The organism is Desulfobulbus elongatus DSM 2908 (assembly GCF_000621145.1).
GTDB lineage: Bacteria > Desulfobacterota > Desulfobulbia > Desulfobulbales > Desulfobulbaceae > Desulfobulbus > Desulfobulbus elongatus.
On record NZ_JHZB01000002.1, the window covers coordinates 1 to 56,868 of the forward strand.

Annotated in this window: 50 protein-coding genes, 1 tRNA gene, 1 pseudogene and 1 riboswitch (1 of these 53 only partly in view); of the genes and pseudogenes, 28 read left to right on the forward strand and 24 right to left on the reverse strand. The window is 65.1% G+C overall.

Annotated elements, in window-relative coordinates:
- Positions 1-113: 113 nt before the first annotated feature.
- Both Q362_RS0101030 and Q362_RS0101035 read right to left on the reverse strand, forming a co-directional pair.
- Positions 114-1,130, reverse strand: a complete 1,017-nt coding sequence (locus tag Q362_RS0101030; protein ID WP_028317153.1) for an IS5 family transposase — start codon at positions 1,128-1,130, stop codon at positions 114-116.
- 128 nt (positions 1,131-1,258) lie between these two features.
- Positions 1,259-1,465, reverse strand: a pseudogene (locus Q362_RS0101035) (transposase); the annotation flags it as partial.
- A 280-nt stretch (positions 1,466-1,745) separates the two neighbouring features.
- Here Q362_RS0101035 and Q362_RS0101040 point away from each other — a divergent pair.
- Positions 1,746-2,180 carry a YgiW/YdeI family stress tolerance OB fold protein gene (locus Q362_RS0101040; protein WP_084312123.1) on the forward strand — a complete coding sequence of 145 codons (435 nt, stop codon included), beginning with the start codon at positions 1,746-1,748 and terminating at the stop codon, positions 2,178-2,180.
- Positions 2,181-2,390: 210 nt separating this feature from the next.
- Here the strand turns inward: Q362_RS0101040 and Q362_RS18550 are convergent, their stop codons facing one another.
- The 6 genes from Q362_RS18550 to Q362_RS0101070 form a co-directional block, all read right to left on the reverse strand.
- The gene (locus Q362_RS18550) at positions 2,391-3,908 is read right to left on the reverse strand and encodes an alpha,alpha-trehalose-phosphate synthase (UDP-forming) (RefSeq protein ID WP_035215215.1); all 1,518 of its coding nucleotides are present in this window, start codon (positions 3,906-3,908) and stop codon (positions 2,391-2,393) included.
- 13 nt (positions 3,909-3,921) lie between these two features.
- A complete protein-coding gene (gene otsB / locus Q362_RS0101050; protein WP_051553431.1) occupies positions 3,922-4,725 on the reverse strand; it encodes a trehalose-phosphatase in 804 nt (267 codons plus the stop codon).
- A complete protein-coding gene (locus Q362_RS0101055; RefSeq protein WP_028317157.1) occupies positions 4,722-5,957 on the reverse strand; it encodes a glycosyltransferase in 1,236 nt (411 codons plus the stop codon). Before Q362_RS0101055 ends, otsB begins: the two co-directional genes overlap by 4 nt.
- Complete coding sequence (locus tag Q362_RS0101060; RefSeq protein WP_028317158.1) at positions 5,954-6,619, reverse strand: DUF5752 family protein; 666 nt, start codon at positions 6,617-6,619, stop codon at positions 5,954-5,956. Before Q362_RS0101060 ends, Q362_RS0101055 begins: the two co-directional genes overlap by 4 nt.
- A gap of 66 nt (positions 6,620-6,685) precedes the next feature.
- The gene (locus tag Q362_RS0101065; RefSeq protein WP_028317159.1) at positions 6,686-7,144 is read right to left on the reverse strand and encodes an SH3 domain-containing protein; all 459 of its coding nucleotides are present in this window, start codon (positions 7,142-7,144) and stop codon (positions 6,686-6,688) included.
- 476 nt (positions 7,145-7,620) lie between these two features.
- On the reverse strand, positions 7,621-9,054 hold the full coding sequence (locus Q362_RS0101070) for a sigma-54-dependent transcriptional regulator (protein WP_028317160.1): 1,434 nt from the start codon (positions 9,052-9,054) through the stop codon (positions 7,621-7,623).
- Positions 9,055-9,392: 338 nt separating this feature from the next.
- On the opposite strand from Q362_RS0101070, the gene Q362_RS0101075 reads away from it, so the two are divergent.
- The gene (locus Q362_RS0101075; protein WP_028317161.1) at positions 9,393-10,022 is read left to right on the forward strand and encodes an SGNH/GDSL hydrolase family protein; all 630 of its coding nucleotides are present in this window, start codon (positions 9,393-9,395) and stop codon (positions 10,020-10,022) included.
- 347 nt (positions 10,023-10,369) lie between these two features.
- Positions 10,370-10,684, forward strand: a complete 315-nt coding sequence (locus Q362_RS0101080) for a hypothetical protein (RefSeq protein ID WP_051553433.1) — start codon at positions 10,370-10,372, stop codon at positions 10,682-10,684.
- Between the two features lie 117 nt (positions 10,685-10,801).
- Here Q362_RS0101080 and Q362_RS0101085 read toward each other — a convergent pair whose 3' ends face one another.
- Genes Q362_RS0101085 through Q362_RS0101095 form a run of 3 tightly spaced genes read right to left on the reverse strand, consistent with a single transcriptional unit; the run spans position 10,802 to position 14,133 of the window.
- Positions 10,802-11,659, reverse strand: coding sequence for a thiamine pyrophosphate-dependent enzyme (locus Q362_RS0101085; protein WP_028317163.1), 858 nt, complete (start codon positions 11,657-11,659; stop codon positions 10,802-10,804).
- Positions 11,656-13,353 (reverse strand): 2-oxoacid:acceptor oxidoreductase subunit alpha, encoded by a 1,698-nt coding sequence (locus tag Q362_RS0101090; RefSeq protein WP_028317164.1) that lies wholly within the window; start codon positions 13,351-13,353, stop codon positions 11,656-11,658. Before Q362_RS0101090 ends, Q362_RS0101085 begins: the two co-directional genes overlap by 4 nt.
- A gap of 54 nt (positions 13,354-13,407) precedes the next feature.
- A complete protein-coding gene (locus Q362_RS0101095) occupies positions 13,408-14,133 on the reverse strand; it encodes an arginine N-succinyltransferase (protein ID WP_084312125.1) in 726 nt (241 codons plus the stop codon).
- A gap of 217 nt (positions 14,134-14,350) precedes the next feature.
- Here Q362_RS0101095 and Q362_RS0101100 point away from each other — a divergent pair, with 217 nt between their 5' ends.
- The 22 genes from Q362_RS0101100 (at position 14,351) to cobJ (ending at position 39,411) form a co-directional block, all read left to right on the forward strand.
- Positions 14,351-15,613, forward strand: coding sequence for a M48 family metallopeptidase (locus Q362_RS0101100; RefSeq protein WP_028317166.1), 1,263 nt, complete (start codon positions 14,351-14,353; stop codon positions 15,611-15,613).
- Between the two features lies 1 nt (position 15,614).
- Complete coding sequence (locus Q362_RS0101105; RefSeq protein ID WP_028317167.1) at positions 15,615-16,727, forward strand: DUF2786 domain-containing protein; 1,113 nt, start codon at positions 15,615-15,617, stop codon at positions 16,725-16,727.
- 144 nt (positions 16,728-16,871) lie between these two features.
- The gene (gene speA / locus Q362_RS0101110) at positions 16,872-18,773 is read left to right on the forward strand and encodes a biosynthetic arginine decarboxylase (protein ID WP_035215263.1); all 1,902 of its coding nucleotides are present in this window, start codon (positions 16,872-16,874) and stop codon (positions 18,771-18,773) included.
- Positions 18,774-18,816: 43 nt separating this feature from the next.
- On the forward strand, positions 18,817-19,563 hold the full coding sequence (locus Q362_RS23325; protein ID WP_157469781.1) for a hypothetical protein: 747 nt from the start codon (positions 18,817-18,819) through the stop codon (positions 19,561-19,563).
- Positions 19,564-20,602: 1,039 nt separating this feature from the next.
- A complete protein-coding gene (locus Q362_RS0101115; RefSeq protein ID WP_028317169.1) occupies positions 20,603-21,793 on the forward strand; it encodes a saccharopine dehydrogenase family protein in 1,191 nt (396 codons plus the stop codon).
- A complete protein-coding gene (gene nspC, locus Q362_RS0101120) occupies positions 21,790-22,986 on the forward strand; it encodes a carboxynorspermidine decarboxylase (RefSeq protein WP_051553436.1) in 1,197 nt (398 codons plus the stop codon). The genes Q362_RS0101115 and nspC overlap by 4 nt, the downstream gene beginning before the upstream one ends.
- A 149-nt stretch (positions 22,987-23,135) precedes the next feature.
- The gene (locus Q362_RS0101125) at positions 23,136-24,329 is read left to right on the forward strand and encodes a M24 family metallopeptidase (protein ID WP_028317171.1); all 1,194 of its coding nucleotides are present in this window, start codon (positions 23,136-23,138) and stop codon (positions 24,327-24,329) included.
- 182 nt (positions 24,330-24,511) lie between these two features.
- Positions 24,512-25,093 carry a DUF4388 domain-containing protein gene (locus tag Q362_RS0101130; RefSeq protein WP_028317172.1) on the forward strand — a complete coding sequence of 194 codons (582 nt, stop codon included), beginning with the start codon at positions 24,512-24,514 and terminating at the stop codon, positions 25,091-25,093.
- Between the two features lie 300 nt (positions 25,094-25,393).
- Positions 25,394-26,818 (forward strand): pyridoxal phosphate-dependent decarboxylase family protein, encoded by a 1,425-nt coding sequence (locus Q362_RS0101135; protein WP_028317173.1) that lies wholly within the window; start codon positions 25,394-25,396, stop codon positions 26,816-26,818.
- 20 nt (positions 26,819-26,838) lie between these two features.
- Complete coding sequence (locus tag Q362_RS0101140; RefSeq protein ID WP_028317174.1) at positions 26,839-27,651, forward strand: helix-turn-helix domain-containing protein; 813 nt, start codon at positions 26,839-26,841, stop codon at positions 27,649-27,651.
- Between the two features lie 94 nt (positions 27,652-27,745).
- Positions 27,746-27,932: riboswitch (cobalamin riboswitch) on the forward strand.
- A 159-nt stretch (positions 27,933-28,091) separates the two neighbouring features.
- Positions 28,092-28,994 carry a sirohydrochlorin cobaltochelatase gene (locus Q362_RS0101145; protein WP_035215219.1) on the forward strand — a complete coding sequence of 301 codons (903 nt, stop codon included), beginning with the start codon at positions 28,092-28,094 and terminating at the stop codon, positions 28,992-28,994.
- Complete coding sequence (locus tag Q362_RS0101150; RefSeq protein WP_028317176.1) at positions 28,994-30,034, forward strand: FecCD family ABC transporter permease; 1,041 nt, start codon at positions 28,994-28,996, stop codon at positions 30,032-30,034. The genes Q362_RS0101145 and Q362_RS0101150 overlap by 1 nt, the downstream gene beginning before the upstream one ends.
- On the forward strand, positions 30,015-30,833 hold the full coding sequence (locus Q362_RS18555) for an ABC transporter ATP-binding protein (protein WP_051553438.1): 819 nt from the start codon (positions 30,015-30,017) through the stop codon (positions 30,831-30,833). Before Q362_RS0101150 ends, Q362_RS18555 begins: the two co-directional genes overlap by 20 nt.
- An 18-nt stretch (positions 30,834-30,851) precedes the next feature.
- Entirely contained in the window at positions 30,852-31,772 is a 921-nt protein-coding gene (locus Q362_RS0101160; protein WP_028317177.1) for an ABC transporter substrate-binding protein, read from the forward strand.
- Positions 31,769-33,121 carry a cobyrinic acid a,c-diamide synthase CobB gene (locus Q362_RS0101165; protein WP_028317178.1) on the forward strand — a complete coding sequence of 451 codons (1,353 nt, stop codon included), beginning with the start codon at positions 31,769-31,771 and terminating at the stop codon, positions 33,119-33,121. Before Q362_RS0101160 ends, Q362_RS0101165 begins: the two co-directional genes overlap by 4 nt.
- A 48-nt stretch (positions 33,122-33,169) precedes the next feature.
- On the forward strand, positions 33,170-33,790 hold the full coding sequence (locus Q362_RS0101170; RefSeq protein ID WP_028317179.1) for a precorrin-8X methylmutase: 621 nt from the start codon (positions 33,170-33,172) through the stop codon (positions 33,788-33,790).
- Positions 33,791-33,797: 7 nt separating this feature from the next.
- Complete coding sequence (locus Q362_RS0101175; protein WP_028317180.1) at positions 33,798-34,883, forward strand: cobalt-precorrin-5B (C(1))-methyltransferase; 1,086 nt, start codon at positions 33,798-33,800, stop codon at positions 34,881-34,883.
- Positions 34,870-36,078, forward strand: coding sequence for a precorrin-6y C5,15-methyltransferase (decarboxylating) subunit CbiE (gene cbiE / locus Q362_RS18560; RefSeq protein WP_051553440.1), 1,209 nt, complete (start codon positions 34,870-34,872; stop codon positions 36,076-36,078). Before Q362_RS0101175 ends, cbiE begins: the two co-directional genes overlap by 14 nt.
- On the forward strand, positions 36,075-36,863 hold the full coding sequence (cobI, locus tag Q362_RS18565; RefSeq protein ID WP_051553442.1) for a precorrin-2 C(20)-methyltransferase: 789 nt from the start codon (positions 36,075-36,077) through the stop codon (positions 36,861-36,863). Before cbiE ends, cobI begins: the two co-directional genes overlap by 4 nt.
- A complete protein-coding gene (gene cobM, locus Q362_RS0101190) occupies positions 36,838-37,617 on the forward strand; it encodes a precorrin-4 C(11)-methyltransferase (RefSeq protein WP_028317181.1) in 780 nt (259 codons plus the stop codon). Before cobI ends, cobM begins: the two co-directional genes overlap by 26 nt.
- Positions 37,589-38,644, forward strand: a complete 1,056-nt coding sequence (locus Q362_RS18570; RefSeq protein WP_051553444.1) for a cobalt-precorrin 5A hydrolase — start codon at positions 37,589-37,591, stop codon at positions 38,642-38,644. The genes cobM and Q362_RS18570 overlap by 29 nt, the downstream gene beginning before the upstream one ends.
- Complete coding sequence (gene cobJ / locus Q362_RS0101200) at positions 38,641-39,411, forward strand: precorrin-3B C(17)-methyltransferase (protein ID WP_028317182.1); 771 nt, start codon at positions 38,641-38,643, stop codon at positions 39,409-39,411. Before Q362_RS18570 ends, cobJ begins: the two co-directional genes overlap by 4 nt.
- Positions 39,412-39,585: 174 nt before the next feature.
- On the opposite strand, the gene Q362_RS21825 is transcribed toward cobJ, so the two are convergent.
- From Q362_RS21825 to Q362_RS0101240, 8 genes are all read right to left on the reverse strand, one after another.
- On the reverse strand, positions 39,586-40,263 hold the full coding sequence (locus tag Q362_RS21825) for a triose-phosphate isomerase (protein WP_028317183.1): 678 nt from the start codon (positions 40,261-40,263) through the stop codon (positions 39,586-39,588).
- 39 nt (positions 40,264-40,302) lie between these two features.
- A complete protein-coding gene (locus Q362_RS0101210) occupies positions 40,303-40,530 on the reverse strand; it encodes a hypothetical protein (RefSeq protein ID WP_028317184.1) in 228 nt (75 codons plus the stop codon).
- On the reverse strand, positions 40,527-40,865 hold the full coding sequence (locus Q362_RS0101215; protein ID WP_051553446.1) for a DUF167 domain-containing protein: 339 nt from the start codon (positions 40,863-40,865) through the stop codon (positions 40,527-40,529). The genes Q362_RS0101210 and Q362_RS0101215 overlap by 4 nt, the downstream gene beginning before the upstream one ends.
- Before the next feature lie 21 nt (positions 40,866-40,886).
- Positions 40,887-41,183 (reverse strand): YggT family protein, encoded by a 297-nt coding sequence (locus Q362_RS0101220; RefSeq protein WP_028317186.1) that lies wholly within the window; start codon positions 41,181-41,183, stop codon positions 40,887-40,889.
- 74 nt (positions 41,184-41,257) lie between these two features.
- Positions 41,258-43,195, reverse strand: a complete 1,938-nt coding sequence (gene metG / locus Q362_RS0101225; RefSeq protein WP_028317187.1) for a methionine--tRNA ligase — start codon at positions 43,193-43,195, stop codon at positions 41,258-41,260.
- Positions 43,196-43,268: 73 nt separating this feature from the next.
- Positions 43,269-44,240, reverse strand: coding sequence for a PSP1 domain-containing protein (locus Q362_RS0101230; RefSeq protein WP_028317188.1), 972 nt, complete (start codon positions 44,238-44,240; stop codon positions 43,269-43,271).
- 7 nt (positions 44,241-44,247) lie between these two features.
- On the reverse strand, positions 44,248-45,243 hold the full coding sequence (gene holB, locus Q362_RS0101235; protein ID WP_028317189.1) for a DNA polymerase III subunit delta': 996 nt from the start codon (positions 45,241-45,243) through the stop codon (positions 44,248-44,250).
- Positions 45,244-45,246: 3 nt separating this feature from the next.
- Positions 45,247-46,341, reverse strand: coding sequence for a 3'-5' exoribonuclease YhaM family protein (locus Q362_RS0101240; RefSeq protein ID WP_245590125.1), 1,095 nt, complete (start codon positions 46,339-46,341; stop codon positions 45,247-45,249).
- 150 nt (positions 46,342-46,491) lie between these two features.
- Between Q362_RS0101240 and Q362_RS0101245 the strand changes: the two genes are divergently transcribed.
- Positions 46,492-47,787, forward strand: coding sequence for an amidohydrolase (locus Q362_RS0101245; RefSeq protein ID WP_035215221.1), 1,296 nt, complete (start codon positions 46,492-46,494; stop codon positions 47,785-47,787).
- A gap of 21 nt (positions 47,788-47,808) precedes the next feature.
- On the opposite strand, the gene Q362_RS0101250 is transcribed toward Q362_RS0101245, so the two are convergent.
- Positions 47,809-48,879: a DUF933 domain-containing protein gene (locus Q362_RS0101250; RefSeq protein ID WP_028317192.1), complete on the reverse strand. Its 1,071-nt coding sequence runs from the start codon at positions 48,877-48,879 to the stop codon at positions 47,809-47,811.
- A gap of 227 nt (positions 48,880-49,106) precedes the next feature.
- On the reverse strand, positions 49,107-50,600 hold the full coding sequence (locus Q362_RS18580) for a fused MFS/spermidine synthase (protein WP_051553448.1): 1,494 nt from the start codon (positions 50,598-50,600) through the stop codon (positions 49,107-49,109).
- Between the two features lie 591 nt (positions 50,601-51,191).
- Between Q362_RS18580 and Q362_RS0101260 the strand changes: the two genes are divergently transcribed.
- Positions 51,192-51,983, forward strand: coding sequence for an alpha/beta fold hydrolase (locus Q362_RS0101260; protein ID WP_028317193.1), 792 nt, complete (start codon positions 51,192-51,194; stop codon positions 51,981-51,983).
- 87 nt (positions 51,984-52,070) lie between these two features.
- On the opposite strand, the gene Q362_RS0101265 is transcribed toward Q362_RS0101260, so the two are convergent.
- The 3 genes from Q362_RS0101265 to Q362_RS0101275 form a co-directional block, all read right to left on the reverse strand.
- Positions 52,071-52,147: transfer RNA gene (locus Q362_RS0101265), tRNA-Arg, on the reverse strand.
- An 86-nt stretch (positions 52,148-52,233) separates the two neighbouring features.
- The gene (locus Q362_RS0101270) at positions 52,234-54,336 is read right to left on the reverse strand and encodes an Rne/Rng family ribonuclease (protein ID WP_028317194.1); all 2,103 of its coding nucleotides are present in this window, start codon (positions 54,334-54,336) and stop codon (positions 52,234-52,236) included.
- A 93-nt stretch (positions 54,337-54,429) separates the two neighbouring features.
- Entirely contained in the window at positions 54,430-55,407 is a 978-nt protein-coding gene (locus tag Q362_RS0101275) for a radical SAM protein (protein ID WP_028317195.1), read from the reverse strand.
- Positions 55,408-55,726: 319 nt separating this feature from the next.
- Between Q362_RS0101275 and Q362_RS0101280 the strand changes: the two genes are divergently transcribed.
- Positions 55,727-56,868: the 5' portion of an LPS-assembly protein LptD gene (locus Q362_RS0101280; RefSeq protein ID WP_028317196.1), read on the forward strand. Its footprint extends 1,156 nt past the window's final position; 1,142 of the gene's 2,298 nt are visible here — the first part of the coding sequence; its start codon is at positions 55,727-55,729; its stop codon lies beyond the right edge, outside the window.

Below are 56,868 nucleotides of genomic sequence, written 5' to 3' on the forward strand. Positions count from 1 at the left end.
TCACAAAGACCATGTTATTCTGGCTTTTAATCCGATCGTTTTCGCATCCTGGCAGCGCTTCACTTTGCGCTCGATGGCGCTCTTTTGCCATTTTGCCGCTTCCTGGGCGCACTTCACTTGCTTGTCGCCAGAAGCATCCCCATCCGGTCAAGGTTGTACGCCAGATTGCGCAAACCGATCTTTGCTCTGGCTCGGGCTATGCCGATCGTGCGCACCAGCAAATTACCCGCTCTCTGAGCCTGCACACCGAAGATGTGCTCGATCCGCGAACGGATCCTGGACCTGGTTCGGTTGCCTTCCTGTTCTCTGGGCGTCAAGGGACGATTGCGGCTCCCCTTGCGTTGGATGTGTTCGCGAAAACCGTCCTGCGCAAGCTTCTCCAGCCGTTCCGCCGATCGATAGGCCGAATCCGCCCAGATGTCCTTGCTCGTGTTGTCGACAAGGAGTTGCTCGAACACATTGCTGTCATGCAGGGCCGCATCCGTCACCGCATAGCTGCGAATCAGCTTGTGCTTCACATCCACCGATACGTGGTTCTTGTATCCGTAAAAGGACTTGCCGTTCTTCTTGGTCCAGCGCGCGTCCACATCCTTTCTTCGTCGCTTGTTCTCCGGCCAGTCCTCCGGAATGTCGCCCTCTTTGATCCGGGCATTTTCTTCCCGGCTGTTCCGCTGCTTGGGGACGTTTACGATGCTGGCATCCACGATCTGCCCTTTCATCGCCATGAAACCGTTGTCACGAAGGTGCGCATCGAAGGTCGCAAACAACTCCTCCACGATACCCGCCCTGACGAGGTCTTCCCGAAAACGCCAGATGGTGGTGGCGTCGGGAACCTTCTGGCTGATGTGCAGACCAAGAAAGCGCCCAAAAGAGTGCCGGTCGAGAATCTGAAATTCGGTCGCGTCATCCGACAGATTGTACAGCGACTGCAGGATAAGAATCTTGAACAGCAAGATGACATCGTACCCCTTCGGACCAACAGTAGACTGCCGACCCTTGTCCCGAGCCTTTTCAAGCGCCGGACGAAACAGCTCCCAGTTGACCGTCTCGTTGATCTTGGCAAGCGGGTCGCCGTTCTTGTCGATTTTGTGCAATCGGTCCTGCAGATCAAAAAAGCCGGGTTGGATCATGGCTGGTCTCCATCGGGTGAGGTTGTCGGGTACCCTTTAAAACGATGGATTTTGTAACATCTTTACACAAAATCAACAATTTGATTTTTAAATCTGTCACGGACTACTGCACTTAATTTTCAAGAAACCCTCAGGTAGGTCAGGCCCACCAGCAAACGTATCGGGATCCCCGGCCGGCCTTCCTCAGAGTACAGCTTGCCAAACTCGCGTTCGAACACTCCCCAGTCAATCAGCCCGCTCAGTCGATACAATTCATGCCGGCGGTTGAGAATGCTCTCCAAGCGGTTACGGAACATGTCCAGCTGGGGACTGGAAATCTGCTTCTTTGGCTGCATCGAAAATCACCAGAAATTGAAGGAGAAAAGTACTATATCCTGCAATTTATAGTGATATATTTTTCAGTTTTTATCTATATATTTCAACTCGCTGAGAGTTTTTCACGGTCGACTAGCGAGGATGAGGGTAAATGTGGAAAACGGGGACAGCGGCTTTGTCAGCGAGGGCCGAATTGTTCACCAGGGGGTCGAGATCAGGCGGCTGCCAGGCGCGGTTGTTGCATGGTCCGACGGAGCGAGAAAGAGCGGAATGAACGAACACCATTGAAGGAGGATCTCCATGACAAAGACACAGACCTTCCCGGCCAAAACAAACATTCCGGCACCACGGTCGATTGTTTCGGCGCTCTTCACCTTGGGGCTCTTGGTGCAGACGGGTGCCGCCTCCGGTGCCTGGGCCGATCAAGGCGGGTTCAGCGGCGCCAAACAGGCCGCAGGCGGGTTCACCGGCCCCGGCCCGGCGCTCACCACCGTCGAGCAGGCGCAGGGGCTGCGCGACGACGTCCCGGTCAGCCTGCGCGGCAATGTCGTGCAGCACCTCGGCGGCGACACCTATCTGTTTCGGGACGGCAGCGGAACCATCCGGGTGGATATCGACGATGATGTATGGAACGGCCAGAATGTCGGCCCGGCCGATACGGTGAAGATCGACGGTACGATGGACAAGGATTGGAACAGCGTGGAAATCGACGTAAAACGGCTGATCAAACAATGACAGGATGTGAGAGTGATTCGCCCTTTTTTTCAAACAGGGCGAATGTATTCATCCCGTCGAATTCATGTGAAATCCCGGAATGAGCGGACGCTGGGCAGAAAAACTGCGGTGTCGGTACGGGCTGGGCACGCCGAGAAGTCGTCGGAGGCGCGGCGCGGTCACCACGGCCAACTTATGAGGCGGGGCCGGGGGAAGGGCATGACCGCCGTCTCACGGTTCTTCGTCGGCAATGCTGCACGAGGCGGAAGGCTCCGCTGTGGGCAGGAAGAGTTCGACCCGGGGAAACTGGTTGAGATCCTTGTGGAGGCCGGCGCGGAAAAAGGCGTTGACCCAGTGGAAAATGTCGTGCCGCTGGATGGAGCGCCGCATCCTGGCCATCCGGCTGCGCCGGCTGTTTTCGTCCATGGAGTAGGCCCGGCGGATAGCGTCGGCCACCCCCACGATATCGAAGGGATTCACCAGGAGCGCGCCGTTCTGCAACTGGGCGGCCGCGCCGGCGAATTCGCTTAAGATGAGCACGCCGTTGTTTTCGATGGAGCAGGCGCAGAACTCCTTGGCCACCAGGTTCATGCCGTCCTTGAGCGGGGTGATCAGGGCGATTTCGCAGGTGCGGTAGTAGGCCAGCAGTTCAACCCGGCTGAGCGGCCGGTAGATGTAATGGATGGGCGTCCACTCGACCTGGCTGAAGCGGCCGTTGATCTCGCCCACCAGGCGCTCGATCTCCCGTTTGAGGGCCTCGTATTCCGGTACCTCCTCGCGGCTGGGCACGACCACCTGGATCAGGGTGACCTTGCCCCGCAGTTCGGGGTAGCGTTCGAGGGCATTGGCAAAGGCCTTCAGTCGGAGCGGGATGCCCTTGGTGTAGTCGAGCCGGTCGATGCCGAGAATCAGTTGCCGTTCGGGCAGATTGGCGTGGATGATCCAGGCCTGGTCCTGGACCTCCTGGCTGGCGGCAATTTCCGCGAATTGCCTGAAGTCGATGGAAATGGGAAAGGCGCCGACCAGCACTTCCTGCTCCGGGGTCAGGCAGCGGACGATGTGGCCCTGGCCCACCACCCGTGTTTTCGGCATCAGCATGCGGACGCAGTCCATGAAATTGCGGCGGTCGCGCATGGTCTGGAAACCCACCAGGTCGTAGCGGAGCAGGGCGTGGAGGATCTGGAACCGCCAGGGCAGCTTGATGAAGCCGTCGAGGGGCGGAAACGGAATGTGGAGGAAAAAGCCGGTCTGCCGCTCGACGCCAACGGTTTTGAGATAGTGCGCCACCATGATCAGATGGTAGTCGTGCACCCAGACATAATCCCCGGTGCCGGTATTGGCCGCGACGGTCTGGGCAAACTTGGCGTTGACCCGTTCGTAGACCTGCCAGTAGCTCGGGTCGAAATTGCAGCGGGTGGGAAGATCGTGAAACAGCGGCCACAGGATCTCGTTGGAGAAGCCGTGGTAGTATTTCTGGATCTCCTCGGCGGTGAGATGCACGGGTTTCAGCGCATAACCGGTTTCGCGCGACCCGTGGTCCAGCAGGTCGTCCAGGAATCCTTCATCCATGGGGTGTTGCCCAATGGCGCCTATCCAGCCGATCCACTGGCCGCCGCGGTCGCGGAGGACCGGCCCGAGGGCGGTGACCAGCCCGCCGGAACCCGGCTTGATGGTCCACTGTCCGCTTTCCTCCTGACCGACCGCAATGGCCAGGCGGTTGGACACCACGGTCAGGCGGCTTGTTTCCATAGGCATATCCTGGTTAAGGGGTTCCGGTGACCTGCAGCCACGTGTGCAGAAAGCCGGCCACGGCCGTGCAGTCCGCCAGATGCGCCTGGGCGGCCGTCGGTGCGCCGGCATGCCCCACCCTGATGCCGATTCCCCGGCCGCGCAGGGCGACAAAGGCATCTTCGTCGGTCTCGTCGTCGCCGATGTAGACGGCCAGCACATCGCGTGGCTGGAGATCGAGCAGGTCGAGGAGCGCGTCCCCCTTGTTCCTGCCGATGCAACGGACCTCGACCCCACCGTTGAACATGCGCCATTCCAGGTCGTGCAGCAGAGCCCAGGAACCCCATCTGGCCACGGTTTCCCGCTCCATGGCGGCAGCGGCGGCCGGCTCCATCCCCCTGGTGTGCAGGGCGAAGGAGGCGACCTTCACCTCCACCTTCTGGCCGGACTGGCATCGCTGCAGGGCATCGCGGATCGTGTCGAGTCCGCGCTGCTGTACCGGCGTGGGCCGAAGGGTCCGCTTGTCGCCGTCGACCGGCCACCATTCGAAGCCGTGGCTGCCGACAATCGTCAATCGCGGGTTGCCGAGCAGGGCGGCCACCTCCTCGGCCGGCCGGCCGGAAAGGATGGCGACCTCCGTCGTGCCGCCGGCGGCCATATCCCGGAGCAGGTCCGCAATGCCGGGGAGAGGGTGTGCGTGCATAGGCTCGATTGCAAACGGCGCCAGGGTACCATCGTAGTCCAGGCAGAGCAATCGAGCGGTGGCATTGCGGACCTGCCGCCAGAAATCCGAAAAGCCAGCAAACGGTCGGCCAGCACCGTTGATGGCGGTTGTCATAGTTCGATCCGATCCGTTCCCGCATGCATGGTCGCGAACATCAGGGTGAGGTATTCCCGTAGGTGGCGGGTCACCAGGAAATTGTCGAGCACCAGCGCCCTGGCCTTGCGGCCCATGGCCTCCAGATGCCTCCGGTTCTTGAGCAGGTAGCGGATGCGCAGGGCCGCGCCCTCCGGGGTGCTGACCAGGAAACCGGTGTGGTGGTTGATCACCTGCAGGCGGATGCCGCCGGTATCGCCGCCGATCACCGCCTTGCCCTTCCAGAGGGCCTCGGTCACCGTGAGGCCGAAACCCTCCTTGATCGATTTCTGCAGACAGATGGTCGACGCCCGCTGCAGGGCATTGATTTCGCGGTGGGCGTCCGGAGGCAGCAGCAGAATGTGGATGTCCGGATCGTCGCCGGCCGCCGCCCGCACCTCGCGCAGCACCTCCTCGCCTTCCGGGTCGTCGGTGGCGCCGCCGCCGGCCAGCACCAACTGTACCGGCGTGAACGTCCTCACCAGCCGATAGGCCTCGATGACGCCGAGCGGGTCCTTGAACCGGTCGAACCGCGACACCTGGGTGATCAGCGGCAGGCCGGGATCGAGACCGTACCGATCGAAGACAGCCTCGACTTCGCCGGGATACAGCTCCCGGTTCTTCTGGCTGAGCGGATCGATGCTGGGCGCGATCAGATAGAGCGGATGCGGCAACGGCTGGACAAAGTCGGCGAGAGACCAGATGGAGGCGTCATACCCGGCGACGAACTCCCGCAGGTATTTCCACACCACCCGGTACGGCCGGCTGAGATCGATATGGCAGCGCCAGATCCATTTTCCCTTGCGGTTGGGGCAGAGGCGGAGCAGCGGCGCCGGTTGCGGGTCGTGGATGAAGACGAAATCCGCCTCCTCCAGAACCGTGCGCAGCCGTTCGGCGTTGTCGGCGTTGGTCTGTTCGTAGGCGCGCAGCAGCACGGGCGGGATGGCCACGGGACTTCCCTGCAGGCCGTTGTGAAAGCTTTTTGTGCACTGATAAAAGCCCGCCTCGCCGGTGATGACCTCCCAACTGACCTCGAGCCCCAGTTCCTGCTTGAAGGGAACCAGCCAGCTGAGAATCTCGGCCACACCGCCGCCCTCCCGGGTCGAGTTGACATGAACCACCCGCATACCCTTGAGCGGCGCGGCCAACTGCCGAAGGTGATCGATCACCGCCTCGCCGACAATGGCGGCGTAGCCGTCGAGAATGGAGGTCATGACGTTTCTCCTTCCACGAGGTAGGGTTGAAAGACCAACGCCAGTTCCCGCCTGAGTTCGGACAAGGTGGTGAAGTAGGGATCGATGGCGTTGAGCTGCCTGACGAGTTCGGAATATTCCTCGGCCTCCTCCGCCTGCAGCCATTCGGCGAAGTCGCTGCGACCGCTTTCGGTCCGGCGCCGGGCGTCGATGAAATGATAGAACACGGACCCGCTCGACAGCCCGGCGATCTGGGCGGCCATCTCCTGCGGCTGGGATACCCGCTTGCCGGTGTCCAGGACCACGATCTGCGAGCGGATGAATTTGAAGCGCTGGCCGGAACGGGCCCAAGGGACCCATTCGCTTTCCGCCAGCCGCTCCTCGATGACTTCGATCAGTTCCTGGCGCAGGTCTTCGATGACGCGGTAGTGGCTGGGATCGATGATGGCCAGCCGTTCGGCGAGGCGCTTGTCGCGGAGGCCACGCCAGGCCCAGGCGGCGAAATCGTTCGGGTATTCCGGTTCATCGAAACTGGGGCGGAGCATGCCCCCCCAGAAATGATAGTAGATGCAGCCGGGATGAATGGTTTTCAACCGGTCGCTGAATTCGCGCAGATTGTGCGCCTCCTCACCGGTGGCGATGGCGATGAGGGTACAGTCCTTGATCAGAAACGGCAGTTCCATGGCTGTTCTCCACAGATGAAGGAGATGAACGGGCGGTGCTGCACATGCTGATGCGGCCGGGGGGGATCAATCGCCAAAGACCAGGTCGTCGCGGATCCAGCCCACGGCGGTGCCGCTCTGGTAATATCCCAGCTTGACCCAGTTGCCGTCCCTGGCGAGAATGGTGTAGATCTCGCCCTGCGTGGCATGGGCCACCACGGCGGAACTCACCGTGGCCGCGCTCCGGATGTTGGCCTTTTCCACGAGAATCACCGCTGTTTCGATGTCCGAAACCAACGGCTTGTACACCCAGCCGCTGTTGTCCAGCCAGTCGTGGAAATACACCCAATCTCCACTTTCTTTTTTGATTTCTATTGGATAGCCCAGGGGGGCTGTATAAAGAACAGCGCTGCTCTGCGTGGGCTGCTCGCGAATGTTGACTTGATCCTTGCCAATGCTTTTCCCGGCGGCCGGAGTGACGAAACAAACAATCAGGGAAGAAAGGAGAAAGCCGGTACGGAAAATGGAAAGCGGTTTGTTGATCATTGGTTGTTCCTTGGTACGAGACACGAAAATCATGGGGTTGACACGACAGGAAGGGCGCGCCGGCATTGCCGCCGCCGACAGTCCCCGGAGCGACCGGTCGCCGCGAACGAACCCCGAAAATGCCTTGTAGTCAGCAGGCGGGTCGTGGTTGCTCGGCGGAAACCGCAAAGGTCTTTCTTCCAACAATCGTTCCAGGTTGCTTCCAGGGGGACAGAGGAGGGGAGGCCGGCGTCGTCGGCGACCTGTTCCGGCCGAATCGGCGATCGACGACTGTTGCCGGGAACAGACTGTAAGTGCCGGGTGTCCGCCGTATTTTTTCGATATGGGGGGCCGGTTGCGGATGCCCGCCCAATGATGCCGACACTGTCCGCCATGTACTTGCCCGTCGCGGATTGGCGTCGCTCGGCCAGTCCTGTTTGGCAGTATTTTGTCTTCTCTGGCAAGAAATGTCTTGCGGGGCAGGAATGGGGATGGGGTCAGGACGGGAGACGGAAGGAGGGGGAGAGGCTGTGTTTTTTCAACAGGGCGTAAAGGCGAGAGCGTGACAGTCCGGACATGGCGCAGGCCTGCTCCATGTCCTCGGCCAGGGTCAACAGTTCCCGCAGATAGTGCTGCTCGAATTGAGCGACAGTCGCCTCCCGCGCCTCGACCAGCCGGGGCAGGGTGGTGCCGTTCGGTCCGTCGATGCGGGCAATGGGCAGGTCGGGGATGGACTGCCCCTGCTCGACCGAGGCACGGGCCAGGTGGACCCGAATATAGACCGGCAGGTGCTTGGGGAAGAGAACCGGCTCGTGCCGGGCCGCCGAAACGGCCCGCTCCAGGGCGTTGACCAGTTCGCGCACGTTGCCCGGCCATTCGTAGCGGCCGAGCACTTCGAAGAAATCGGGAGAGAACGATTTGCCGTTCATCCCGTAGCTCTGGCAGAGTTTGTCGACGTGGTGGGTGGCAATGAGGGAGATGTCCTCGATGCGGTGGCGCAGGGAGGGCAACTCCATGGTAAAGGCGCGCAGGCGGAACAGCAGGTCCTTGCGGAAGCGGTGCCGATGGACCATGGCATCGAGGTCGCGATTGGTGGCCGCGATCAGGCGGAAGTCGCTCCGCAGCACAGTGCTGCCACCGACCTGGCGGAATTTGTGCTCCTGGAGCACCCGCAGGAAGGATTTCTGCACGGAAAGCGGCAGTTCCCCCACTTCGTCGAGAAAAAGCGTGCCGCCATCGGCCCGTTTGATCAGGCCGCTTTCGTTTTTATCGGCACCGGTGAAGGCGCCCCGCTCGTACCCGAACAGGATGCTTTCGACCAGGGTTTCGGGAAGCGCGGCACAATCGACCTCCACGAACCGTTTGCCGGCGCGGCGGCTGTTGTTGTGGATCGCCCAGGCAAAAAGTTCCTTGCCGGTCCCGGTTTCGCCGGTGATGAGCACGTTGGCGTCGCTGCCGGCCGACAGGGCGAGACGGTCCAGGCAGCGCTTCATCTGGGAACTGGCGCCGACGATGTCCTTGAGCGTCTCCTCGTTGAGGGTGGTGTGCGGCTGCTTGAGGATTTTTTTGGCCCGATACTGGATGGCCCGGACCAGGGGCAGGGTCATGGCCCGCGCCGTCGCCGGACGTTCCACGTAATCCCAGGCGCCCATCTTGATGGCATGCTCGGCCTGGTCGGCATCGCCCACATCGGTGAGAATGATCACTTCCGGCAGGGAGGGGGTATCGATCAGCGCCGGCAGGACCCCCATGCTGTTGCCGTCCGGCATCTCGGCATTGAGAAAGATAACGTCGAACGGCTTGGATGTCGCCATCTCCAGGCCTTCAGCCAGGGTGCGGGCCGTCACCACCTGATGCCCCGCGTGGGTGATTTCCCTGGCGAGAACGGCGGTGAACGATTCCTGCGTGTCAATGATGAGTATGTTCGACATGCTCTGTTCGGAATGAAAGGGACGGTGATGGCTGACGACAACCGGACTCCGGAACCGTCTGGCGCGCAACGGCCCGTCGTTGTTTTCGGTTGCCGGCATGGCGCGGCAGCCTGCCCATCCGCCCGCACCGCGCCGGGAGACGCCAGGCGCCGCGGCATGTTCGCGCTGGCATCACTCTATGCAGGGCACCGGTCATCGTCAACCGGTATTCCGCCCGCTGCCCCGCCGGCGCCACCCGTTCATTGCCTTGATGGCGCATCCTTGGGTATGGTGGTGCCGAGCCGCGAGACCGGAACGGGCCGGCGGCGTGGCGCTGCCTATGGGCGAGGAGGAAGACGATGAACCGACGCATCCTGTGTTACGGCGATTCCAATACCTGGGGCTACGATCCGGTGACCATGGACCGTTTCGACGAAACCACGCGCTGGCCGCGCGTGCTGGGGCACGTGCTGGGCCGCGGCTACGAGGTGATCGAGGAGGGCCTGGGCGGCCGGACGACCGTGTGGGACGACCCCATCGAAGGCTACAGGAACGGGCGCGACTACCTGATCCCGTGTCTGGAATCGCATAGACCGCTGGATGTGGTGGTCATCCTGCTGGGGACCAACGATCTCAAAAAGCGGTTTGGCCTGTCGGCGTACGATGTCGCCCAGGGCGCGGCCGTGCTGGTCCGCGTGGTGCAGGCCAGCCAGGCCGGACGCGGGGGACGGGCGCCTCTGGTACTGCTGCTGGCGCCGCCGCCGATCACGATTCTCATGGCATACGCGGAAATGTTTGCCGGCGCGGAGAGCGAATCGCGGAAATTTTCCGCGCAGTTCGGCCGGGTGGCCCAGGAGTTGGGCTGCGCCTATCTGGACACGGCGGAGGTGGTCGTTTCCAGCCCGCTGGACGGCATCCACCTGGAAGGGGAAGAACACCGCAAACTGGGGCAGGCGGTGGCCGAAAAGGTCAGGGAACTCGTGGGATGATCGCGTGCATCCCCTGGTCGGCCGAATTGCGTCAGAGGCGCGACAGGAAGCCCGCGAAATCGTGCACGGGAGGACCGGTATGATCATCGCCGTCGCGTGTAGTATCGCGATATTTTTGCTCGTTTCTGCCGGATGTTGGTGTTGATGACAATGGTTATCAGTTGAAAAGCGCGGATTCGTCCCTAAAGTGGAGGTGTCGGGGACAAGGAATATTCTTGCTTGGCGTGGCAGAGCAGGCATGCAACCAGGCCGCTCCTGACCTGACAACGGGTTGTTCTTCGTCCAACCGGCGAGGGACGATCGAGGTATTGTTCAATGACACAAGGCGGCGCCTTGGGAGGTATGTCATGAAACGTCAGAACGAGATGATGGAATCCTTTGTCATGGCCCATCGCGAATTCATGGGCAATCTGGAACGTTCGATCCGGCTCTTGGAGGAGGATATCGACGAGACCGCCGAGATGGAGACCATCTGCACCGATGAGTGGTGCCTGGCCACCGAACACAACCTCGACGAGGTGGCCAAGATGATCTACTCGATCAGCGAACCCCGCTGGCTCACCGAGGAGGATTCGCGGAGGATCGGCGATCTGCGCCGGAGCGTCCACGATCTGTATGCCAGGTATCGGAACGTGCGGTCGGCGGTGCCCTGTTGCTGCTGACCGGTGCCCGGGGAGGAGGAACCGGGGCGCGCCCGGTCTTCTCCGGTGTGTGCGTGCCTAAAAAAAAGCCGTGGCCGAAATGATGGCCGCGGCTTTTTTGTTCCTTGCCGAAAGGATCTATCTCATCGCCTCCATGGTTGCGGCCAGCCTGGCGAGGTCGACCTGGCGTTCGTACAACGGCCGGGCATCGTCGGTGTAGGCCGCGAGCTGTTCTTCAAACACCGGTTTTTCCTGGCGATAGAAGATACCGAGCCGCAGCGGTTCCTCCTCGCAGGCGCGGGCGAAGGCCTGGACCCGGTCGGCGGGGTCGTGGTCGTCCGGCAGGGGAGCGGTCTGGGCCGCGAACCATTGGTAGGTGTTGAGCTTGTTGAAGGTGACGCAGGGCTGGAGCAGGTCGACCAGGGCATAGCCGCGATGGCGGATCGCCGCCTGCAGGATGCCGCGGGCATGTTCCGCGTTGCCGACGTAGGTGCGGGCCACGAACGAGGCGCCGAGGGCGATGGCCACGGCCAGGGGATTGAAGGGTTCCAGCGTCACGCCGCCCACCTGCAGCGGCGTGACGAAACCGCGCCGGCTGGTCGGCGAGGCCTGCCCCTTGGTCAGGCCGTAGACCATGTTGTTGTGGACGATGTTGGTGAGGTCGGGGTTGCGGCGGATGCAGTGGAGGAAGTGGTTGCCGCCTTCCCCGTACATGTCGCCGTCGCCGCTCTCGGCGATCACCGTCAGGCGGGGATTGCTGGCCTTGATCGCGGTGGCCGGCGGCAGGGCGCGGCCGTGCAGGCCGTTGAAAAAGTGGACGTTGCAGTATTGCGGCAGCTTGGCCGCCTGGCCGATCCCGGAAACCAAAACGGTCTGTTGAGGATCGAGGGCCAGTTCGGCCAGGGTTTCGCCGACCAGCTTGAGGATGCCGTAGTTGCCGCAACCGGGGCACCAGGCAATGTCGCAGTCGCGTCGGACCCAGGAATGTTCGCTCATCGTTGTTCCTCCTCGCGCAGCAGCGCGGCGATCTCTTCGACACTGAAGGCCAGCCCGTTATATTTGAGCCATTGATCGGCAATGTCGCAGCCGGTTTCGCCCCGCAACAGCCGGGCGAACTGACCGGTGGCATTGTTCTCGATGACGATGACCCGCTCGGCCCGGCGCAGGTAGTCCTCCAGCGCGGCGGGCAGCGGATAGAGTTGCACGCAGTGGAGAAAGGCGGTTTGTTCCAGCGGCACCTGCGCCAGGGCCTCGATGATTGCCGGCGCAGTCGACCCCCAGCCGACCAGCAGCCGCCGGTAATCGGCGGGGCCGTGGAGCCGGGGCGGCAGGCTCAGCTCTTCGCGCAGGGGCCGGAACTTGGCCAGGCGCTTGTCGACCATGGCGATCCGCACGCCAAAATCCTCGGTGATCCGGCCTTCGGCGTCGTGCTCGTCGCTGTCCACGCAGACCAGACCGGCGCCGTATCCCGGAATGCCGCGGGGCGAGATGCCGTCCGGACCGGGGGCGTAGCGCCGGTAGTCCGGGGTGGTGGCGACAATGTGCGTCGCTGGCGGTGTTGCCGGCAGGGGCAGGGGATCAAGGTCGCAGAGCGAGTCGAGCAGGTACTGGTCGGTGAGGATAATAACCGGCGACTGGCTGGCGTCGGCCATGGTGAAGGCATGGGCCGCGCAGGCGAAGGCTTCTTCCGGCGAGCCGGGGGCGAGAATGGCGCGGGGAAATTCGCCGTGGCCGGAGTAGCGGGCGATTTCCAGGTCGCCCTGTTCGGTGCGGGTCGGCAGGCCGGTGCCGGGACCGGGCCGCTGGGCCAGGTGGACGACCAGGGGCGATTCGATGGCGCCGCACAGGCTCAACCCCTCGGCCATCAGGTCGAAGCCGCCGCCGGAGGTGCTGACCAGGGCCCGAGCCCCGGCATACCAGGCGCCGAGCCCCATGTTGATCGCGCTGATCTCGTCCTCCGCCTGCTCGACCACCAGGCCGTGCGCCTCGGCCTGCTTGGCGAGATGAATGAGGACGCCGGTGGCCGGGGACATCGGGTAGGAGGAGATGAAGGTGCAGCCGCCGGCCAGGGCGCCCAGGGCGACGGACTGGGAACCGTCGAGCAGCAGTCGCCGACCGGCCGCGGCCGCCTGCACGGGCAGGGCGAAACGGCCGTGCAGCGCAGCGCCGGCCTCCCAGCCGCTCCGGGCCGCGGCCAGGTTTTGGTCCAGGAGGCTGTCGTTTTTGCCGAAGGTCCGCCGCAGGGCCGTTTCCAACGGGGCCGGCTCCCAGCCGAACAGGCGGACCAGGAAACCGCAGGCGACACTGTTGGCGAACAGGGCGCCGCCGGCCGGGGTGCTCAGCTCCTGCAACGGCAGCGGCAGCATGCCGGCCGTCCCGCCGAACACCGCCGGGTCGCCGATGCGCACCGTGGCGTCGGTGCAGCGGCCTTCCAGGCGGCCCAAGGCATCGCGGTCGAACAGCAGGCAGCAGTCGACCCGGTCGGAGAAGGCCCGCACCGGCCGGGTCGAGATCCGCAGGGTCGTCGAGTTGCTGCCGCCGCGGATGCGCGACATGAACTCGTTGACCACCATCACGTGGAGGCCGGCCGCGACCACGGCGCGCGCCAGGACCAGGCCGAGGGTCTGGAGGCCGTGGCCGGCCTCGCCGCCAAGGACCACATTCAATTCACTGGATGGGGAAGAATGCATCGTGACACCTCCTGGTGCGGGTGAACGGAGAAGGATGCCCGGAAAAGAAAGCCGTCACTCCTTCAGGACGACGCGCAGGCTGCCGTCGCGGACTTCGATCGTGTCGACGCCGTCGGCGAAACTTTTCCAGAAACCGGGATCGGCGCCGAATTCCCGGATCAGGTCGATGTTCTTCAGGCCGCCGAGCCAGGCATTGGGCAGGGGCACGCCCATCACCGAGATGCCGCGCAGGACGACCACCGGCCGGCCGTTGCGGAAGGCCAGCTCGGCGCCGGCCCTGACCTTGAGGATCTTGCCGCCCATGACGGGAAAATCCGGATCCAGCGGGATGAGCAGCTTGGCGCTGACCAGGTCGTCGGCGAAATCGACCACCATCCGGGTGGCCAGATCGGTATTCTGGGCGATCATGCCGTTGATCTCCCGCTCGCTCAGCCGGATCTCGCGGGAAGCGCCCTCCTCGCTGTAGGGCTCGGGGGTCAGGTCCCCGGTCGACGGCACCTCCCGTGGTCGCTCCTGCCGGTCGCGCTCCGTCCGGCCGCCGATCTGCTCGAAGCGCTCCAGCTTGCGCTCCAGTTGCTGTTCCTCGGTCTTGCTGAGCACTACCGGCGTAAACGGGCTGGGAAAGAGCCAGTTCTTGACGATGAGCAGGGTGGCCGCCATGGTGACGAGCATGGTCGCCACCACGATCCCGGCCACCTTGGCCCCGGACAGGCCGGATGGCTTTCGGGGGGATTCGGGCGCGGGCGGGTCGATCTCGTGCTTGAGGGGGTCGGTTTCCATGTCGCCTCCGGATGCGTATTTCTTTTTCTATAGGGCAGCTTGGGGCCGCTGTCAAACAGCGCCCTTCCCCGCAGATGAAAATTTCCCGGGAACCGCCAAAAAAACAGACCGATACGGCCAAAGCGTCATTATTGTCTTGCACGGTCGGCCAATCTTCTGTAAGTGCATCGCACTTCCCGCAACACGCCCCGGACTCACCCATGGACTGCTGACGGCAATGAACGGTTATCTTCTTTTTATCCTGAGTGTTCTTCTTCTCGGCTACCTGATCGAACTGACCGTGGCCCTGCTCAACCTCCGCTCGCTCAGCCCGGTGCTGCCGGACGAGTTCGCCGGGGTGTACGACCGCGCGCAGTACGCCCGCTCTCAGGAGTACACCAGGGTGAGCACCCGCTTTTCCCTGCTCCAGTCCACGGTGGGCCTGCTGGCGACCCTGGCCTTCATCCTCGCCGGCGGATTCAACCTGGTCGATGGCGTGGCCCGCGGCTTTGGCCTCGCCCCGATTCCCACCGGCCTGCTGTTCACCGGGATGCTGGCCGCACTCGCCGGCCTGCTCAACCTGCCGTTTTCCGCGTACTCGACCTTTGGCATCGAGCAGCGTTTCGGCTTCAACACCACCACCGTGGCCACCTTCCTCATGGACCTGGTCAAGGGGATCGTGCTGGCCGTGCTGCTCGGCGGGCCGCTGCTGGCCGCCATCCTCTGGTTTTTCGAAGCCAGCGGCCCCGCTGCCTGGCTCTACTGCTGGGGCGCCGCCGTGGTCTTCATCCTGGTGGTCCAGTTTCTGGCGCCGGTGGTGATCATGCCGCTGTTCAACACCTTCACCCCCCTGGCCGAGGGCGAACTCAAGGAGGCCATCACCCGCTACGCCGCGGCGCAGCGCTTCGCCATCCAGGGGATCTACACCATGGACGGCTCCAAGCGCTCCACCCGCGCCAACGCCTTTTTCACCGGCTTCGGCCGCTTCCGGCGCATCGTCTTTTTCGACACGCTCATGGAGAAACTTACCGCCGACGAGATCGTGGCCGTGCTCGCCCACGAAATGGGCCACTACAAGCTCCGGCATATCCCGGTGACGATGGCGCTTTCCGTCGCCCAGATGGGCATCATGTTTTTCATCCTCTCCCGCTTTCTCGAAAACCAGGGGCTCTTTGCCGCCTTTGGCATGGAGCAGGTGTCAATCTACGCCTCCCTGGTCTTCTTCGGCTTTCTCTACGCCCCGATCTCGACCATCCTGGCCATCGGCTTCAATGCCTTTTCCCGGCGCAACGAATACCAGGCCGACCGGTTCGCCGCACAAACCGGCGGTGCCGGCCCCGGCGGCGAGGCCCTGGTCGGCGGGCTCAAGCGGCTGAGCGTCAGCAATCTGAGCAACCTGACCCCGCACCCGCTGCACGTGCTGCTCAATTACAGCCATCCGCCGATCCTCGCCCGGATCGGGGCTCTGCGGCGGCTGGCCGCCACCACCGCGGGCCCCTGACATGGCGCCCGTGGACAGCCGCCTCCACGCCGCCTGGCTCTGCCAGCTGGCGCGGGAATACCGCGATATCTGCTACCAGTACGGCGTCCGCCTGCGCCTGCCCGTGCTCGCCATCGGCGACGGCACCAGGCAGATGGGCAGTTGGTCGGCGTCCGACCGGCGTTTGATGTTGAGCCAGGTCCTGATCGGCCGGCATCCCTGGAACCTCACCCTCCAGGTGCTCAAGCACGAGATGGCCCATCAGATGTGCAGCGAACTCCACGACCGGGAGGATGCCGGCCACGGACCGCTCTTTCGCGCCTGCTGCCTGCGGCTCGGGCTCGATGCCCCTTTTCACCGCGCCAGCGGCGACCTGGCCGAGGGCCTCGCCGCCATGACGCCCGGCTCCGCCTCCACCGAGCAGGGGCGGCAGGTCATCGCCAAGGTGCGCAAACTGCTGGCCCTGGGCGCATCGGACAACGAACACGAGGCCGCGCTCGCCGTGCAGCGGGCCGAGGAACTGCTCGCCCGCCACCGGCTCGATTTCGACGGCCTGGCCGAGGACCAGGAACTGGTGCACCGGACGATCAACACCGGCGGCCGGACCCTGGCCGTGCACCGCAAGGCGATCTGCGCCATCCTGGAGGGCTGCTTCGGCGTGCGGGTGATCTGCGCCTCGCTCTACGATCCGCAGGCCGACTGCTCCTTCAAGACCATCGAACTGCTGGGGCGCGAGGAAGAGGTGGCCATTGCCGAGCACTGCTACCATTTCCTGGAGAACCGGCTGCACACCCTGTGGGACCGCCATCGTCGGGAGTTCGCCGGCAACGGCCGCACCGCCCGAAAGAGCTACTTTCTTGGCCTCCTGGTCGGATTCCGGGAAACCCTGGAGCGGTCGCGGCGGCCGTCCGCCAAGCCGGCACCGGCATCGCCGCATTGCTCCAGTCTGCCGATGGTGCGCCAGCAGGAACGGCTGGAGGCCTTTGTCGCCTTCCGCTTTCCCCGGCTGCGGCGACTGCGGGGGCAGGGCGGCGCCGTGGACCGTACCGCCTACCAGGAGGCCGTGGCCGCGGGCAGGAAGATCGTGCTCCACCGGCCGATGGCGGACGGCGACGGGCCCCTGCTGCTGCCCTGAACAGGGTGCGGCGGCTGGCGGCGCGGAGCGAAATGTGAGGGATGTGTTAGGACGATGCGGCTTTCTTGACGCATCGTCATCTCGTTGAGTATACAGGGGAGACCCGAGGTTTGCGGAGGAACACAACCGGTGAACTATAACACCATGGAACGCTGGAATATCAACAAATCGTCTGATCTGTACGGCGTCAGCGAATGGGGCGGCGGGTATTTCTTCGTGGCCGACAACGGCGACATGATGGTCATGCCCGAACCCGGCGCAACGGGGCGGGCGGTGAGCATCGCCGAGATTGCCAGGGGCATCCGCGAACGCGGCTTCGACATGCCGGTGCTCCTGCGCATCGAGAACATCCTCGACGCCCAGATCACCAGCCTCAACGAGACCTTCCGCTCCGCCATGGAGGAGTTGGGCTACACCGGCGCCTTCATGGGCGCCTACCCGATCAAGGTCAACCAGCAGCAGCAGGTGGTGGAGAAGATCGCCCAATTCGGCTCCCGCTACCACCACGGCCTGGAGGCCGGGTCCAAGGCCGAGCTGATCGCCGCCATGGGCATGATGCGCGACAAGAAGGCGGTGCTCATCTGCAACGGCTACAAGGACGAGGAGTTCATCGACCTCGGCCTCTACGCCACCAAGATCGGCTTCACCTGCATCCTGGTGGTGGAGATGCCCGACGAGCTGCCACTGATCATCGCCCGCTCCAAGGCCCTCAACGCCAAACCCATTTTAGGCATCCGCATCAAGCTCTCGGCCCAGGCCGGCGGCCACTGGTCGGAATCCGGCGGCGAGCGCTCCATCTTCGGCCTCAACACCAGCCAGATCATCCAGGCGGTGGACCTCTTGGCCAGCGCCGGCATGCTCGATTGCCTCAAGCTGGTCCACTACCACCTGGGTTCGCAGATCTCCAACATCCGCGAGATCCGCACCGCGGTCAACGAGGCCTGCCGGGTCTACGCCGGCCTGATCCGGGAAGGCGCCCAGGTCGAATACCTCGATCTCGGCGGCGGCCTGGCGGTGGATTACGACGGCTCGCAGTCCAACTTCCTCTCCAGCCGCAACTACACCCTCAAGGAATACTGCACCGACATCATCGAGGCGGTGATGACCTCGCTTTCGGACGACGGCATCGCCCATCCGATCATCGTCACCGAGTCGGGCCGGGCCCTGGTGGCCTACTACTCGATCCTGCTGTTCAACATCCTCGACGTCACCCGGTTCCATGCCGATCCCCTGCCGGAAAAGCTGCCGGAAGGCTGCCCGTCGCAGCTCGAATACATGCACCAGGCGCTCAAGGACCTGACCATCCGCAACATCCAGGAGGTGTTGAACGACGCCATCTTCTACCGCGACGAAACCCGGCGGCTGTTCCAGACCGGCCAGATCAGCCTGCGCGAGCGCTCGCTGGCCGAGCAGTTGTTCTGGACCACGATCAACGAGATCAACCGCCTGGCCGGGGAGCTGAAGAACCCCAGCACCGAACTCACCGACCTCGACCGGGTACTGTCGGATTTCTATTACTGCAATTTCAGCGTGTTCCAGTCGCTGCCCGACTCCTGGGCCATTGGCCAGCTGTTTCCGATCATGCCCATCCACCGGCTCGACGAGGAGCCGACCCGCAAGGGCATCCTCGCCGACATCACCTGCGACTGCGACGGCAAGATCGACCAGTTCATCGACAAGCGCGGCGTCAAGCGCTACCTGCCCCTGCACGAGCTGCGGCCCTACGAGGAGTACATCCTGGGCGTGTTCCTGGTCGGCGCCTATCAGGAAACCCTGGGCGACCTCCACAACCTCCTGGGCGACACCAACGTGGTCACCATCCGTATCCAGGACAGGGGCGAGTTCGAATTCGTCAGCGAGCAGGAGGGCGACACCGTGGCCGAGGTGCTCTCCTACGTGCAGTACGATCCCAGGCGGCTCTTCGTCCGCTTCCGCGAGACCGCCGAGCAGGCGGTGCGCGACGGCAAGATCAGCGCCCAGGAGCGGCGGGGGATCGTCGAGGCCTATGAGGCGGGCCTGCGGGGATACACCTATTTTGAGCGGTAAATCCGGACAATTAGACCGTCAGGTTTTATAGGAGCCATCAACTATGTCTGGCGTATTCATCTCTCGTGGAATGACCGTTACCATACCGGAAGGCGGTTTAACTATTTCGCTTGGCTCCGATGGTAATTTAGCATCGAGCTTGACGATCCATGTCCGGTTCGACGTTTGCCCCACTTGGTGCAAATTAGCGATTCATCACCTCGCTGACGCAGAAGCTTGCCGTCTAGACCGCGTTGCAGCATGGGATAAGACGAACGAAGATCAAAAAGGTGTATCACTTGAACGCGAGTTTGAAGCGTCGATGCAAGCGATCATGGCTGCGGCTATAGCCCTTGATGCGTTCTACAGCATGATTCAAGGACACGTGCAGTTACCGCCAACCCTAATTCAAAAGTGGCGCACAAAGAGAACATCGAGGTATTCACAAGTCACCGAGGTGCTGCGTCGCGGTTTTCACCTGAAACCGAATGGAACTGCGAATCTTCGACAGAACCTAAAAGAAATCTATCGATTACGAGATATGGCCGTCCATCCATCTGGCAAGATTAAGGCACCTCTCCTGCATCCAGAAATCCAAGTTGGTGTAGAGTGGCGCTTCGCCTATTTCCGTGCTCAAAACGCCGAAAAGGTTGTCAACGCAACAACCGGGATGCTTTGGGATTTGGCACACAACGGAAAACCGACTGATAGCAAGATCATGGAGTACATGAATACGCTGCGCCCTCGACTGGTTGAACTCTATCCAGATGGCCACCCTAGTGTGCAACAGGCAGCACCCCCTCCAACATGAAATAAATAATAAATGGCGAGTAGAATGGTTCCCACGCTCCAGCGTGGGAACCCGACAAAGACGCTCTAGCGTCTTGTCAGTGGAACGCCGGAGCGTTCAATTTGCTCGCCGGGAGATCTCGGGACAACTAAAGGTGATCAGAGAAGTTTTTCGTCGCGGTTTTGCTCGCATTGACAGAGAATGTAGCCGTCGATTTCCCCATCTGTTCCGCTGAGCATCGCAGGTCATAGGGCGGATCAGACACGGACATTGTCCGGACACCAGCGAGTTTGGCCAATTTCGGGTCTGTGACTTTCTTTTGCTCGCCCAAAAGAAAGTCACCAAAGAAAACGGCGCCCGACGGGAGCGCCGGCCTTTTGGCCGGTACCCTTGCCGCTTGTCGTCGCCGGGCGGCGCCCAAACTTGCGGCCTACGCCGCTTCGGACAGTGTGCGCCGCTTTCTCCGGCGCCTGCTGCGCGGCATCGGCGCTCCCGTATGGGTTTCAGGAACCGGAAGAAACAGCGTGGCGTGGCCTCTCTGCCAAGTGGCAGAATTGGTCGTTTCGACGCGCGCAGCGCGGAGAAATCTCCTTGCCATGGACGAGATTTCTCGTCGCTGCGCTTCTCGACAAATCGTACCTGCGGTCAAGGGTTTTCCCCCATCTGTTCCGCTGAGCATCGCAGGTCAGGGCGGATAAGACATGGGCACTGTTCGAGCGTAAGCGAGTTTGTCCATGTCCCGCCCTGACCGAGAAGCGCAAGGAAGCTCGAAGGGCCGGAACAGCGGGGTGCTCTTTTCTTGGTCCTTCTTTTGAGCAAGCAAAAGAAGGACGGCTCCGCGCCAGCGGAACGCCGTTTGTTCCCTGCGGGAGGCATTCTTTTCTTTGCTTGCCCAAAGAAAAGGATCAAAAGAAAAGGGCTTTTTGTCTTTTGAATTCTTCTCATCGTGAGAGATAGTTGCCGTTATTAGGATTGTTCCAACGCTGGAGCGTTGGAACAATCAATACATTAGAACGATCTTACTCTCTACCAAACAGACGATCCACCTCAAGGAGGCCCCATGTCCCACGTCCTCATCATCGGCGCCGGCGGCGTCGGTAGCGTTGTCGTCCATAAGTGCGCCCAGGTCAGCGAGGTGTTCAGCAAGATCACCCTGGCCAGCCGGACTGTGTCCAAGTGTGAGGCCATCGCCGCTTCTGTTAAAGAACGCACCGGCGTGCAGGTGGCCGTGGAAAAGGTGGATGCCGACAACGTCGCCGAGACCGCGGCCCTGATCCGGCGGATCAAGCCCGACCTGGTGCTCAACGTGGCCCTGCCCTATCAAGATTTGCCGCTCATGGACGCCTGCTTGGAAACCGGGGTCGACTACCTCGACACCGCCAACTACGAGCCGCCGGACGTGGCCAAGTTCGAGTACAAGTGGCAGTGGGCCTACCGGCAGCGCTTTGAGAAGGCCGGCATCATGGCTCTCTTGGGCAGCGGCTTCGATCCCGGTGTCACCAACGTCTACTGCGCCTGGGCCCAGAAGCACCACTTCGACGAGATCCACACCCTGGACATCATCGACTGCAACGCCGGCGACCACGGTCAGCATTTCGCCACCAACTTCAACCCGGAGATCAACATCCGCGAGATCACCCAGCGCGGCCGCTACTGGGAGCACGGCGAGTGGGTGGAGACCGATCCGCTGTCCTGGTCCATGACCTACGACTTTCCCGAAGGCATCGGCCCGAAAAAATGCTTCCTCATGTACCACGAGGAGCTGGAATCCCTGGTCCAGAACCTCCGCGGCCTCAAGCGGGCCCGCTTCTGGATGACCTTTTCCGAGCAGTACCTCACCCACCTGCGGGTGCTGGAAAACGTGGGCATGACCCGCATCGACCCGGTCAAATATCAGGGCGCCGAGATCGTGCCCATCCAGTTCCTGAAGGCGGTGCTGCCGGAGCCGGCCTCGCTGGGGCCGCTGACCAAGGGCCGCACCTGCATCGGTTGCGTGTTCAAGGGCGTCAAGGACGGCAAGGCCAAGCAGATGTACGTCTATAACATTTGCAGCCACGAGGAGGCCTTTCGCGAGGTCGGCTCCCAGGCGATCAGCTATACCACCGGCGTGCCGGCGATGATCGGGGCCAAGATGATGCTGCAGGGGTTGTGGCAGCGGCCCGGCGTGTGGAACATGGAGGAGTTCGATCCCGATCCCTTCATGGCCGATCTCAACACATACGGCCTGCCCTGGACCGTGGTCGAACTGTGAGCGAGAGCCGCGACCACGGCCGCTTCAACGGCCGATTGGCCTGTCGGTTCGATCCGGCGCGGGTGGCCACCCCGGCCTTCGTGGTCGACGAGGGCCTGTTGGCCGACAACCTGGCCATCCTGGCCGGGGTCAAGGCGCGGACCGGCTGTAAGATACTGCTGGCCCTGAAATGCTTCGCCATGTTCAGCGTTTTCCCGCTCCTGCGGCAGACGCTCGACGGGGTCTGCTGCAGCTCGCCGCACGAGGCGCGCCTGGGCCGGGAGGAGTTCGGCGGCGAGGTGCACAGTTTCGCCGCCGCCTATTCGGCCGGCGACATCGAGCAACTGGCCCTGACCTCCGACCACCTGGTGTTCAACTCCTTTGGCCAGTGGCAGCGGTTCCGCGGCCTGGCCGAGGAAAAGGCCAGGGCCGCCGGACGCACGCTGGCCTTCGGCCTGCGCATCAACCCCGAGCATTCCGAGGGCGCGGTGCCGATCTACGATCCCTGCGCGCCGGGCTCGCGGCTGGGCATCCGCAGGGCCGATTTCCGCGCCGATCTGCTCGACGGCATCAGCGGCCTGCACTGGCACAACCTCTGCGAGCAGGACGCCGACTGCCTGGAGCGGACCGTGGCCGCGGTGGAGCGCGGCTTTGCCGACGTCATCCCGCGCATGACCTCCATCAACTTCGGCGGCGGCCACCACATCACCCGGCCGGACTACCGGCTCGATCTGCTGATCGACATCGTGCGCCGCTTCCGGGACCGCTGGCAGACCCAGGTGTATCTCGAACCCGGCGAGGCGGTGGCCCTGAACGCCGGCTTTCTGGTGGCCACGGTGCTGGACCTGGTCCGGGCCGACATGCCCGTCGCCATCATCGACGCCTCGGTGCCGGCCCACATGCCCGACGTGCTGGAGATGCCCTACCGGCCGCACATCGTCGGTTCGGGCGAGCCGGGCGAAAAGGCCTGGACCTGCCGCATCGGCGGGCTCTCCTGCCTGGCCGGCGACATGGCCGGCGTCTACTCCTTCGATCGTCCCCTGAACCCCGGCGATCGGCTGGTGTTCACCGACATGGCCATCTACACCATGGTCAAGACCACCACCTTCAACGGCGTGCAGCTACCCTCCATCTACAGATACCAACCGGCGGACGACCGGCTCCTCCTGGTCCGCCGCTTCGGCTACGAGGACTTCAAGCACCGCTTGTCCTGATCCGGCCGCGGGGCCGCAGACCCGATCTTCCGCCGCGTGTCGGCCGGCCGGCTTGTGATTGACAGATGGCGATTTCTTGAATACGGTGGCCTGCACGGCGCCAGCCGACAACGAATGTTGCTTTCCTGTTTGCCCATTGGGAGGAATCCATGTCAGACATGCTCTATACGCCCAAAAGCGAAGTTGACGCGCGCATTCAACTGTTCCAGAAGACGCTCGATCAAATGGGCCTCGACGGCGCCCTGATCATCCACCACACCAACCTGTTCTACCTCAGCGGCACCTCGCAGTCGGGCCACCTGTTCATCCCCCGTGCCGGCGAGCCGGTGCTCATGGTGCGCAAGAGCTTCGAGCGCGCCCGCCGGGAGTCGCCGATCGCCACCGTGCTCGATGTCAAAAGCCTGAAAATGATCCCGGGAATCCTGAAGGAGCAGGGATTCGCCATCGACACCGTCGGCCTGGAGCTGGACGTCATCCCCTACAACACCTGGCAGTTCTACGGCAAAATCTTCCAGGAGACCACCTTCACCGACATTTCGGAATCCCTCAAGCGCATCCGCACCGTCAAGTCCGAGTACGAGATCGGTCTGCTGCAGGAGGCCTGCCAGGTGCTCGATCAGGTCTTCGCCGAGGTGCCGTCCATGCTCCGCGAGCACATGACCGAGATCGAGCTGGCCAGCCTGTTCGAGGCCGGCATGCGGCGGCGCGGCTACGGCGGCTGCTCCAAGATGCGCGCCTTCAACCAGGATTTCTTCATGGGCAACGTGACCTCCGGCGCCAGCGGCGCGGCGCCCACCTATTTCGACGGGCCGGTGGGCGGCTGCGGCCTGACCCCGGCCAACAACCCGCACGGCGCCGGCTGGAAGACCATCGGCCGCAACGAGATCGTCTACATCGACTACACCTGCGTGATCAACGGCTACACCGCCGACGGGGCGCGGATGTTCGTTCTCGGCGATGTCTCCGAGCGGCTGCGGCGGGCGCATGCCGCCTCCCTGGAGATCCAGTCCGCCCTCGTGGCCATGATCAAGCCGGGCACCATCTGCGAGGAGGTCTATGCCAAGTCCGTCGACCTGGCCGAATCCCTGGGCCTGCAGGACCATTTCATGGGCATCGGCAACGACCGGGTCCGCTTCATCGGCCATGGCGTCGGCCTGGAGCTGGACGAATATCCGATCTTCGCCAAGGGGGTGAAGATGCCTCTGGCCGAGGGCATGACCTTTGCTCTGGAGCCGAAATTCGTCTTCCCCGAAGGGGCCATCGGCATCGAGAACACCTATGTGCTCAGGGGAGACGGCCCGCAGGGGCTGACCCATGCCCCGGAGGCGATCATCCAGGTCTGACGGCCGTTGTTCCCGCGGCCCGCCCAGGGGCAACGGCCTGCGGCCGCTGCCCTCTTTTTTTGCCGTGCCGGCGCATTGCGCCCGCCGATGGGAAATATTCTTGACTCGAAATCGATTGTACGAGATCCTTGAATCAGTGATTCGAACGTCGTGCAAGGAATAAACACCATCACCATATCCCTATGCATTCATTTTTCCGCAGCTTCCTCAAGTCCCAGCCCCAGCGGGATGCCGCCCCGGCCGAACAGTGCCCCGTGCCCGCCCTTCAGGGGGATATCGCGGCCATCGCCGTCGAGAACATCTTCCAGTTGTTCGATTCGGCCGCCCTGACCGGAAAGCTCGAAATCCAGTCCCCGGACAACAGCGGCATCTTCTACTTCCGCGAGGGCATGTTCATCTACGGCCTGCTCAAGGTCAACCAACGCCGGATCGGCCAGATCCTCCTCGACACCCGGGCGATCACCGAGGAACAGTTGCGGGAATGTCTCCAGGCGCACGAACGGTCCGACGAACGGCAACGGTTCGGCCAGATCCTCCTGGACAAGGGATATGCCCAGCCCTACCTGCTGGACAAATCCCTGTTGCGCCAGATCAAGGAGGCCTTTTTCGAGGCCCTTTCCTGGAACGAGGGCACCTTCAGGTTCTACCCCGGCCAGGTGCCCGCCCCGGGCGAGATCCAGATGTACGGCCGGATCGACCGCCTGCTCCTCGAAGGCATGGTGCATATCGACCAGATTTCGGTGGACGGGAAAGGGGCCTCGTGACAAAACACCCGTCATTTTATCCGGTTATCGGTCAGGGTCGCTTTTCCCGCCCGTTCTTGCCCCCTCAAGGGCTACTTTCTGTTCGATTATCCGTCGCTGCTGTAGTATAGAGCTATCATTTTTCCACTGGCGCCGGGACAGCGGCCAACGGGCGGATTCGCCGCCTTTCCCCCCCTGCCCGGAGCACCCCCTTGCCAGGCCCGCCGGTCACGGGCGTTGTTCCGGACGGCGCCCCGGCCGGGGTGCGCCCGATTCGTGGTTGACGGCATCTGAACCGATCTGGGAGCAGGCACAGGATCTATGGAGCAGGACAACATCTTCGAGCGGTTGTTGCAGCTCGTGACCCGTTATACGCACGACCGGGGACAGGGAACGTTCATCGACTATCTCGATCCCGACGATCTCCGCCAACGGCTGCACCTCGAGGACGAACGCGGCCGAGGCGACTGGGAAGCGCTCTTCGCCTGGGTGGAGCGGTATCTGGCGCATGCGGTCAAGACCAGCCATCCCGCCTACCTCAACCGCATGTGGGCCGGAGCCAACCTGCCCTCGGTGGTCGGCGAGATGATTGCCGCCATCACCAACACCTCGGCCTGCACCTTCGAGACCGCGCCGGTCTCGACCCTGATGGAGAAATACCTGCTGCAGACCATGCTCGATCTGGTCGGATTTGCGGGTGGCTGCGGCCAGATGACCACCGGTTCGAGCAACGCCAACATGATCGCCATGATGGCCGCCCGCAACGACCTGCTGCCGGCGATCAAGCAGCAGGGGCTGTTCGGCTGCCCGGAGCTGTTCGCTTTGGTCAACGCCGACGCCCACTACTCCATGGACCGGGCCGCCAATATTCTCGGCCTGGGCACGAACCACCTGCTCAAGATACCGGTGGACGACCACGGCCGCATGCACATCCCGGCCCTGGAAGAGCGGCTGGCCGAGATCAGCTCGGCGGGCGGCCGGCCGTTTTTCGTCGCCGCCACCGCCGGTACCACGGTGCGCGGCGCCTACGATTCCCTGCCGCCGCTCTTGGCGTTGCGCGAGCGCTACCGTTTCTGGCTGCATGTCGACGGCGCCTGGGGCGGCGCCGTGCTCTTCAGCGACCGCCTCAAGCGGCACTTTCTGCCCGCGCTCGAACAGGCCGACTCCTTTACCCTCGATTTCCACAAGATGCTGGGCACGGCCCTGATGTGCAACGTGCTGCTGTTCAACCGCCGCCCGACGTTCCTGCGCGAGGTGTGCAGCGCCGGCGACGAGTCGTACATCTTCCGCGAGGGCGAGGGCGGCGAAATCCGCGATCTCGGCACCCTGTCCCTGCAGTGCGGCCGGCGGGTCGACAGCCTCAAGTGGTTCCTCGACTGGAAATTCTACGGCCGGGCCGGCCTGGCCGAGCGGGTGGAGCGGTATCTGGAGCTGTGCCGATACGCCGAGGATCGGGTGGGGCACCATCCCGACCTGGAGCTGGTGGTGCCCAGGGAATCCTTCAACGTCTGTTTCCGGTTTCGTCCCCCGGGAGACGTTCCGGCCGAGCCGTTCAACAAGGCGCTGCGGGAGCGGATGCACCGGACCGGCCGCGCCCTGGTCGGCACCGGCTATGTCAACGGCCAGCTGGTCCTGCGGCTGTTGATCACCAACATCAATGTGGGTAAACCCGAGATCGACCACTTTCTCGAGACGGTCGTCACAACCGGCCGGGAATTGCTGGCCGAAAGGAGCGGCCGGCCGTAATCAGCACCAACGAGGCGGACATGAGCGACAACGACTACGTGGTAACCCAGAAAGAGGCGGCCGATTACCTCAAGGTTTCGACCAAATCCATCAGCCGATACCGCAAGCGGGGTCTGCCCTACAAGCTGGTGCTCAATCCGGTGACCGGCAAACAGGAGGTCCGCTTCCGCTTTGCCGATCTGGAACGGTGGGACGAGGGCCGGCAGCTGCTCGCCACCTACGCCCGGGATGGCGAAGAGACGGTCGTTGGCGAGGGAAGGGCGGCCGGCGGCCGGGCGGCGTCCGGCGTGAACGACGGTTTTCTGGACGATCTGCTCCTGGCCTACAAACAGCAGATCGAACTGCTGCGCGACCAGTTGGAGGACATGCGCGAGCAACTGGCGCGCCGCGACCGGCAGATCGACGATCTGATGCGGCTGATGGTCGGCCTGCAACTGGAATACAAGCCCGCGGCCGCAGCCGGCGAACCGGACCCGGCCCGCGGGGGGGAGACCGGCCCGCGGCCGGAGGAGCGGGCCGCCGAACTCTACGAGAGCGTGGTGCTGCCGGCCGCCGCACCGGCAACGCTGTCCGGAGCCGTACCGGCGCCCCCGCCACCCCGGCCGGAGGCGGCCACGGGCAAGAAGGTGTTCAGCCGGGAGCAGCTGTCGGCCTCGATCCAGCGGCTGCGGCATAAGGGCAAGAGCTACGAGGAGATCGCCCGGGGGCTCAACCAGATCAACGTGGCCACGGTTTCCGGCCACCCGGAGTGGACGGTCCCGGAGGTGCAGACCCTGCTGCCTGGGCTGGTGGAGGCGACTTTCCGCGCCATGACCGGGGAAGATCTCTGCTGAGGGCCACGCCTGCGCCGTTGCATCGCGGCTTTTGCTCGTTTTCCCGTGCGAACCGCAATCGCGGCTTGACTTCGCCCGGTGCCCCAGGTAGGATGGGCCGCATCGAAATTCAGGTGTCCGTATCGACGGATGAAAAGGGAATCCGGTGCAAGGCCGGAACGGGCCCGCCGCTGTAACCGGGGACGAATTCCGCTGATTGACCACTGTCCCGAAAGGAATGGGAAGGCGCGGAAGGAGGGCGATCCGGAAGTCAGAAGACCTGCCTGAATCGAAGACGCCGGCCTTGCAGGCAACAGGGCGGTGGCGGACTCCAGCGGTAAAAAAGGGACATCCTGGATCAAGTTCATTGGTCCGGGATTTTTTTGTTTCGGGCCGCAATTGCCGATTCCGGCGGCGGGCTTTCCGCCGATTCTGTCGCGATACGACCGAGGGAGCAAGCGGTGCACGAAAACACGGCGATTGTGCTGGCCACGTTCGGAACCACGGTGGAGACTGCATTGGGCGGGGTGCTGGCCATCAGGGACACCATGGCCGCCGCCTTTCCGCACACGCGGGTCAAGCTGGCCTTCACCTCCAACCAGGTCCGCCGCATCTGGCACCGGCGCGCCGCCGATGCCGCCTATGTGGCGGCCCATCCCGAGGTGCCGCGGGAAATCCTCTCAATCGAGGGCATCCTCGCCGCCGTCGCCATCCTGCAGGACCGGGGCTTCACCGCCCAGGTCGTCCAACCCACCCATGTCGTCCCGGCCGAGGAATTCCACGACCTGACCGCCTATGTCCGCGGCCTGCTGTCGATCCGCACCATGAAACCGCGCTGGCGGCCGTTTAAGGCCATCGCCCTCGGCCGGCCGCTGCTGGGCGCCTATTCCCCCGACCGCCCGTATGCCGACGACATCCGCATCCTGGCCCGGGCCCTGGCCGACGACGCCGCCCTGGCCCGCGAACACGGCGCCGCCCTGATCTACATGGGGCACGGCAACCGCTATTTTCCCTCCGGCGGCCTCTATCTCGAATTCGCGGCCCGCATGCGCCAGTTCTATCCCGAGGTCCTGACCCTGATCGGCACGGTCGAGGGTTTTCCCGCCTTCGACGAGGTGCTGGCCGACCTGCGCCTCCACGGGGTGCGGCGGGCGGTCATCAAACCCCTGCTCATCGTGGCCGGCGAGCACGCCACCCGCGATCTGGCCGGTCCCCAGGAGGATTCCTGGCGGTCGATGCTGGGCAGGGAAGGGATCGAGGCCGTGCCGGTGCCTAGGGGATTGGGCGAGCATCCGGCCGTGGCCCGCATCTTTGTCGAGCATGCCGCCCAGGCGGCGGCCGAGGCCGGCGTGGAGCTGCGCTGATGAGCGGCCGGATCGCCTTGGCCTGGATGCTGCCGCTGGCGGCGGCCCTGGTCTTCGGCGTGGCGCTGTCGGCCACTCTGGGCTATCTCGACGTGTCGATCCCGGATGTGTTCGCCATCCTTTTCGCCAAGCTCCACGGCCAGACCATGCCGGCGGGCATCGACCCGGTGGCCGCCACCGTGGTCGCCGACGTGCGCATGCCCCGCATCCTGGCCGCGGTGCTGGTCGGCGGCCTGCTCGGGGTCAGCGGCGCGGTCTTCCAGGCGATCCTGCTCAATCCCCTGGCCGACTCCTACACCCTGGGCATCTCCACCGGTGCCGCTTTCGGCGCCTCGCTGGTGATCGTCCTGCAGATCTTCGGCCTCGTCCTGCCGCCCGGCGTCACCATCCCGATTTTCGCCTTCGGCGGCGGCGCGGGGACGCTGGCGGTGGTGCTGTTCCTCGCTGCCGGCGACCGGCGGCTTTCCTCCACCAGCCTGATCCTCGCCGGGGTGATCGTGGCCGCCATCCTGTCGGCGGCCATCGGCTTTCTCAAATTCCTCGCCGACGAGCAGGTGGGCCTGATCGTCTTCTGGCTGATGGGCAGCCTGGCCGGGGCCTCCTGGGCCAACATCCTCCTGCTCGCGCCCGCGGCCCTGGCCGGTACCCTGGTGGCCGTGCTCTACAGCCGCGATCTCAACATCATGGCCACCGGCGACCGCGCCGCCACCTCGCTGGGCGTCAACACCGTGCGCCTGCGGCTGGTGTTGCTGGCCGTCGCCACCCTGATGACCGCCTTGGCGGTGTCGGTGTCCGGCATCATCGGCTTCGTCGGCCTGATCGTGCCGCACATGCTCCGCCATCTGGTCGGTCCGGACAACCGAGCGCTGATCCCGCTTTCCTTCTTCATCGGCGGCCTGCTGCTGCTGATCGCCGACACCCTGACCCGGGCCGTGCTGCCGGTGGAGGTGCCCATCGGGGTGCTGACCGCGCTTCTGGGCGGCCCCTTCTTCTGTTTCCTCTTCAAAAAACGGCAACGGGATGGCGCCACCGCTTTCTGAACGGAACACGGAGAATCTCTGGTCGCTGACCGGGGTGCACTTCGGCTACAACGGCACGCCGGTGCTGCGCGATGTCAGCCTTAAGCTGCGCGCCGGCCAGTGCACCGGCATCCTCGGCCCCAACGGCAGCGGCAAGACCACCTTGCTCGACCTGCTGGCCGGCCTGCAAACGCCGCAGGCCGGCACCATCGAATTCCTGGGCCGGCCGCTGGCGACCTGGCCGAAGAAGCAGCTGGCCCGGCTCCTGGCCCTGGTGCCCCAGGATTTCATGGTCCGCTTCGGTTTTTCGGTCCGCGAGGTGGTGGAAATGGGCCTCCATCCGCACCTCCATCGCTTCGCCACCCCCAGCGAGGCCGACCGGGCGCTGATCGACCGGGCCCTGGCCGCCACCGGCATCGCCGCCCTGGCCGACCGGCCGGTCACCCGGCTTTCCGGCGGCGAGAAGCAGCGGGTGGCCGTGGCCCGCGCCCTGGCGCAGCAACCGACAGTGCTTCTGCTCGACGAGGCCACCTCCAACCTCGACATCCACCACAGCCTGGAACTGCTCCATCTCATCCGCGACCGGTTCGAGCGCCAGGCGATGCAGGTGGTGGCGGTGATGCACGACCTCAACCTGGCCGCGTTCTTCTGCGACCACCTGATCTTCCTGAAAGAAGGGCAGGTGATCTGCCAGGGGCCGACCGAGGAGGTACTGACCCCGGCAACGATCGGCACCGTCTACGGCGTCGAGGCGGAGGTGACCGCCAATGCCTTTACCAACTGCCGGCAGGTGAGCTTCAGGCTGCCGGCTGCCCTGTAATCTCAACCCATCGGTCCCATGCGCAGCAAAGTTTGTCTCTTCGTTCCCTGTCTCGTGCTCCTGTTCGCCACCCTGGCCGTTGCCGCGTCGATTGTCGACAGCGAGCAGCGCACCCTGGTGTTTGCCCAGCCCTTCAAACGGATCATCTCGCTCTATCCGGCCCATACCGCCAATCTGCTCGAACTGGGGCTGAACCGGGAGATTATCGCCTGCGGTCCCAGCGACACCCGACTCCCCGGCCGACCGGTGGTCCAGTTCCAGGACGACCCGGAACGGCTTCTGGCCCTCAAGCCGGATCTGGTCCTGATCCGGCCGATGATCAGCCGCGGCTATCCCAACCTGGTGCGCATCCTGGAGAAGAACAATGTGCGGGTGGTGTCGCTCCAGCCCACCGACGCCTCGGAGCTGTTCGCCTACTGGGAAGCCCTGGGCACGCTGACCGGCCGCGAGCAGCAGGCCAAGGCCATGGTCGACACCTTCAACGAGAAGCTGGCCGAGATCACCGCGCCGCTGCACAAGATTCCCCCGGAAAAGCGCAAGCGGGTCTACTTCGAGGCCATCCATCGCCAGATGAAGACCTTTGCCCCCAGCTCCATCGCCATGTTCGTCCTGGAGTCGGCCGGCGGCGTCAACATCGCCATCGATGCCGAGCGGATGCGCGAAACCAACATCGCCGCCTACGGCAAGGAGCGGATTCTGGCCAAGGCCGACCAGATCGACCTCTACCTCGCCCAGAACGGCCGGATGAATCCGGTGAGCGTGGACGACATCGTCAGGGAGCCGGGCTTCGGCGTGATCAAGGCGGTGCGCGACAACCAGGTGTTTCTGGTCGACGAGGAGATGGTGTCGCGGCCGACCATGGGCCTGCTCGACGGCATCGGCTTCGTCCGCTCGCTGCTCTACCCCGATTACGGCCAGGAAGGCCTCTCCCTGCGATGAGCCGGCCGGCCCTGCTCATTGCCGGTACTCATTCGGGCTGCGGCAAGACGACAATCACCCTCGGGGTGATGGCCGCCCTGGCCCGGCGCGGGCTGGCGGTCCAGCCCTTCAAGTGCGGCCCGGACTTCATCGACCCCAGCCTGCACCGGTTGGTGGCCGGCCGGGTGTCGCGCAACCTCGATGTCCGCATGTGCGGGGTCGACTGGGTACGGCAGACCTTTGCCCGGCACGGTTCGTCGGCGGACGTGGCCGTGGTTGAGGGGGTGATGGGATTGTTCGACGGCGGCGCGGGCTCGGCCGCGACCCTGGCCAAGACGCTCGATCTGCCGGTGCTGCTGGTGGTCGATGTCCGCTCGGCGGCGGAAAGCGTGGCCGCCGTGGTCCACGGCTTCGCCACCCTCGATGCCGGCGTCCGCCTGGCCGGCGTGATCGGCAACGGCATCGGCTCGGACAAGCACCGGCAGATGGTGGCCGAGGCCATCGGCGCCCATTGCGCGGTGCCGCTGCTCGGCTGCCTGCCCCGCAGCGAGGCGGTGGCCATCCCCTCGCGCCATCTCGGCCTGCACATGGGCGAGGAGCATCCGCTGACCGGCACGGGGCTGGCACGATTGATCGAACTGATCGAAACCCATGTCGACCTGGAGCGGCTTGTGCGGATCGCGGCAACGCCACGGCGCGAGGAGCCCGCACCGGGAGAGACGACCCCGGCGAATGCCGGTGCGCCGGTGCGCATCGGCGTGGCCCGGGATGCGGCCTTCTGCTTCTACTACGAGGACAACCTCGACCTGCTGCGCGCGGCCGATGCGGAACTGGTGTTCTTCAGCCCGTTGGACGACGACCGCCTGCCGCCGGACCTGGCCGGGCTCTACCTTGGCGGCGGCTATCCGGAACTGCATGCCCGCCGCCTGAGCGACAACCGCGCCATGATGGCGCAGGTACGGGCCTTTGCCGAGATCGGCCGGCCGGTCTACGGAGAATGCGGCGGGTTCATGTATCTGTGCCGCTCGCTCGCCGATCTGGACGGTCACGAATTTCCCATGGCCGGCCTGTATCCCTTTGCCGCCCGGATGCAGACCCGGCTGCGCAGCCTCGGCTACCGCCGGCCGCAGGTGGTGCAAGACTGCCTGCTGGCCCCGGCGGGCGCGGTGCTCCACGGCCACGAGTTCCATTACTCGACCATCGACACCGACGGCGTCGCGGTGCCGGCGGCGTACGTTTTGGAGGAGGGCCGGCCCGAGGGATTCGTGGCCTGCGGCCAGACCCTGGCCGGCTACGTCCACCTCCACTGGGGCCGCACCCCCGAGGCGGCGGCGCGGTTTGTCGAAGCCTGCCGGGCGGCCGCCAGGTAAGGTGGTATCCACGAACGAACATTGAAACAATCCACCCAGGTGCATACCATGGTCACCCTGCAACCCATCGCCCCCCAGGACATCGAGGCCGAGAGCTTCCGCATCATCGAGCGCGAACTCGGCCCCACCCGGTTTGCCCCCGAGGAGTTCGCCGTGGTCCGGCGCGCCATCCACGCCACCGGCGATTTCGGCTTTGCCGAGCAGTTCCGCTTCCATCCCCGGGCGATGGCCGCCGGCCTGGCGGCCATCCGCGCCGGCAAGAATATCCTGGTGGACGTCACCATGGCGGCCAGCGGCATCTCCGCCGGCCTGCTCGGCCGCTTCGGCGGCAAGGTGATCTGCCGGGTGGCGGAGCCGGAAACCGCGGCCCTGGCGAAAGAGGGCGGCACCACCCGCTCCGACGCCGCCATGGTGCGCGGCACCGGCGACAACATCGGCATCGTCGCGGTGGGCAACGCCCCGACCGCGCTGCTCAAGGTCATGGACCTGATCGACCGGGGGCTCTTCGCCCCGGACTTGGTCATCGGCGTGCCGGTGGGCTTTGTCAATGCGGCCGAATCCAAGGAATTGCTGGCGGCAAAGCCCTATCCCTTCATCACCGCCCTGGGCCGCAAGGGCGGCACGCCGGTGGCGGTGGCCACGGTCAACGCCCTGCTTCGGCTGGCGTAGGACAACCATGGGCGCGTCGGCCGGGAAAAAGACGCTGCGCAGCGGCTATACCACCGGTGCCTGCGCGGCGGCGGCGGCCAAGGCGGCCACCCTCTGCCTGCTGGGTTTGGTGCGCCCGGAGACGGTGGAGATCCCCTTTCCCGACGGCTCCCGCCACCGTTTTGCCCTGTGCCGCACCGGCACGCAGCCGGCCCTGGCCACCGTGGTCAAGGATGCGGGCGACGATCCCGACGTCACCAACGGCGCCGAGATCGGGGCCGAGGTGCGCTGGCTCGAGTGCGGGCAGGAGGAGCGGATCGTCCTGAGCAACGGTGACGGCGTCGGCCTGATCACCAAGCCCGGCCTGCCCGTGCCCATGGGGGAGCCGGCCATCAATCCCGTTCCCCGGCAGATGATCCGGGCAGCGGTGGCCGAGGCCCTGGCAGGCTCGGGCCGCGAAAATGACGGCCTGGAAGTGCGGATCTTCGTGTGCGACGGCGAGATCCTGGCGGAGAAGACCCTCAACCGGCGCCTGGGCGTGATCGGCGGCCTGTCGATCCTCGGCACCACCGGCATCGTCCGGCCGGTGTCGGCCAAGGCCTGGACCGACACCATCGAGGCCTCGATGCAGGTGGCCCGCGCCGTCGGCCTCACCGAGGTGATCCTTTCCACCGGCCGCACCTCCGAGGCCATGGTCCAGGGGCTGCTGCGTCTGCCCGAGGAGGCGCAGGTGATGATGGGCGATTACCTGCACTATGCCCTGGAGGCGGCGCACCGGCACGGCTTTTCCCGCATCCACCTGGCGGCGATGTGGGCCAAGCTGGTCAAGGCGGCCCTGGCCGTGCCCCAGACCCATGTGCGCAACGGCGCCCTGGAGGTCCGGCAGGCCGCCGACCTGCTGGTCGATCTCGGCCTGGACCCGTACAGCGCCGCCGTGCTCCGCACCGCCAACACGGCGCGCGAGATCTACGACCGGCTCAAGGCCATGCACCGTGCCGACCTGATTGCCGCGGTCTGCCACCGGGCCGGAGAGCAGGCCGGGCAGTGGTCCGGTCTGCCGGTGCGGGTCTACCTGGTGACCTCGGAGGAGGGGGTGGTCCATGTCGCGGATTGAGCTGATCGGCATCAGCGGCACGGCCTTCACCGCCGAGCAGTGGCCGCTCCTGCGCCGCTGCGCCGCCATTGTCGCCTCCCGCCGTCACCGTTTTCTGGTGGCCGGCCTGCCCCAGCCGGTGATTGACATCACGCCGGTGGCGGCCATGCTCGATAAGGTGGCAGAGGTCCTGGCCAGCGGCGATGTCGCCATCCTGGCCAGCGGCGACCCGCTCTTTTACGGCATCGGCCGCACCCTGATCGACCGGTTCGGCCCGGAGCGGCTGACGGTCCGTCCGGCCCTGTCGGCCATGCAACTGGCCTGCGCCCGCTTCCGCATCCCCTGGGACGACCTAGCCCTGCTCAGCGTCCACGGCCGCTCGTCCGACAATCTTCCCGGCAGTGTCCTCCGCCACCAGCGGGCCATGCTGTTCACCGACGGCCGCAACAGCCCGGACCGGGTGGCGGCCGAACTGCTGGCAGCCCTGACCGCCTGCGAAGACACGGAGCGGCTCGGCGCCATCCGCGTCCGGGTGGCCGAGAATCTGGGGCTGGGCGACGAGCGGCTCACCGGCGGCGGCCTGGCGGAGATCGCGGCCCGCACCTTCGGGCCGCTGAACATGATGCTGATCGAGCAATCGCTGCCGCCGGCGGTGGTCCCCTTCGGTCTGCGCGAGGACGAAATCGCCCATTCTCGCGGCCTGATCACCAAGGACGAGGTCCGGGCCGCCACCCTGCACCGGTTGCGGCTGCCCGCCACCGGCGTGTTCTGGGACATCGGCGGCGGCTCGGGCTCGATTTCGCTGGAAGCCTCCCGGCTCTGCCCGGAACTGGCGATCCGCATTGTTGAGAAAAAGCCGGAGGAGCAGGCCAACATCCGGGCTAACATCCGCCGATTCGGCGCCTACTCGATTGCTCTGGTCTGCGGCCAGGCCCCGGAGGTCCTGGCCGGGCTGCCCGCGCCCGACTGCGTCTTCATCGGCGGCAGCGGCCAGCGGCTGGAGGCGATCATCGCGGCGGCGGCGGATCGTCTTGCCGACGGCGGCCGGATCGTGATCAACGCCGTGCTGAAGCAGACCGAAACCATTGCCCTGGCCTGCCTGGAGCGGCTGGGGCTGCGGGTCTCGGCCAGCACCCTGGCCGTCAGCCGTCGACCGGCGTCCGGCGGCGATATCCGGACATTCAACCCCATAACCCTTATCACAGGCGACAAATGAAGAGCGACACTCCCCCATCGCGGACCGGCCGGCTCTACCTGGTCGGCGTCGGGCCCGGCGATCCGGAACTGATGACCTACAAGGCGGCGCGCATCCTGAGCGAGACCAAGGTGTGGGCTGTGCCCACGGCCAGGAAGGGCGGCACGAGCAGCGCCCGGCAGATCGCCGAGCAGGTGGTGCCGACCAACGGCCGCATCGTGCTTTCGCTCTGTTTTCCGATGAAAAAGGTCTATCTCGGCCAGGAGACCGACGACCAGTTGCTGGCCGCCTGGCGCCGCTCGGCCGACGAGGTCATCCGCCACCTCGACCTGGGGGAGGATGTGGCCTTTCCCACCCTGGGCGACGCCACCCTGTATTCCACCGCCTTCTACCTCCTGGCCATGATTCAGGAAGAGCGGCCGCAGACGCCGGTGACCGTGGTCCCCGGCATCACCGCCATGGCCGCCTGCGCCGCCTCGCAGTCCAGTCCGCTCGCCCTGGGCGACGATGTTTTGGCCGTGGTGCCGGCCGCCTTCGAGGACGAGCGGCTGCGCGCCATCCTCACCACCTTGGATGCGGTGGTGCTGATGAAGGTGCACCGGCGCATCGACGCCCTCATCGACCTGCTCGAAGAGCTGGACCTCGTCGGTTGCGCGGTGCTGACCGAACGCTCGGGCATGGAGGGCGAGCGGGTCTACACCGATGTCCGCGAGGCCAGGGGCCGGCAGTTGCACTACTTCTCCACCATGGTGATCCGCAAGAAAAAGGTACAGGTGTCCAATGGAATCGACGCGCACGCCGCCTGAAGCGGTCCGCCACCCCGTGGTCTTTCTCGGCGCCGGTCCCGGCGATCCGGAACTGCTTACCCTCAAGGGCCGCCGCCTGCTCGACGAGGCGGACGTGGTCGTCTATGCCGGCAGCCTGGTGAACGCGGCCCTGCTCGACGGCATCGGGGCCGTCTGCCACGACAGCGCTTCGCTCGACCTGGAGGCGATCATGCGCCTTTTGGTCGAGGGCTACCGGCAGGGCTTGCGGGTGGTGCGGCTGCACACCGGCGATCCGGCCATTTATGGTGCGATCCGCGAACAGATGCAGTGGTTGGATGCGGCCGGCATCCCCTACGAGGTGGTGCCGGGCGTGAGTTCGGCCCTTGCCGCCGCCGCCGCCCTGAAGAAGGAACTGACCGTGCCCGAGGTCACCCAGACGGTGATCTTCACCCGCCAGGCTGGCCGCACCCCGGTGCCGGAGCGGGAATCGCTGCGTAACCTGGCCCGCACCCAGGCCACCATGTGCATCTTCTTAAGCGTGTCGATGATCGCTGCCGTGGTCGAGGACCTGCTCGCCGGCGGCTATCCGGCCGCCACCCCGGTCGCCGTGGTCGAGCGGGCCAGTTGGCCGGATGAGCAGATCGTCCGGGGCAGCCTGGCGGATATCGCCGGCAAGATCCGGGACTCGCGGATCAAAAAGACGGCGATGATCGTGGTCGGCCCGGCCCTGGCCGAGGACAGCCGCATCGCCTCCAGACTCTACGATGCCGGATTCACCCACGAATACCGCTGAGGGCTGCCCCAGCCACCCTAACTGCCGCCTGGCCGTGCTGGCCCTGACCAGGGGCGGCTGCGTTCTGGGCCGGCAACTGGCCGCGGCTCTGGACGGCGATTTTTTCGCCGCGAAAGGGCGGCTCGCCCAGGTGATGGCCACAGCCTGGGCCGACTACCGGGAGATTGTCTGCATCATGGCCACCGGCATCGTGGTGCGTACCGTGGCCCCGCTGCTGCGCGATAAGGGGCACGACCCGGCCGTGGTGGTCTGCGACGAGAAGGGGCGCTTCGCCATCTCGCTCCTCTCCGGTCATGTCGGCGGCGCCAACGCCCTGGCCGGGCGGGTGGCGGCCGCGACCGGCGGCCAGGCGGTGCTCACCACGGCCTCCGATGTCCTGGGCCGCACCGCGCTCGACCTCTGGTGCCGCGATCTCGGACTCAGGCCCGGCGACAAGGCCGCCTTGACCCGCGCCATGGGCCGCTTGGTCGACCGGGGGATGCTCGCGGTCTGGAGCCGCTATCCCCTGCCGGACCTGCCGCCGGATCTCAAAGCGGTTGCCGATCAGAGCGGGGCGGACCTGATCATCGACAGCCGCGATGCGCCGTCCGGACAGGCCGCCGTGCTCTATCCCAGAGCCCTGGTGGTCGGCATCGGCTGCAACCGGGGCACGACGGCCGCGGCCATCGCCGCCGCGGTCGAGGCCACCTGTACCCGGCACGGCCTCGCGCCCCAGGCCATCGCCCGCCTGGCCTCGATCGACCTCAAGCGGGACGAGGCGGGCCTGCTCGCCTATGCCCGCGAGCACGGCTTGGCCATCGATTTTTTCGACAAGGATGCCCTGAACCGGGTCGAGGGCGTCGCCGTCTCGGCAGCGGTTCTGCGGGCCACCGGCGCCAAGGGGGTGGCCGAACCGGCGGCCCTGCTCGGCGCCGGGCCGGGGGCCGTGCTGCTGGCGGCCAAGATGAAATGGACCGACGTCACCACCGCGGTGGCGGAAATCGCCGATCCGTTCGCAATGACAACCCACAAAACAGGAAAACAATGACAACAGCACAGGACACCCCCACCGGATCCTTGGCCGTGGTCGGCCTCGGCCCCGGCGCCGCCGACCTCATGGCCCCCCGCGCCCGCACCGCCCTGAGCGCGGCCGAAGTGGTCGTCGGCTACCGCACCTATCTCGACCTGGTGCGCGACTGCCTCAATCCGGCCAGCGAAGTGCTCTCCTCCTCGATGATGCAGGAGATCGACCGCTGCCGCACGGCCCTGGAACGGGCCGGGCAGGGCCGCCGGGTGGCCCTGGTCTGCGGCGGCGACCCCGGCATCTACGCCATGGCCGGCCTGGTGTTCGAGCTGGCCCGGTCGCTGGACACAACCGTGCCCATCGACGTCATCCCCGGCATCGCCGCCCTCAATGCCTGCGCCGCCGTTCTGGGCGCGCCCCTGATGCACGATTTCGCCGCCATCAGCCTCTCCGACCTGATGACACCCTGGGAGCTGATCGAGCGCCGCCTCGAGGCCGTGGCCCCGGCCGATTTCGTGGTGGTGATCTACAACCCCAAATCCAAGAAGCGCACCGACCAGATCGTCAGGACCCGCGAGATCATGCTCGCCCACCGTTCCCCCGACACCCCGGTGGGCATCGTCTCCGGTGCCGCCCGCGAGCACGAGACCGTGCGCCTGACCACGCTCGAAAAGATGCTCGACGAGGCCATCGGCATGCAGACCACGGTCATCATCGGCAACTCGCAGACCTTTGTCTGGCGCGACAGGATGGTCACCCCGAGGGGCTATGGCCGGAAGTACGGGTTGTGAGGGGAAAACGGGAACGACCGGAAGAATGACGGCCGCTCCGGCCGCCTGTTTCCGGAGAAGGGCGCTGTCATTTCCCGCACAGCGGGAAATCTCCTGGCCACAACGAGATTTCTTCTCGCTGTGGCTGTCGGAAAGACCCGAAAGACATGTCGTGCTTGTGCAGTGGCAACGGAATTACAGCCGGTTGACCAGGGAGGCGAAGGCGGCGCCGTCCAGGCAGCCCCGGCCGAGCATGATGCCGCCCAGTCCGGCAAGGCGCCACAGCCCGGCGCCGTTATCGATGGTCACCCCGCCGCCGTACAGCACCGGCCGGTTATCCGTCTTCTTGGCGATCTGGGGCAGCAGGGCCGCAATCTCCGCCTCTCCCCTGGCCATCTCGAAGGTGGCCGGGGTATCGGGCGTATAGGCCCAGATCAGTCGGCCCAGTTCCTCGGCGGCCATGGCCGCGGTCTGGGGAATCAGCACATCGCGGTCGAAGCACACGATCGGGTGCAGGTCCTCGGCCAGGGATTCGTAGGCCTGGCGGGCCACATCCTGGACGGTTTCGTGAAAGTAGCGCCGCCGCTCCCGGTGGCCGAGCAGGGTATAACGCGCCAGACCCCGCAGCCAGGCCGCTGGAATCGCGCCGGTGTAGTTGCCCTGGGGATAGGAGGACACCCCCTGGCTGGCCAGGCTGACCCCGGCCAGCGATTGCACCCGCTCGGCAATCCGCTCCAGAAAGAGAAACGGCACCGCCAGCACCACCTCCAGATCGGTTCGCGGCCGGTAGACACCGGCAAAGGCATCGCACCACTGCACCGCCTTGTCCAGCGACAGATTGGCCTTCCAGTTGGCCAACACTCTTTTCTGCATGGTCTTTCCTCCGTTTCGCGGCAGGCAGGGCCGCTCCCGTCAATGCGCGTTGCCGCGCTCGTCCTGGCGCAGACTGCCGGGGTCGACCTGATGAACCAACGGCGCTTGCCGCCTCGGCTCAGGTGTCACCTGCCGATCCCGGTCGCCCCAAAGGGTCGCCAGCGCGCCGACCACTCCCAGAATCAACACCAGCAATCCCAGCGTCACGCCCGCGACGCGCAGGATTGGCCATCGTTTGCCGCCGGGAGTGCTCCCTTCGTTTTTCAAGGTTTTCCGTCCGCCAGCAGGGCGGCGAGCAGGGCACAAAGCAGCCGGCTGTCGGTCCCGGTGATGCGCACGGTCTTGCTCCGGCTCTGGTGGCCGCTTTTGATGGTCAGGGCGGATTTGGGCAGATGGAAGAGTTTGGCCAGATAGGCGACGACCGCCTGATTGGCCTTGCCGTCCACCGGCGGAGTGGTCAGGCGGAGCTTGAGCAGGTCGCCCTGCAACCCGGCCAGGCCGTTGGCGGCGGCCCGGGGCTGGACATGCAGACGGAGCAGCAGGGAACCGTCGGGCAGCGGTTGCAGGCAGGGGAGTTCTGTTGGGGAAACCCTGTCGTCCATACGCGCCGGTCGCCCGCGCCCCTACTGCAGATTGACGGCGATCTGCTGCAGGGTGGGAACGAGGAAGCTTTGCAGGAAAACGATGATCAGGATGAGGATCATCGGGCTCAGGTCGAGGCCGCCCATGATCGGCACCACCCGGCGGATTTTCTCCAGCAGCGGGTCGGTCACCTGGCGGAGAAAACGGACAATGGGATTGTAGGGGTCGGCATTGACCCAGGTGATGACCGCTCGGGCGATCACTACCCAGATATAGGCACCGAGGACGAAATTGATCAGTTTGGCCACGGCCATGAGAAAATTTCCGAACATGAACATAAAAGGCACCTGCCAGGTTTATCGATGTGTTTGTTCTGCGCCCAATGGATACCAAGGGGGAACGGCGGCTGGTCTCAGGCCACCCGGCTGCCGGCCGCCGCCGGCCCCGCCACCGTGGCCACCACCAGCCGTTCCGTGCCGTCGGCCAATTGCTCCTTGGCGGCCAGCACCATCCCCTGCGAAGGGATGCCCATCAGTTTGGCCGGCTTCAGGTTGGCGACAATGATCACCTTCTGGCCGACGAGCGCCTCTGGATTGTAATACTGGGCGAGGCCGGCGACAATGGTCCGTTCCTCCGGGGCCTGCACGGTCAGCTTGAGCAATCGGTCCGACTTGGCCACCTTTTCGGCGGCCACGATCTCCGCCACCCGCAGGTCCACGGCCTTGAACTGATCGATGCCGATCAGCCCTTCGCCCGGCCCCGCAACGGCCTCTTGTTTCACCGGCTGCTTGGCTGCGGCCGCGGGCTCCGTCTTGTGCTCCACCCGGGGAAACAACGGCCCAACCTTGCCGATGACCGTGCCCGCGGGGATGCTTCCCCAGATCACGGCATCGTCGATGACGGCAGCGGCGAACCGCTCGCCCATGCCCAGGGCCGCGGCCATCCTGGTGGCGGTCTCCGGCATGACCGGTCCCAGCACCAGGGTGATTTTCCACAGCGCCTCGGCGAGGAAAGCGAGCACTGTGCGCAGCCGGTCGGCCTGGCGCGGATGCTTGGCCAGTTCCCACGGCGCATTGGCGACGATGTAGCGGTTGAGCAGCCCGATCACCTCCCACACGGCCTGCAGGGCCCGGTGAAAGGCAAACCCGTCCATGTGTTCCCGGTACTCGGCCACCATGGCGGACATCGCGCTCATCAGCTCGCGGTCGTCCGGCGTGAGGGTGCCCCCCGACGGGCGCTCCGGCACCCGGCCGCCCTCGTACTTGTCGATCATGGCCAGGGAGCGGGAAAACAGGTTGCCGAGGTCGTTGGCCAGGTCGGCGTTGTGGCGGGCGAGGATGGCGTCGCCGGAAAAGGAGGCGTCCAGGCCGAAACTCATCTCGCGGAGGACGAAATAGCGCACCGTGTCCACGCCGTAGGTTTCGACCAACTCCCTCGGACGGACGACGTTGCCCAGCGACTTGGACATCTTGGTGGCGTCCACGTTCCAATAGCCGTGCACATGCAGGCGCTGGTAGGGTTCGAGCCCCATGGCCCGCAGCATGGTCGGCCAGTAGATGGCATGCGGCTTGAGGATGTCCTTGGCGATGACGTGCTCGGCCGCCGCCCAGTACCGCGTAAAATCCGGGCCGTCGGGATAGCCGATGCCGGTGAGGTAGTTGATCAGGGCGTCGAACCAGACATAGGTGACGAAGTTCGCGTCAAAGGGCAGCGGGATGCCCCAGGTCAGGCGCGAGGTCGGCCGGGAGATGCACAGGTCCTCCAGCGGCTCGCTCAGAAACGACAGCACCTCGTTGCGGTAGCGTTCGGGCGTGATGAAGTCCGGATTGGCCCTGATGTGGTCGATCAGCCAGTCCTGATACCTGGACATCCGGAAAAAATAGTTCTGCTCGGTAATCGGCTTCGGTTCCACCAGATGATCGGGGCACTTGCCGTCCACCAGTTCCTTCTCGGTGAGGAACCGCTCGCAGCCCTTGCAGTACAGGCCCGAATATTCGCTGAAATAGATGTCGTCCCGGTCGTACACCTGCTGGAGGATGTCCTGCACCGTCCTGATGTGATCGGCATCGGTGGTGCGGATGATGTAGTCCGGCCGGATGGCGAGGTGCGGCCAGGTTTCCCGGAAGGCGGCGGCGATCCGGTCGACGTAGGCCCGGGGCGTTTCCCCGGCCTTGGCGGCGGCCTCGGCGATCTTCTCGCCATGCTCGTCGGTGCCGGTCTGGAAACGGACCTCGTCGCCGCACAGCCGCCGGAACCGGCTGTAGGTATCGGCGACGATCGTGGTATAGGCATGCCCCAGGTGGGGCAGGGCATTGACGTAGTAGATCGGGGTGGTGACGTAGGTTGGCATGCTGAATGGTTCCGCTTGAAGAATACAAAGGGGGGGCGCCGGCGGGTGGCGTTGCGAACGGACCGGGAAGGGGTCAGTCCTCCTCGACCGGTTCGTCCTGTATCCCCCAGATGTCGATGGTCGTGCGCCGGCTCTTTTTCCCGGGTCCCTTGCGGCCGGTGCTTTTCGGGATCGGATCGGCGGCCCGCCACTCTTCCTCGGAAAACAGCCGTTCCTCGCCATCGGAGGCAACCGCCGCCACCTTGCCCAGCAGCGGGATCAGCCGGGTGACCTGGTAGACCTTGCCCTCGAACTGGATCTGCCGTCCCACCCGGGGCATTCCTTTTTTCATGGTTTTGTAGGTCTCGTACTCGTAGGTCAGGCAGCAGAGCAGGCGGTTGCACAACCCCGAGATCTTGGCCGGGTTGAGGGGCAGGTCCTGGGCCTTGGCCATCTTGATCGAAACCGAATCGAACTTGCTGAGAAAGGAGGTGCAGCACAGCTCCCGGCCGCAGGGGCCGAGTCCGCCGATCATCTGGGTTTCGTGGCGGACGCCGATCTGGCGCATTTCCACCCGGGTGCGGAATTCCTGGACCAGCACCTTGACCAGTTCCCGGAAATCGACCCGGCTTTCGGCGGTGAAATAAAAAATGATCTTGGATCCGTTGAAAAACCGTTCCACCCGCACCAGGTGCATGGGCAGGCCGAGGCGTTCGATCTGGCGCTGGCAGAGCCGGAAGGCGTCCTGCTCCAGTTGCGGCAACAGAATGTATTTTTCCTGTTCCTCGGTGCTGGCCCGGCGATGGATGCGGTAGCCGGACGGCTGACCGGCTTCCGCGATCCCGGGGAAACGGCCGGCCACGGTGGCCGGTTCGGCTCCGTGCTCGGCCCGGACCATCACCTGGTCCCCCCGCGCCAGATCGGCCAAATGGGCATGGGCGGTGAACTCCTGTCCCTGTTTGCGAAAACGGATCTTATAATAATAATATAGCGCCGCTTCCTCGCCACCGGCTTCCCTGGTCGGGGAAGAAGGGACGGGCTGCGGCTCGCTCGGGCTGTCGGTCATGATTGATTCAGGTCAAAGGAGGGCTACAGTCAAACAGGTCCAGAAGGAGCACTTCGCTGACCAGGCCCCGGTTGCAGTTTCTGGCCAGCGCCTGCTCCGCGAGATCGATGGTGGCCATCTTAGCAGAAAGCTGAGCCAAATTCCAGCGTTCTCTTGTCTGCTCCACCTCGGGGGGCAAGGTGCGGCCGGCGTCGCGACCGCTACGGGCCGCCATGGCATTCTTGAAAAAAATCCGCAGCAGGGTGAAGAGCGGCTCCATTCCTTCCTTGGCCTCGGCCAGTTCGACCGCCAGGGCCAGGGCTCGTTCCGCCCGCACCGCCGCCTTTTCCTGCCGGCCGGCCAGCTCCGCCACGATGCGCCGGTAGAGGACCAGGATGCCGTCTGCCTCCAGGGCCAGGCCCTGTCCGGGACAACCGTCGGCCAGGGCGGCCAGCGCCTCGCTGCCGGCGGCATCCAGTTCCGGCCGGTGTTGCCGGATGACCGCCGCCGCCAGATCGAGCGGCAGCGGGGTGAACGGAATGACCTGGCAACGCGAGACGATGGTGTCGAGAATCGCCCCGGCTCCGGTGCCGGTCAGAATGAGCAGATTGCCGGGCGGCGGCTCCTCCAGCACCTTGAGCAGACTGTTGCCCGCCTCCCGCCGCATGGTCTGGACCTCCTCCAGGAGCACGATTCGCAGCCCGCCCTCGAACGGAGCGAAGTTGAGGGCCTTTTTCAGTTCCCGCACCTGATCGATCTTGATGGCGGCCCCCTCCGGCCGGATGCGGACGAAATCGGGATGATTGCCGGAGCGGAACTTCAGGCAGCCGGGGCAGCGGCCGCACGGCCCGCCCGCCTCCGGCCGGCGGCACAAAAGCGTTGCCGCCAGGTCCAGGGCCGCGGTGGTCTTGCCCACCCCGTCCGGGCCGGCAAAGAGGTAGGCGTGGGCCAGGCGGCCGCTCGCCAAAGCCCGGTTGAGCAGGGTCAGCGCCTTGGTCTGGCCGAGGATCGAGGAAAAGGCCATGGCTCAGAACAGGGACTGCTGCCGCTGATCCACTGCCTTGCCGGCGCGGACCGGCGGCGTCGGAGGCACAGGCGCATCCTCCGCCTCGGGCGGCTCCTCCGGGGACAGGCCGGCCGCATCCTCTGTTTCCTCCGTACCGGTCGCCCTGAGATACAAAAAGCGCTCCAGATGCCGCTGATACTCGGTCCACTGCCAGCCGTCGCCGCTCATCTTCGCCTGGAGTCCGGCCATGAAGTTCATCTTGGCGTCGATGTCGTCGAGGTGGTGCAGGAGGATGGCCTCGGGCGTCATCGGCAGTACCGGTGAACCGAAGGCGTACTGGCCGTGATGACTGAGGATGATGTGGATCAGGCGATCGACCTGGCCGGCGTCGATCACCGGCACCTGTTCCGCGGCCCGGCGCACCAGATCCACGCCCAGGACCAGATGGCCGACCAGCCGGCCCCGGTCGGTGTAGCTGAAGGGAGGATGGCTGAAATCGAACTCCTCGATCTTGGCCAGGTCGTGCACCAGGGCCCCGGCAACGAGCATGTCCCGGTCGATCAGGTCGTAATGGGCCGCCGCCCTCTCCGCCATGCCGACAATCGACAGGGTGTGTTCGATCAGGCCGCCGATGTAGGCGTGGTGCAGCTTCTTGGCCGCCGGCGCCTGCCGGAAACGGGCCAGGGTGTCGCCCTGGAAGAGGATTTGCAGCAGTTGCCGCAACGGCGGATCCTGGATGGAGGCGATGACGCCTTCCAGCTCCGCGGCCATCTCCGCCAGCGGCCGGGCGCTGGCCGGCAGGAAGTCGGCCATGTCGATGGTTGCCGCGTCCACCTGCTGCAGGGCGGTCACGCTGAGCTGCATCTGCTCGCGGAATGGCTTGGCCACGGCCTGCACCAGGACGAACGTCCCTTCCTCGGCCTGGGATTCGAACTTGAGGGCATTGTCCCAGATCCTGGCTTCGACCTCGCCGGTTCGGTCCATCAGCGCCAGGGCCAGGTAGGGCTTGCCGGCCTTGGTCTCGGCCAGCGATTTCTTCGCCACCAGGAAGACATCCTGGAACTGCTGTCCCCCGGTCAAGCGGGCGGCAAATATTTTTTTCATATGGGTCGGCATGGTTACATCTCCTTACCACCGGCAGCGGGCGGGCGGCGCAAACGCATCGCACCCTTTGCCGTCGCCGCCGTTTCGGGTATAGTCCCGGCTGACCGCCGCTGCGGCCGGTTCCCTGTGATATACCATCTGCACCCCGGGGTGCAAACAGTTATGAACATCGACCTCCTCGTCACCGACTGTGCCCTCCTGCCCGTGCCCGGCCGGGAGCCCCTGATCGAATGCGGCTATGTTGCCGTCGGTGCGGGCCGCATCCTCGAAACCGGCTCCATGGACGCCTGCCCGGCGGCAGCGGCAGCGATCATCGACGGCCAGGGCCAGTTGGCCATGCCCGGCCTGGTCAACGGCCATTGCCATGCGCCCATGGTCCTGTTCCGGGGCCTGGCCGACGACCTCGATCTGGCCACCTGGCTGCACGACCATATTTTTCCGGCCGAGGCCCGGCGGGTCGATGCCGAGATGGTTTATTGGTGTGCCAGACTTGCTGCCGCCGAGATGCTGCTCAGCGGCACTACCACGGTGGCCGACGGATATTTTTTTGAAGACGAGGTGGCGCGCGCCTGTGTCGAAACCGGCCTGCGCTGCGTGGCGGCCCAAGGCGTACTCGATTTTCCGGCACCCGGCGTCGGGGACCCGGCCCGAAACATCGAGGCGGCGGCCCGCTTCATCGAGCGCTGGCAGGGACGCGATCCGCTGATCACCCCGGCAATCTTCACCCATGCGCCCTACACCTGCGGCCGGCGCACCCTGCGCCGGGCCAAGGAACTCGCCCGGACATGCGGGGTGCCGCTCTTTGTCCATGTTGCCGAAACCAGGAACGAAAGGGAGCAGATCGCCGAACCGCTGGCCCCGAGCCCGATCGGCCATCTGGCCGCCCTAGACCTCCTCGACCGGGACACCGTCTGCGTCCACTGCGTCTGGGCCGACGACCGCGATCTCGACCTGCTCGCGGCCCACGATGCGGCGGTGGTCACCTGCCCCCAGAGCAACGCCAAGCTGGCCTCGGGCCGGGCGCCGCTGACCGCCATGCTCGACCGCGGCCTGCGGGTGGCGCTCGGCACCGATTCCGCAGCCTCCAACAACAGCCTCGATCTGTTCCGGGAGATGGATTTCGCCGCCAAGCTGCACAAGGTCAGGCCCAGCGACCCCACCGCGGTGCCGGCCCGCCAGCTGCTGCGCCTGGCCACCTGGGGCGGGGCGGCCGCCCTCGGATTGGAGTCGGGCCACGGCACGCTCGTCCCCGGCGCCCCGGCGGACCTGATCCTGATCGACCGCAACCAGCCCCGGCTCCAGCCCTGGCACGGTCCGGACCTGCTCGTTTATAGCGGGCCGGCAGCCTGCGTGCGCAGCGTCATCGTCAACGGCCGCCTGATCGTGCACGAGCGCCGGCTTCTGACGATCGATCTCAGGGAAACCTGCGCGCAGGTGCGCCGCCTCGCTCTCGAATGACACCGGCCTGCGCCGGCCGGCTCAGAGGTTGAAACGGATGTTGAGGATATCGCCGTCGGCCACGATGTAGTCCTTGCCCTGCACGTACAGCTTGCCCGCCTTTTTCAGCTCCGCCTCGCTGCCCAGGGCGATCAGCTCGTCGTATTTCATCACCTCGGCGCGGATGAATCCCTTCTGCAGGTCGGTGTGGATGGCGCCGGCCGCCACCGGCGCGGGCGAATCGACCCGCACCAGCCACTGGTGCACCTCGTCCTTGCCCACGGTGAAAAACGAAATCCGCCCGAGCGCCTTGAGGCACAGCTGCGCCAGCACCTCCAGGGCCGGCTGCTCGATGCCGAGATCGCGCCGGAACTCCTGCCGCTCCTCCTCGCTGTCCAACAGGGCGATTTCGGCCTCGACCTTGGCGGACACGGTCATCGCCTCCATCTTGCCGGTGGCGCAGAGTTCGCGCACCTGGTCGAGCAGAACGGTGTCGCCCACCTTGTCCTCGCCGACATTGAACGCCAGGAGCAGCTCCTTGCGGGTGATCAGGGGATAGCTGCGGATCAGCAGGTCCTCTTCCTCGCTCAGCTCCATCAGGCGCAGCGGCCGCTCACCTTCGAGCTGGGCCTGCATCCGCCTGAGCAGGTCGAGTTCCTTGGCCTGGCGCTCGTCCTTCACCTTTTTCAGGCCGGCTTCCAGCCGCTCGATCCGCTTCTCCAAGAAGACTTGGTCGTGGAGCAGCAGTTCGGCGTTGACCGCCTCGACATCGCGCAGCGGATCGACCGAGCCGGCGGCATGGTAGACCGCGTCGTCCTCGAAGGCGCGCACCACGTGGCAGAGGGCGTCGACGTCGCTGATGTCGCGGAAGATGTCGCCCTTGACGATCGCCTCCTGCTCCATCTTGGGCAGCAGCACCAGATCGATGCGCGCCCTGGTCTCCTTCTTCGGCTGATACATGGCCACCAGGCGGTCGAAGCGCTGGTCAACGATGTTGGCCGCGCCGGGCACCGGCTTGGGCGGCCCGCCCGCCTCGTGCACCTCGCTGCCGGTCAATACCTGAAAAAGCGTCTTCTTGCCCGTTTGCGGCAGGCCGATGATTCCGACTTTCATACCTTTCCCGTTCCTTTCCCTGTTCGAACAGATTCTCTTGCGCCGGTCGACCGCCGATTGCGCGGCCCCTGCCGCGCCCGGTGCGACCGCGCCCCCACCTTCCGGAGCCGTGCGCCTGCCTTCCGTGGCAGGGACTTTTACCATGGACGCTCCCCGGAGGCAACCACCCATCGGATCGGGCGGCGTGGGGAAACGGCACCGGGCGCCTATTGTCCCGGAGATGCCCCTCAGGAGTCCCGCTGTCCCTTCGGGGCCGGCCAGGGCAGGAACTCGCCGAGCAAACGATCCACCGGCGCGTATTCGTCGGTGAACGGCGGCCAGGTGCCGTCGGGTGCCGGCAGCCGATGCTCCAGCAAATCCCGCAGAATCGGGTCGTCGGACGCATGGGTGGGAGCGGTCCGACCGGCGGCCAGGATGATATTCTGCCACAATCGGGGGGCAGCGGGATCGGCGACGGCATAGGCGTGGATGGCGGGAAACTCGGCGGCAAAGGTGCCCCGCAGGGTTTTGTAGAAGCGGCTCGAGCCGCCCTCGGGCGCGGCCAGCAGATTGACCAGGATTACGCCGTCGGGCCGGAGGGCGGCGCCGAGCAGGCGCACCGCCTCGATGGTGACCAGGTGGAAGGGAATGGAATAGTGGGAGTTGAACACGTCGCAGAGGATCACGTCGTAGGGCTGTTCCACTTTCCTGAGAAAGGTGCGGGCATCCTCTTCGACGATGCGCAGGCGGGGATGCTCGGTCAGGCCGAAGTGACTGCGGGCCAGCGCGGTGATGCCGGGGTCCAGTTCGACCACGTCGATGCGGAGGTCGGGATAATGGGCCAGGGCATACTTGGGGAAGGAATAGCCGCCGCCGCCCAGCACCAGCATGCGCCGCGCATCCGGCCGGTAGTATTCGAGCAGGCGATAGAAACGGGTGTAGGGCAGGGCCAGGGCGACGGGGTCGTCCAGGTACATGGCCGATTGCCGTCCCTGGGGGCCGGTGACCATCTCCCGGGTGAGCCGGCCGCTGCCCTCTTCCCGGCTGGTATAGACCAGGACCCGGTTGTAGGGGGTGTCGCGGTCGAAAAATCCCTGCCGGGCCAGCCACAGATCCTGTTGGCGGAAAAAATAAAGCGCCAGGAGAAAGAGCGCGATCGAAGCTGCCTTGAGTGACTTGCCCTCCGGATCGGCCATCCAGGAGGCCAGGGCCAGCACGGCGGCGGTGATGAACAGGATGGCGGTGCTGCCCACCCAGGCGATGAGGACGAATCCGGCCAGGAAGGTGCCGACGATGGAGCCGATGGTGGAAACCGCGTAGAGGCCGCCCGCGATGCGGCCGCCCTGTTCGCGGTCGTGCAGGCAGATGCGGACCGCGAACGGCGGCACCATGCCGAGCAGGACCGCCGCCGGGGCGAACAGGACCACGGTGGCGACAATGGCCACGGCATGCAGGCCGCCGGTGTTCTGGAGCGCTTCGAGAATCCAGGTCTTGGACAGGCCGATGGCGGCGGTGGCCCAGGCGGCGAGAAGCACGATCCTGCCGAGCAGGGAAGGCTGCGGCCGCCGGTCCGCCAGCAGGCCGCCCCACCAGGCCCCGAGGCTGAGGCTGGCCAGGATGATGCCGATCAGGCTGGTCCAGACGACCAGGGATGTGCCCAGAAAGGGGGCCAGGATGCGCGAGCCGGTCAGTTCGATGATCATCAGGGCCGCGCCGCAGAGAAAGATGCAGCAGTGGAGCATGGCGGATCCTCGCAGGGAAAAGACAACCGTGCATAGGAAAAGATGCACAGGAAAAGAAGTCAATACAAAGAGATACCTGAGGCCGTCTTTTTTATCCAGCAAAAAAGCGGCTGATCGGAGAAACGGAGGGCCGACCGGGCCGGAAACGATGGCGGCCGACCTCCTCCGGGGCATCGGCGCGATGGCGGGAACGAGCGGGCACGGGCAGGCGATCGGGAGAGCGGGGCAACAGCGGCGGGATCCGGCGGTTTGCCGGCGCTCCCTCCGGGGCTTGGCGCGAATTGAACGTGCACGATGGTGATTTTGGCTTGAAAACAGCCGCAATCCGCTGATACAACACACGCATCCGGAGCCTGCGGCACGGGTCAGCCCGGCGTCAGGTTGCGCGTGCCGCCGCACATCTCCGGTCAGGCTCGGCACGGGATTTTCATCGCTGTGCCGCGCCCTTTGATGGCCAACCCATGCCCGGAGAAGATTCGACGGCAAGCGATGCCATCCCGGCAGGATACGGCGGTACACCCGTTCCGGAGGAGTCCGGGAGTGTCGCCCATCGGGGAACCAGATCACTGTTCATGGCGAAGGTGTAAAGGAATGTATTGGCACCCACGCGGCACCACGCCGCTGTATTACGAAACGTTCGGCAAGGGCCCCCCCTTGCTCCTGATTGCGGGGCTCGCTTCCGATTCCCGGAGCTGGCAGCCCATCCTTTCGGGGTTGCGGGAAAAGTGCACCCTGATCATCCCGGACAACAGGGGGGTCGGCCGCTCCTGTCAGGAATGCCCGATCAGCATCGATCAGATTGCCGATGATTGCCGCGCCCTGGTGCGCGATCTCGGATACGACCGGGTCAACCTGCTCGGCCATTCCATGGGCGGCATGGCGGCCATGGCCTATGCGGCCCGCTATCCGGAGACGCTCGACAGGCTGCTTCTGATCAGCACCGCCGCCGAGAACTCATCGCGCAACAATCTGCTCTTCAACGATTGGGCGGCGGCCTGCGCGGCGGGTTCGGACCGCGCCGCCTGGTTTCGGGGCATCTTTCTGTGGATTTTCACGGAGCACTTCTTTCACGATCGGCGGGCGGTGGAGCAGGCCGTTCACTGTCTGCTGCACGACCCCTGGCCACAATCGCCCCAGGCGTTCAGGCGCCAGGTCGAAGCCATAGCCGATTGGCACGGCACCGACCTCCTCGGTCGGATCGCCGCCCCGACCTGCGTCATCACCGGCGACAGGGACATACTCTTCCCCCCGGAACATGCCCACCGGCTTGCCCGATCCATTCCGGACGCCCGCGTGGTGGTGATCGAAGAAGCGGCACACTCGATCCACATGGAGCAGCCCGAAGCCTTCCTGCGGGCGGTGGTGACTTTCCTGGAATTATGACCGCAGCAGCGGCGCGCCGAACACCGGCGGAGGCGGGGCGAAAAAAGAAAAAGGGTTTAGAGACCGGTCTCTAAACCCTTGAATGCGTGGCGCGCCTGGAGAGATTCGAACTCCCGACCTACGGATTCGTAGTCCGGCGCTCTATCCAGCTGAGCTACAGGCGCAAAACGATTTCCTCATATACTCTGAACCGTGGCCGGATTCAAGTTCTTTTTTTCCGGCCGGCCGCATCCCGGCGGTCCCGGTCCGTTCATTTCCCCGGCGCATCGGTCTCGAAGAAATCGATCTGGCTTTCGGCCGGTTTCATCTCCACCCGGGGGATGATGTCGATCCGCGCCGCGTGCCGGCTTTCCAGCTCGACCAGTTCGGCCCGCTTCTTGTTGAGCAGGTACTGGGCGACGTCCAGCGGCAGGCGGCACTCGATCCGGGCCACTTTCTTGCGGGTGATGCCGGTCTGGATGCGGCGCAGGTAGTAGAGCGCCAGGGTCTCGACCGAGCGGACCACGCCCCGCCCCTGGCAATGGTCGCAGGTCCGGTAGCTGCCCTTCTCGATCGGCGCGCCCATCTTCTGCCGTGAGATCTGCATCAGGCCGAAGCGGGAAATCTTGCTGATGTCTACCTTGGCCTTGTCGCGCTTCATGCTGACCTTGACCTGCCGCTCGACCTCGCGGATATGCTTCTTGTTGCGCATGTCGATGAAGTCGACCACGATCAGGCCGCCCAGGTCGCGCAGCCGGAGCTGCCGGGCCAGTTCGGCCGCGGCCTCCGTGTTGGCCAGGAAGATGGTCTCGTCGAAGTCGGCGTTTTTCGAGGTCCGGCCGGAGTTGACGTCGATGGCCACCAGGGCCTCGGTGGGGTTGATCACGATCGAGCCGCCGGAGGGCAGGGTCACCTGCGGCTTGAAGATCGACTCGATCTGCTCCTCGATGTTGAACTGGTTGAAAATGGGCTTGGTGCCGCGGTGGAGCTTCACCTTGACCTGCCGCTGCTTTTCCGGCAACTGGCCGATGAAGGCGTTGACCTGGTTGAGCGATTCCTCGGTGTCGACGGTGATCTCCCTGATGTCGGGGGAGAAGTGATCGCGGAGGAAGCGGACCACCGTATCCTGCTCCTCGTAGACGAGGGCCGGCGCCGCCATGGTCTGGCCGCGATGCTTGATCTCCTCCCACAGGGCCAGCAGGGTCTGGAGGTCCTTTGCCAGCACCGCCTGGGTGATCTCGGCGCTGGCGGTGCGGATGATGTAGCCGATGCCCTCGGGGATCTCGAACTCGCTCATGATCTCGCGCAGGGAGGCCCGCCGCTCCTCGCCGACGATCTTGCGGGAGATGCCGGCCGAATCGCTTCCCGGCATCAGCACCAGGCAGCGGCCGGGCAGCGACAGATAGGTGGTCATGTTGGCGCCCTTGTTGCCGGTCACCTCCTTCACCACCTGGACCAGCACCTCCTGCCCCTTCTGGATCACTTCCTCGATCTTGAGTTTTTTCCATTGCTGCTGGGCGATCAGCGTGCGGACCCGCTCGTTGACGTCCTGGCGGTAATACTCGGGATGAATCTCGTTGAACGGCAGAAAGCCGTTCCGGCCGGTGCCGATGTCGACGAAGGCGGCCTGGAGGTTGGCCTCCACCGAGACGATCCGGCCCTTGTAGATGTTGTTCTTGGTCGGTTCGCGGTCGACGGTGGTGACGTGGAAGGATTCGAGCCGGCCGTCCTCGACCAGGGCGATGCGGCATTCCTCCGGCTCCTCGGCGTTGATCAGCAGCTTGCAGGTGACCGGCTTTTCCGGAACCTCCGGCCCTACATCCTCGACGCGATCGTCCTCTTCGTCGTCCGCCGGATCGACGACGGCGCCCCCGGCGGCAACCGGCTCCTCTTCTGCGATGGCCGGCGTCTCTTCACCGGCCGGCGTGGACTCCGCCGCCTGCTTGGACCGTCTCCTGCCGCCCCGGCGCGACCGCCGTTTTTTCGACGGGGCCGGCTCTTCGGCCTGGGTGTCGGCAACCGGATCCGATATGTCGGTGGGCCGATCCGCCCCCTGGACTTCCGTCGGCTCTGTTCCGGCCGCCGGTCCTTCGCCGACCTCGGGCACAGTGGCCGCCGGTTCGGCCGCCGGCGCGGCGGGCGTCTCCGCGCGGCCCGGGTTCGATTCCGGCGCAACCGGAGACAACGGCGCAGCCGCCATCACCCGTGCCGCTTCGCCGGACATGTCCGCCCCGGCGGCGGTGAAAACATGTGCCGTCGGCTCGCCCGGCAGCTCCGGTGCCTCCTTGGGCACGCTTTTCCACCAGGCACCGGTCTTCGCCTTGCGGGCCGGCGGACTCTTCTCGTGTTTTTCGTTCTGTTCGTCTGTGGTCATTCGTTTCCTTACCAGTCAATTGTTCAGCAACAACCACCTGTCCGCGGTTCACTCGCCAGGCCGGCGCGCCGGGATGCGTGCGCATCCCGGCGGTCACGATGCCTGCTGGTAGTACCAGGTGCCGCCGTGCGCCTGCCGATGCAGGATGCCGGCGCGAATCAACGGGTCAAGCAGTTGCACAACTTTTTCCGGACCGCCGAGATGGAAGGTCCGGTCGATATCAACGGCGGTACAGGGCCGCCGTTGCACCATGTGAAGAATGTCGTCTCTGATCGCGGCCGGCAGCGCCGAATCGGCGGCCGCCACCGGCACGGTCTCCGCCGCCGGCGTGTCCGCAGCCGCAAAGGGCAGATCCACCGGCAGGCCGAGTTCCCGGTGCAACTGACCGGCGATGGCGGTCAGCTGTTCCCGGCTCAACGGGCACGCCCGCGCCTCGGCGGGCGGGCGCACCACGGTGTTCAACTGTATCCTGTCCAGCCGCATCCGCCCCAGGGCCGTCACCAGGGCCGCGATGTCCTCGGGGGCGTCGTTCATGTCCCGGACCAGCAGGATCTCCAGCCATATCCTGCCCGGAAAGGTCCGGGAAAAGAGCGCCAGACCGTCAATGATCGCGGCCGGGTCCAGCCCCTCGGCCGGCCGGTCGACCCGGACGAAACTCTCGGGCCGGGCCGCATCGAGCGAGGGCACGACGATATCGGCCGCCATGAGCGCCTGCCGCACCCCCTCGTCCGTCAGCGTGGTCCCGTTGGTGAGCACGGCTACCGGCTTGTCGACCGTGTCCTTGAGATGGCGCAGGATGTCGCCCAGACCGCTGTGCAGGGTCGGTTCGCCCTTGGCCGTCACCGTGAACACATCGACCGCCGCCACCCGCTCGGGATCGGCGCACCACCCATCGATCTCCCCGCAGATCAACCGGACCGGAGAGTAGGCCGCACGCCGGTTCACCGGGGAAACCGTCGGTCCCACCTCGCAGTAAACGCAGTCGAGATTGCAGATTTTCTTGGGGAAGAGATCGATGCCGAGGGAGCGGCCGAGCCGCCTGGACTGCACCGGGCCGAAGATATAATCCATACAGCGCCACGGACGGTTGTTGCTGTGCAGGGCTCACGCACGCACAAGCTGGGGCAGGCGTTGAAAAATCGAGTTATTCGGCAATATTGCGACTGGCGATACTTAAACCAAATTCCACGGCGACGCAAGGCAAATCTGCGACTTTTCGCTTGACACATCCCAGGGCGGCACGTACATTCGGGCCTGTCGCCGGCGATTCTTCCTGTCCTGTTCCACTCGTCGCTCCAGCCAGCTGAGACACCGTTTTCCCTTGGCACGACACGTTCCATCCCGCGCGGCCACTCCGCCGTTCTCTCGCAACCCGAAGGAGCCGATCGAGGTGCATCATCCCACTTTCCCCTCCCCGACCCCTGCGCGTCTTGTCCTGCTGCTCATCGCTCTGCTCCTGCTCCCCAACCGGGTCTGGGCTGTTTCCGTGGACGCCGGACATTGGGACCTGACCGCCGATAAACTCACCAGGATCGAGGAGCCGCCCACCCTGATCGCCGAGGGCAATGTCGTCCTGGAGAAAAAGGAGCCGGTCGGCCCCGCTCCCGCGCAGCGTCCCCCGTCCCCGGACGACCGGCCCGAAGAGGGCAAAGCACCCGATGTTCCGCCCGGTCAGACGGCCGTCGAACTGAAGACCGTGACCACGGTCAAGGCGGACCGGGTCTCCTACGACCTGACCCGTGGCCTGCTCACCCTGCAGGGCAACCTGCTCATCGATATCGGCGCCGATCAGCTCACGGCCGACTCGGGCACCATCGACCTGGAAAAAACCACGGGCTCCTTCGACAACGCCACCGTCGTCCGCCAGGAAAAGAACCTGCATTTCGAGGGCCAACTCATCGAGAAGACCGGCTCCCTCACCTACCATATCGAGGACGGCTGGGTGGTGACCTGCAAGCTGCAGCCGGGCCAGGTGCCGCCCTGGTCCTTTGCCGCCGCCGATGTCGACCTCACCGACGGCGGCTATGCCGTGCTTTCCCACGCCACCTTCCGCATCAAGGACGTCCCGGTCCTCTACTCGCCGGTCATGGTGCTGCCGGCGAAACGCAAACGCCAGACCGGCCTGCTCTTTCCCTCCTTTTCCTTTTCCGACCAGGATGGATTCGGCATCGAGACGCCCCTCTTCATCAACCTCTCGCCGAGCGCCGACCTGACCCTCTATCCCCGCTACCTCGCCAACCGCGGTGTCATGGCCGGCGCCGAATTCCGCTATGTGCTCGACGCGAACAGCAAGGGCATGCTGATGGGCAATTTCCTCGACGACAAACTGTCCGACCCCTCTGAGGTCGACTACTACCGGGACGGCCGCTTCACCCATACCAACGCCGACCGGTACTGGATCCGCGGCAAGGCCGACCAGGACATCGGCCCCTGGACCACCCGGCTCGATCTGGACATCGCCTCGGACCTCGACTATCTGCGCGAATTCAACACCAGTTCGACCGGATTCACCGCCAGCCAGGAGAATTTCTC

Bases quoted from the DNA above. Each gene is read 5' to 3' on its own strand.
- Q362_RS0101040 (WP_084312123.1), top strand. From the start codon at position 1,746: ATGACAAAGACACAGACCTTCCCGGCCAAAACAAACATTCCGGCACCA.
- Q362_RS0101115 (WP_028317169.1), top strand. From the start codon at position 20,603: ATGTCCCACGTCCTCATCATCGGCGCCGGCGGCGTCGGTAGCGTTGTC.
- Q362_RS0101105 (WP_028317167.1), top strand. From the start codon at position 15,615: ATGGCGCCCGTGGACAGCCGCCTCCACGCCGCCTGGCTCTGCCAGCTG.
- Q362_RS0101135 (WP_028317173.1), top strand. From the start codon at position 25,394: ATGGAGCAGGACAACATCTTCGAGCGGTTGTTGCAGCTCGTGACCCGT.
- Q362_RS0101170 (WP_028317179.1), top strand. From the start codon at position 33,170: ATGGTCACCCTGCAACCCATCGCCCCCCAGGACATCGAGGCCGAGAGC.
- metG (WP_028317187.1), bottom strand. From the start codon at position 43,195: ATGCCAACCTACGTCACCACCCCGATCTACTACGTCAATGCCCTGCCC.
- Q362_RS0101275 (WP_028317195.1), bottom strand. From the start codon at position 55,407: ATGGATTATATCTTCGGCCCGGTGCAGTCCAGGCGGCTCGGCCGCTCC.
- Q362_RS0101100 (WP_028317166.1), top strand. From the start codon at position 14,351: ATGAACGGTTATCTTCTTTTTATCCTGAGTGTTCTTCTTCTCGGCTAC.
- Q362_RS0101070 (WP_028317160.1), bottom strand. From the start codon at position 9,054: ATGTCGAACATACTCATCATTGACACGCAGGAATCGTTCACCGCCGTT.
- Q362_RS0101245 (WP_035215221.1), top strand. From the start codon at position 46,492: ATGAACATCGACCTCCTCGTCACCGACTGTGCCCTCCTGCCCGTGCCC.
- Q362_RS0101215 (WP_051553446.1), bottom strand. From the start codon at position 40,865: ATGGACGACAGGGTTTCCCCAACAGAACTCCCCTGCCTGCAACCGCTG.
- Q362_RS0101230 (WP_028317188.1), bottom strand. From the start codon at position 44,240: ATGACCGACAGCCCGAGCGAGCCGCAGCCCGTCCCTTCTTCCCCGACC.
- Q362_RS0101130 (WP_028317172.1), top strand. From the start codon at position 24,512: ATGCATTCATTTTTCCGCAGCTTCCTCAAGTCCCAGCCCCAGCGGGAT.
- Q362_RS0101085 (WP_028317163.1), bottom strand. From the start codon at position 11,659: ATGAGCGAACATTCCTGGGTCCGACGCGACTGCGACATTGCCTGGTGC.
- Q362_RS18580 (WP_051553448.1), bottom strand. From the start codon at position 50,600: ATGCTCCACTGCTGCATCTTTCTCTGCGGCGCGGCCCTGATGATCATC.
- otsB (WP_051553431.1), bottom strand. From the start codon at position 4,725: ATGACAACCGCCATCAACGGTGCTGGCCGACCGTTTGCTGGCTTTTCG.
- Q362_RS23325 (WP_157469781.1), top strand. From the start codon at position 18,817: ATGTCTGGCGTATTCATCTCTCGTGGAATGACCGTTACCATACCGGAA.
- Q362_RS0101140 (WP_028317174.1), top strand. From the start codon at position 26,839: ATGAGCGACAACGACTACGTGGTAACCCAGAAAGAGGCGGCCGATTAC.
- Q362_RS21825 (WP_028317183.1), bottom strand. From the start codon at position 40,263: ATGCAGAAAAGAGTGTTGGCCAACTGGAAGGCCAATCTGTCGCTGGAC.
- Q362_RS0101065 (WP_028317159.1), bottom strand. From the start codon at position 7,144: ATGATCAACAAACCGCTTTCCATTTTCCGTACCGGCTTTCTCCTTTCT.
- Q362_RS0101090 (WP_028317164.1), bottom strand. From the start codon at position 13,353: ATGCATTCTTCCCCATCCAGTGAATTGAATGTGGTCCTTGGCGGCGAG.
- Q362_RS0101125 (WP_028317171.1), top strand. From the start codon at position 23,136: ATGTCAGACATGCTCTATACGCCCAAAAGCGAAGTTGACGCGCGCATT.
- Q362_RS0101270 (WP_028317194.1), bottom strand. From the start codon at position 54,336: ATGACCACAGACGAACAGAACGAAAAACACGAGAAGAGTCCGCCGGCC.
- Q362_RS0101260 (WP_028317193.1), top strand. From the start codon at position 51,192: ATGTATTGGCACCCACGCGGCACCACGCCGCTGTATTACGAAACGTTC.
- cobJ (WP_028317182.1), top strand. From the start codon at position 38,641: ATGACAACAGCACAGGACACCCCCACCGGATCCTTGGCCGTGGTCGGC.
- Q362_RS0101250 (WP_028317192.1), bottom strand. From the start codon at position 48,879: ATGAAAGTCGGAATCATCGGCCTGCCGCAAACGGGCAAGAAGACGCTT.
- Q362_RS0101055 (WP_028317157.1), bottom strand. From the start codon at position 5,957: ATGACCTCCATTCTCGACGGCTACGCCGCCATTGTCGGCGAGGCGGTG.
- cobM (WP_028317181.1), top strand. From the start codon at position 36,838: ATGGAATCGACGCGCACGCCGCCTGAAGCGGTCCGCCACCCCGTGGTC.
- holB (WP_028317189.1), bottom strand. From the start codon at position 45,243: ATGGCCTTTTCCTCGATCCTCGGCCAGACCAAGGCGCTGACCCTGCTC.
- Q362_RS18570 (WP_051553444.1), top strand. From the start codon at position 37,589: ATGCCGGATTCACCCACGAATACCGCTGAGGGCTGCCCCAGCCACCCT.
- Q362_RS0101160 (WP_028317177.1), top strand. From the start codon at position 30,852: ATGCGCAGCAAAGTTTGTCTCTTCGTTCCCTGTCTCGTGCTCCTGTTC.
- cbiE (WP_051553440.1), top strand. From the start codon at position 34,870: ATGTCGCGGATTGAGCTGATCGGCATCAGCGGCACGGCCTTCACCGCC.
- Q362_RS0101220 (WP_028317186.1), bottom strand. From the start codon at position 41,183: ATGTTCATGTTCGGAAATTTTCTCATGGCCGTGGCCAAACTGATCAAT.
- Q362_RS0101165 (WP_028317178.1), top strand. From the start codon at position 31,769: ATGAGCCGGCCGGCCCTGCTCATTGCCGGTACTCATTCGGGCTGCGGC.
- Q362_RS0101150 (WP_028317176.1), top strand. From the start codon at position 28,994: ATGAGCGGCCGGATCGCCTTGGCCTGGATGCTGCCGCTGGCGGCGGCC.
- Q362_RS0101060 (WP_028317158.1), bottom strand. From the start codon at position 6,619: ATGGAACTGCCGTTTCTGATCAAGGACTGTACCCTCATCGCCATCGCC.
- Q362_RS0101175 (WP_028317180.1), top strand. From the start codon at position 33,798: ATGGGCGCGTCGGCCGGGAAAAAGACGCTGCGCAGCGGCTATACCACC.
- Q362_RS0101030 (WP_028317153.1), bottom strand. From the start codon at position 1,130: ATGATCCAACCCGGCTTTTTTGATCTGCAGGACCGATTGCACAAAATC.
- cobI (WP_051553442.1), top strand. From the start codon at position 36,075: ATGAAGAGCGACACTCCCCCATCGCGGACCGGCCGGCTCTACCTGGTC.
- Q362_RS0101240 (WP_245590125.1), bottom strand. From the start codon at position 46,341: ATGCCGACCCATATGAAAAAAATATTTGCCGCCCGCTTGACCGGGGGA.
- Q362_RS0101095 (WP_084312125.1), bottom strand. From the start codon at position 14,133: ATGGAAACCGACCCCCTCAAGCACGAGATCGACCCGCCCGCGCCCGAA.
- speA (WP_035215263.1), top strand. From the start codon at position 16,872: ATGGAACGCTGGAATATCAACAAATCGTCTGATCTGTACGGCGTCAGC.
- Q362_RS0101075 (WP_028317161.1), top strand. From the start codon at position 9,393: ATGAACCGACGCATCCTGTGTTACGGCGATTCCAATACCTGGGGCTAC.
- Q362_RS18550 (WP_035215215.1), bottom strand. From the start codon at position 3,908: ATGGAAACAAGCCGCCTGACCGTGGTGTCCAACCGCCTGGCCATTGCG.
- Q362_RS18555 (WP_051553438.1), top strand. From the start codon at position 30,015: ATGGCGCCACCGCTTTCTGAACGGAACACGGAGAATCTCTGGTCGCTG.
- Q362_RS0101080 (WP_051553433.1), top strand. From the start codon at position 10,370: ATGAAACGTCAGAACGAGATGATGGAATCCTTTGTCATGGCCCATCGC.